Raw genomic sequence first — 46,917 nt, 5'->3', positions numbered from 1 at the left:
CATCGCTTCGGCGAATGTAACAGTTGCAACATTGTTCCTTGAAAACTAGATAACGAAAACGAAACGTAAAGCGTGAAACTTAGAAATCCTTTTCGTTGACTGTGTCATAGCAGTTAATGAAAGTTATTTTTAGCTGGTTAAGCTAGAAAGAGCACACGGAGGATGCCTAGGCGCTAGGAGCCGAAGAAGGACGTGGCGAACGACGAAATGCCTCGGGGAGCCGTAAGCAGGCTTTGATCCGGGGATGTCCGAATGGGGGAACCCAGCTGTGGTAATGCGCAGTTACTATGCAGTGAATACATAGCTGCATGAGAGGCATACCCAGGGAACTGAAACATCTAAGTACCTGGAGGAAAAGAAAACAAAATGTGATTCCGTCAGTAGCGGCGAGCGAACGCGGATTAGCCCAAACCAGGGGGCTTGCCCCTGGGGTTGTAGGACCTCGATGTGGCAAAAGTTTGTTAGGCGAAGTGATCTGGAAAGGTTCGGCAAAGAGGGTAAAAGCCCCGTAGCCAAAAACAAACGTATGCCTAGAGGGATCCTGAGTACGGCGGGACACGTGAAACCCCGTCGGAATCCGGCAGGACCATCTGCCAAGGCTAAATACTACCTAGCGACCGATAGTGAAGCAGTACCGTGAGGGAAAGGTGAAAAGCACCGCGGAAGCGGAGTGAAAAAGAACCTGAAACCGTGTGCTTACAAGAAGTCAGAGCCCTCTTTATGGGTGATGGCGTGCCTTTTGTAGAATGAACCGGCGAGTTACGTTCCCGTGCGAGGTTAAGTCGAAGAGACGGAGCCGCAGCGAAAGCGAGTCTGAATAGGGCGCTTTAGTACGTGGACGTAGACCCGAAACCGTGTGATCTACCCCTGTCCAGGGTGAAGGTGAGGTAACACTCACTGGAGGCCCGAACCCACGAATGTTGAAAAATTCGGGGATGAGGTGGGGGTAGCGGAGAAATTCCAATCGAACTCGGAGATAGCTGGTTCTCCCCGAAATAGCTTTAGGGCTAGCCTCGGAATCAAGAGTTGTGGAGGTAAAGCACTGATTGGGTGCGGGGCCCGCCAAGGGTTACCAAGTCCAGTCAAACTCTGAATGCCACAAACTCATATCCGGGAGTCAGACAGTGAGTGCTAAGATCCATTGTCAAAAGGGAAACAGCCCAGACCATCAGCTAAGGTCCCCAAGTGTGTGTTAAGTGGGAAAGGATGTGGAGTTGCACAGACAACCAGGATGTTGGCTTAGAAGCAGCCACCATTGAAAGAGTGCGTAATAGCTCACTGGTCGAGTGACTCTGCGCCGAAAATGTAACGGGGCTAAACACGCCACCGAAGCTATGGCTTGCAGTAATGCATGGGTAGGGGAGCGTTGAATGCGGGTAGAAGTCAGACCGGAAGGACTGGTGGACTGCATTCAAGTGAGAATGCCGGTATAAGTAACGAAAAGATCAGTGAGAATCTGATCCGCCGAAAGCCTAAGGGTTCCTGAGGAAGGTTCGTCCGCTCAGGGTCAGTCGGGACCTAAGGCGAGGCCGAAAGGCGTAGTCGATGGACAACAGGTTGATATTCCTGTACCACCGTAGCCGTTATGAGTGATGGAGTGACGCAGAAGGATAGTGACGCGAGCTGATGGATGCTCGTCCAAGCAGTGAGGCTGGTGTGTAGGCAAATCCGCACACCATAAGGCTGGGCTGTGATGGGGAGGGAAACTTATAGTACCGAAGGTCATGATTTCACACTGCCGAGAAAAGCTTCTAGCCAGGCGAAGGTGCCCGTACCGCAAACCGACACAGGTGGGCGAGAAGAGAATTCTAAGGCGCGCGGAAGAACTCTCGTTAAGGAACTCGGCAAAATGACCCCGTAACTTCGGGAGAAGGGGTGCCTCGGTAGGGTGAATAGCCCGAGGGGGCCGCAGTGAAAAGGCCCAAGCGACTGTTTAGCAAAAACACAGGTCTGTGCGAAGCCGCAAGGCGAAGTATACGGGCTGACGCCTGCCCGGTGCTGGAAGGTTAAGGGAGCGGTTAGGGTGCAAACCCGAAGCTGTGAACCGAAGCCCCAGTAAACGGCGGCCGTAACTATAACGGTCCTAAGGTAGCGAAATTCCTTGTCAGGTAAATTCTGACCCGCACGAATGGCGTAACGACTTGGGCGCTGTCTCAACGAGAGATCCGGTGAAATTTTAATACCTGTGAAGATGCAGGTTACCCGCGACAAGACGGAAAGACCCCATGGAGCTTTACTGCAGCTTGATATTGGACTTTGGTACGATCTGTACAGGATAGGTGGGAGCCGTAGAAACCTGAGCGCCAGCTTGGGTGGAGGCGCCGTTGGGATACCACCCTGATCGTATCGGAGTTCTAACCTGGTACCGTGAACCGGTATGGGGACAGTGTCAGGTGGGCAGTTTGACTGGGGCGGTCGCCTCCTAAAAAGTAACGGAGGCGTCTAAAGGTTCCCTCAGAATGGTTGGAAATCATTCGAAGAGTGCAAAGGCATAAGGGAGCTTGACTGCGAGACAAACAGGTCGAGCAGGGACGAAAGTCGGGCTTAGTGATCCGGTGGTACCGAATGGAAGGGCCATCGCTCAACGGATAAAAGCTACCCTGGGGATAACAGGCTTATCTCCCCCAAGAGTCCACATCGACGGGGAGGTTTGGCACCTCGATGTCGGCTCATCGCATCCTGGGGCTGAAGTAGGTCCCAAGGGTTGGGCTGTTCGCCCATTAAAGCGGTACGCGAGCTGGGTTCAGAACGTCGTGAGACAGTTCGGTCCCTATCTGTCGCGGGCGTAGGAAATTTGAGAGGAGCTGTCCTTAGTACGAGAGGACCGGGATGGACGTACCGCTGGTGTACCAGTTGTCTCGCCAGAGGCATAGCTGGGTAGCTATGTACGGAAGGGATAAGCGCTGAAAGCATCTAAGCGTGAAGCCCACCTCAAGATGAGATTTCCCAATTCAGTAAGACCCCTTGTAGACGACGAGGTTGATAGGTTCGAGGTGGAAGTGCAGCAATGTATGGAGCTGACGAATACTAATCGGTCGAGGGCTTAACCTAAGAGCTTTCCGGAGGAAAGCTAGCTTCGGAAGCAAAACTAAATACCCAAGAAAGTGAAGAAGAGCTTCGAAGCTGATTCCGAATACTTTCTCGGGGCCCGGAACAAAACCGGTACACAAATACTCACACTTTACGTAAGTTTCGTATCTAGTTTTCAGGGATCAATTCTTATTGATATGGCGGTCGTGGCGAAGGGGTTAACGCACTGGTCTGTGGCTCCAGCATTCGTGGGTTCAAGTCCCATCGATCGCCCTTTTCCCTAACCTCATTGGGGATTAGCCAAGCGGTAAGGCAACGGACTTTGACTCCGTCATGCCTAGGTTCGAATCCTAGATCCCCAGTATACTATCATACGCGGTCGTGGTGGAACGGCAGACACACCATCTTGAGGGGGTGGCGCTCACAAGGCGTGAGGGTTCAAATCCCTCCGACCGCATCCAACAGAAACCTTGAAGACGATTCAAGGTTTTTTGTATTTTTCTAGGCCTAGATTTTTGAGTAATTAAAATAGCTTATCGCTTGACCCAGGCTGAGTCTGGAGTTTGTATCAGAATTTTGAGTGCCGGATCATGTTCAAGAAATGCTCATAGGTTCGTTTCATATTTGACATCGTTCATCGCTCCAAATGGCTGCATGATGCGTTATGCTAAAAGGGTGTGAATGAACCAAGAATAGTGAAGTGCGAGGATGAGGCTAATGAATGATACAATCATTAGGAAAATAAGGAAACCGGGTTACCTCTTAGTCGGTTCGGGATTATTAGTAGCATTAGCCATATGTGCGATTGTATTTTTTCAAACCAACGACAGTTCCGCTGAGGTGGATCCGCTATTAGCAGAGGCAGCTGCCGGCTATCAGGTGGCAACGGTCCAGGTAACGGATGATGGTTTCGTACCAGACCATATTGAACTAAAGGCAGGGAAGCCTGCTAAGATCAATTTTAAGAAATCAACGGGATTGACTTGTATCAAAAGCTTGGGTTCAAGCGATTTCGATGTTGACGTTCCCTTGAATAAGGGGGATAATATCGTAACTTTGTCAGGACTGAATTCAGGTACCTATGAATATCATTGCGGCATGTATATGTACTATGGAACGCTTACCGTTAATTAGATGATTAGAATCGCTTCATATATGAAAGATCGGCACCCACTTAGCTTTCATCGCTTGGTGGTTGGCGGTCTTTTTGTTTGGACATCGTATCAATTCGTGATTATTGCAAAGTTCCCAGCGCGTGGTGTGGCATCGAATGCCGGTCATCAGCGACATTTGGCTTTCATATTGAACTAGCCATTTGGCTTTCATGCGAGTGAGTGATTTAGTGTTGATGTGAAATAGTCCGAAAATAACATTAAATCCTTCTACTTTTCTTAGATTATGAGAATTATCAAAACGCTTTCAGTGCTTTAAGATAAAGATGTAAGCAAGAGGAAAACACAAAACGGAGGTCTTATACAATGAAGAAAGCGTTAACATCAGTTCTAATGTCATCAGTATTACTAGCTTCGGCTGTAGGCTGTTCTTCCACAAGCAGTGAACAGCAGAGCGCTGCTGGAACTGCAGCACCTGCGGCTTCAAGTAAAAGTGAGGCTACTCCCGCAGCGTCCAAAGAGAAGAAGCAGTTAAAGTTGTGGTTTTATTTTGAAGGTAAAGAACGCTTCGACAAGATTGCTAGTTTAACTCAAGGATACTCCAAGGTTGATAGCAGCGTGGAAGTGGTTCCGGAGTTTATTCCATTCGCGGAATTCAAAAAGCGTCTATCTGTAGGACTTGCAGCGCAGGATCTACCGGACATTGTCGTCATTGATAATCCGGATCACGCGGCTTATGCAGCAATGGGACTCTTCGCAGACATTACAGACAAGATCAAAGACTGGCCGGACAAAGATCAGTTCTACGAAGGCCCGTGGAAATCCGCAACGCTGAACGGGAAGGTGTATGGGATTCCATTAGGCAGTAACAATCTGGCTTTGTTTTATAACAAAGCGATGCTCGACAGCGCAGGCGTTAAGCCGCCACAGACGTGGGACGAATTGCGCGACGCTGCCAAAAAATTATCAAAAGGCGATATCAAAGGCTTAGGCTTCAGCGGACTCGGCAACGAGGAGGGTACGTTTCAATTCCTTCCGTGGCTGCTAGGAGCCGGCGCTACGTTTGATAAAGTAGACAGCCCTCAAGGTGTGAAAGCGTACAGTTATCTTGCGGATTTAATTAAAGATCAATCTGTGAGCAAAGAAGTGCTGAACTGGACGCAAGCCGATGTGATGAAACAGTTCGCAGCGGGTAAAATTGCTATGATGGTTAATGGTCCTTGGCAAATTCCTGAACTGAAAACGAATGCGCCGGATCTGCAATATGGCGTAGCGCTTCTTCCGAAAGGCGAGAAATATGCTTCTGTCCTTGGCGGGGAAAATCTCGGTGTTGTGAACGGTAAAAATGTGGATGATGCAGTGAAGTTCATTAAGTATGTGGCAAGTCCGGATGTCATTAAACCGTTCGCCCAAAGCTTCGGCTATTTCCCTTCACGTAAAGATGTAGCGACCGATAAATACTGGACGGAAGATCCTGTTCTGAAAGTGTTCAATGAAGAAATGCAGTATGCACAGCCTCGCGGACCTCACCCTAAATGGCCTGAAATTTCGAATGCGTTATCTTCTGCCTTGCAGCAAACTTTGACACTCAGCAAGACGCCTGAAGAAGCTGCCAAAGAAGCGCAGACGAAAATCAACGAGGTATTGAAATAGTAGGAATCTTTGGTTGGAGTACAAGACGCCTGAGGAAGCTGCCAAAGAAGCGCAGACGAAGATCAACGAGGTTTTGAAGTAGCTTGAATCTATTGTTGGAGTACAAAATTTTTGTACTCCAACAAGCTTTAAGAAAGGCGGTATAGCGAATATGCGCTTATCGGAACGATTTTACAGCAATGTGTTTATTCTTCCCGCGCTCATTTATTTATTGATCATGGTCGGCTATCCGATGTTCGAGAATCTCAGATTGAGCCTTTACAATGTCGATGTGATGAACATCGCAGGCACGCCTTCTTTTATCGGACTGAGCAATTATCGGGCGTTGCTTCATGATGATATTTTTTGGAAGTCTACCTACAATACACTCATTTATACGGTCTTATGCATTGTGTTACAATTCATAATCGGCTTTGTATTAGCTCTATTATTTAGTCAGAAGTTTTCTTTAGCAGAACGGCTGCGCGGTCTTGTGATGATCAGCTGGCTCATGCCGATTACGGTAACCGGCTTGATGTTTAAATTCATGTTTTCCTTAAACGGCGGAATACTCAATGAGATTCTAATGAGCCTGCATCTAGTCCATCAACCTGTAGAGTGGCTGGTGAATCCGTCCAACTCTATGTGGGCAGTGATTATCGCGAATACATGGATCGGCGTCCCTTTTAACATGATATTGATTACTACGGGCTTAACCACGATTCCAAAGGATGTATACGAAAGCGCTTCTATTGATGGGGCCAATGCTATGGATAAGTTTTTTAGAATTACGCTGCCGCTGCTGAAGCCGGCTATTACATCATTGCTCGTTTTAGGCTTTATCTACACGTTTAAAGTATTCGATCTGATTGTCATCATGACCAATGGAGGCCCTGTTAACGCGACGGAAATGATGTCGACCTTCTCCTATAAGCTATCGTTTGTGGAATACAAGTTCAGCGAAGGCGCAACGGTAGCCAATGTATTGTTTATCATTTTGTTTCTGGTAAGTCTGGGGTATTTGAAGCTGGTTAGTAAAGAAGAGGTGATGTAGCGTGCAATTTCATACAAAAACCGAGCGAAGACATAACCGGGTATTGAATACGGTGGCACTGCTCATTACTTGCGCCTTTTTGTTTCCACTCTATTGGATGGTGGTGACCTCTTTAAAACCAGAAGCAGATATTTTTCTAGCGCATCCTTCTTATTTCCCGGAGCATATTCAATGGGCATCCTATACGAGCCAGCTTATTGGGGCGAACAATAACATTCTCCATTCTTTTGTGAATAGTGCGATCATTTCCGTATCCACGATGGTGATTGCAACCGTATTAGCGATTCCCGCTGCTTACGGGTTGGCCCGATTTCAAACGCCTTGGAAGAAGTTGTTCATTCTGTTGTTCCTAGTTACACAGATGCTGCCCTCTTCTTTAATTCTGACTCCATTGTTTATTGAGTTTAAAAATTTGCACATACTCAACACGTTCTGGGCTCCTATATTTGCGGATGCCACCATAGGAATCCCGTTTTCCGTTATGATTTTGCGAACCTATTTTATCTCATTGCCCAAGGAGCTCGAAGATTCGGCCAAGATTGATGGGTGCAACACGTTTACAACTTTTCTGCGCATCATGCTCCCGATTGCCATACCGGGCGTAGTGGTCGCCGCTGTGTTTTCGTTCTTATATGCTTGGGGTGATTTGATCTATGCGCTCACGTTTATCAGCAAGCCTGAAATGAGGCCGGTTACGGCAGGAATTTATAATTTCCTAGGCTATCAAGGAATTTCGTGGAACAATATCATGGCCTTCGGAGTCGTTTCGGTATTGCCGGTCATTCTAATCTTTATTTTCATTCAAAAATATATCGTCAGCGGATTAACCAATGGGGCTGTAAAAGGATAGGACCCCCTTAGATAAAGGAGTAGAGAAAACAATGCCGACACAACAGCTGAAAGCTGCTAATACACTTCCTATAAAAGATATCCATATTCAAGATTCGTTCTGGAGTCCCTATATCGATTTGGTGCGTCAGGTCGTAATTCCTTATCAATGGGATGCTCTAAATGACCGTATACCGGAAGCTGAGCCGAGCCATGCTATCCGTAATTTGAAAATTGCCGCTGGAGATGAAGAGGGAGAATTCTACGGCATGGTCTTCCAGGATAGCGATGTTGCGAAGTGGCTGGAGGCCGTAGGTTATTTGCTGGAAACAGATTCCGATCCCGAGCTGGAGCAATTGGCCGATGAGGTCATCGATTTAATTGGAAGGGCTCAACGTGCAGATGGGTATTTGAACACATATTACACGCTCAAAGAGCCTGGTAAAGAGTGGACGAACCTATGCGAATGTCACGAATTGTATACGGCTGGACATTTCATAGAGGCCGCGGTTGCGTATTATAAATCCACAGGAAAACGGAAAATTCTCGACATTGTATGTCGATTTGCAGACTATATAGATACCGTATTCGGACCTGAACCGGGGAAAATCCAAGGTTACGACGGCCATCAAGAGATTGAATTGGCATTGGTAAAATTGTACCGAGTTACAGGGAATGAAGCTTATTTAAGGCTGAGTCAATTTTTCTTAGAGCAGCGCGGTCATGGGGATTTTTACTTAGAGGAGTATGAAAAGCGCGGGAAGACAAGGCATTGGTACAATGCCGATATGATCAACGACAAGAAGTACAGCCAAACTCATTTGCCGATTAGACAGCAAGATGCAGCGGAAGGTCATGCCGTGCGAGCTGTGTACATGGCGACAGGCATCGCCGATGTAGCCATGGAGACGGGCGATTCAAGTATGTTGGATGCATGCAGGAAGCTGTGGCATAATATCGTGTCCAAGCGGATGTATATCACAGGCGGGATCGGCTCTATGGCGTTCGGTGAGGCATTCTCGCTGGACTATGACTTGCCTAACGATACCGTATACGCGGAAACCTGCGCTTCGATCGGGCTGATCTTTTTCGCTCGGCGTATGCTGCAAATCGAACCGAAGAGCGAATATGCCGATGTGATGGAACGCGCTTTGTACAACACGGTTGTGGCAGGGATGGCAAAGGACGGCAAGCATTTCTTCTACGTGAACCCGCTGGAGGTATGGCCGGATGCCTGCGGAGTCAATCACATCTACGATCATGTGAAGCCGGTTCGGCAAGGATGGTTCGGATGCGCTTGCTGTCCGCCGAATATTGCGCGTTTGCTGTCTTCGTTAGGTGAATATGTATACACGGTCCAGGATGATACGATTTATACGCATCTATATATGGGCGGAAAAGCCAAAGTTGAAGTCGCTGGACAAACGATCGTTTTGGAACAACGATCCGAGTTTCCATGGAATGGACATGTCGGTTTTACGGTACAATCGAAGTCTGATCTGGAGTTCACATTAGCTCTGCGTGTACCGAATTGGACCTCAGGTTGTGAGTTATTCGTGAATGGAGAAGCCGTAGAGTGGGAGCATACCGTAACCCACGGATATGCAATGATTAAGCGGGTATGGGCACCTGGCGATCAAGTCATTTGGAGTATGACGATGCCGATCCTGCGCATGAAGGGTCATCCGCTGCTTCGGGAAACTATCGGAAAAGCTGCGCTCCAGCGCGGACCGCTCGTGTACTGCTTGGAAGAAGCGGATAACGGCAAGCATCTCCATCAAATTCGTCTCCTAGCAGGAGAAGAGGGAAAAGTGGTCAGCAAGCCGGCCTTACTTGGAGGCATGAATGTGCTGCAGATGCCTGCTTACAGGGATTCCGACGAGCAGTGGGGCAGCGAACTGTACAGGGCAGACCGTGCAGTTAAGCAAGAGCTCATCGAGGCAGAATATATACCGTATTATGCGTGGGCGAACCGCGGACCAGGTGAAATGATGGTCTGGGTTCGGGAATAAATCATATCAGGACGGTGAAGGGTTGCCTTCTTACTGTCCTTTCCTATTTTCCTCTAGCCATAGATTCCGATAGCTCCTATGATAGAAGAAAACGCTTTTATGAAAAGGTGATCCAGTGAGCTTACTGAATTTTTTTAAATCCGAGATTAGCTTCAAGAATAAATTGATCATCACTTTCGTATTGGTGACTTTTCTTCCGGCTATTATCATGCAGTATATTACATACTGGAATTCAACCCAGGTGATGACGGCTAAAATCAATGATATGGTCCATAACAATTTAATTCAAACAAATAAAAATTTGGATACGTCGCTATCTGCGTATTCGGATATTTTATATCAAGTGTTCTCGGACGATGCGGTCATTGATTCCATCCATCACATGCTGCACGGCAGCGACCCGGAAAGCCTACTTTATGCGAGCAGACTCCGAAGCTTGTTGGCTAGCTATACGTATTCGAAAGAAGGAATCCGCAGTCTCTCCTTTTTTAATATGGATGGATCCTATATTGCTTTTGACCGTGTGACCGGATCATCGATTGATACATTATGGAATAACATGAAGCCAGATTCTCAGCAAAATCTGCTGCAAGCACTTAAAGGAAATCAGCAGGGCTCCGTAATTACAGCAACCGAGCAAGTGATGGACGGATCAAACGACGGACAATATGTCTTTCATATTGCCAGGAAGATGACGGGGCTGTCCGATGGGAACTTAGAGGACTTGGGATATATCGTGATAACAATTGACGAAGCTGTATTGTCTCAAGCCGTTAACTTCTCTGCTCCTGAAAGAGGTTCGAAACAGCTCAGCAGCACCAATTTTCTCATGGACGCGCAGCATACGATTCTTTCTTTTCACGATAAGCAGAATATCGGCAAGAGCTTGTCCGATCTGATGGATCGTCAAGCGGCTGATCTGCCGGAAATGCTGCCCCTGCAGGCAGTTGTCCTTAAGCAGCCCTCTATCATCAACTATTATCAAAATGAAAAGACCGGCTGGACCATTGTGAATGTGACGAATGAATCCGACTTGTTTTCTGAAATGTATACGATGCAGAAAATCAATGTGATTACCGGCGCTGTGATGGTTATCGTGACAACGGTGCTCATTATTTATTTCTCTGGCTTGCTAACCAAATCCATCCGTAAAATTGTGAATGCCATGAAGCTCGCGCAGCGTGGGCATCTGAACGCTCAAATAAAGAATGATTCCAGAGACGAATTCTCCATCATCATATCCAGCTATAACAAAATGATGGTTACAATCAATGAATTGCTGGAGGAGACGCGAGTCGCCGTTCAAAAGCAAAAGGAATCAGAAATTCGCTCGTTGGAGGCACAGATTAACCCGCATTTCCTATACAACACGCTGGACTCCATCAATTGGATGGCGATTGAAAAGGATGAACATGAGATCAGCCGAATGCTCAAAGGTCTGGCTCATATTCTTCGCTACAGCATCAGTCAAAGCAATAAGCTGGTTCTGCTGACCGAGGAAATCGAGTGGCTCGAGCAGTATTTATTTTTGCAGCATAATCGCTTTAACGGAGCTTTCGAGTACGTCATCGAGATGGAGGAGGGCATGAGCCGGGTCAAGCTCCACAAGCTGCTGCTTCAGCCTTTTATCGAAAACGCCATCCTGCATGCATTCTTAGGAAAAAAAAGCGGAGGGCTACTCAAGATTCGTTTCTTCTTTCAGGATTCATCAAACATCTGTATTCATATTGAAGATAATGGATGGGGGATGGAGGAAGAGGTTGTAAAGGACCTACTGGAAGGTAAGAATCGCAGTATGAAGAGCTCAGGCATCGGAGTCAAGAATGTGATCGACAGGCTGAACCTGTATTACGGAAATAAGGCTAAGCTATCCTTTCATAGTCAAGTAGGCGTCGGTACGGTGGTTAGCTTGCTGCTGCCAAACGAATAACAGAGATCTGCATCAAGAGGCAAGGGGGATACTTCATGAAAATCATTGTAGTCGAAGACGAGGAAAGAACGAGGAAGGGGATCATCAAGCTCATACAAAAATGCGGCGAGGCCTACCAGGTCATGGGCGAAAGTGATAATGGCGTGGAAGGTGCTGCTCTGATCGAGGACCTGAAGCCGGACCTTGTCATTACCGATATACGAATGCCCGGCATGGATGGGATAGCGATGCTAGAGCTGCTGAAACAAAGAGGGCTGAGGTTCAAATCGATTATTCTAAGCGGATATTCGGAGTTCGATTTTGCCAGGAGGGCCCTACAAACGGGCGTGGTTAGTGAATATCTGTTAAAGCCAATTACGGCAGACGATTTGATTCGCGTGCTCAAGAGTGTGGAGAATGAACTGCTTATCGATCTCATGAACGGTAAAGAGGCACATATGCCAGCTATGGGACCGGAGGAGCTGCTACGGCGTTATTTGGAGAACGGCGATGTAAATAAAGAACTGTTTGATCTGCACATTCATGAATTTCTGAGCTTTCATCCTGATCAAGATATTCAGGTATCCAATTTGTATCTTGGTGAGATGTACCAAGAGGTGATAGGGAAGGTCAAAGAAGAAATTCGGTACTTTTTGAAAAATGATGCTCACGTTGAACAGTCTTACCTGGTTGAGCTTCCCGACTCTCAGGAGCTTGTCGTTCTCATGCAATCCGAAGCGATTGAGAAAACAAGCGGCACGTTGGCTGATCTATGGAATCGCCTCAATAAGAAATTCTTGATCCCTATTGTGATTTCCTGGACTTCATTACCAACACTCCGACATGTAAAGCAAGAGACGGATCAGCTGCGTGAGCTGCACAAGTGGTCGATACTGCATGTTGAACGGCCTATACTGTTTGCTGAGGATTTACAGAAACAATCTCCTCCTCGTCACATTCAGTATCCCGCAGACATTGAACTTAAGATGAAAGAGGCGTTATCCAGCCGTGACAAAGAGAAGGTATATGCTTGTGGGGAAGCTATGATTGCTGCATGTACCAAGCAGGCAAGCCATCCTGAGGAGGTCATTGAAGCATGTCTTCGTTTCGCATCCGGCATGCTGCACTTGGGCGAAGCCATCAATGGCGATGCGATGATGACCAGCCAAAGGAATGAAATCTTTCATCGCATTACGTCGGCTAAAACTCGATTGGAGCTGGGTCAAGCTTTGCTCATGTCGGCTGATTATGTTTGTCAATATAAGGGCAAAGAGGCGAAAGTATACAGTTTGGTCATCTCCAAAGCGATAAAAATAATCCAGGAGCGTTATCACACCGGACTTTCCTTGGAGGAGATCGCAAATGGCTGCCATGTGACACCGGAATATCTGAGCTCCTTGTTTCAGAAAGAGCTAGGTGTGTCATTTACCGCTTATATTCGAGATGTCCGAATCACGAAGGCGAAGGAGCTGTTATTGAATAGCTCGTTAAAATCCTTTGAAATCGGGGAGCGGGTAGGCTATCCTGACGCCAAATATTTTTCGAAGGTATTTAAGGAAATGACGGGGTAACCCTAAGGAATTTCAAAATTTACACAAGTAAGGACGACTCGACCTGCGCAATCACGCAGGTTTTATTTTTTATATTAACATATTACTACTTTCTTAGAATATTAGAATTATCAAAGCGCTTACAATCCTTTACGATAGAATTAATCGGTTGAACGCTGCTCTTGAAGTCTTGAACAGTGAGCAAACGCAAATTCATTCTGTACGAAGGCGCAGATGTAAGGCCGATTTTATTTGAAACCGTTTACTGTAAAAGGAGGTTTGAAAACTGTAATTTGATTAATGTGTTAGATTGAAATTGTTTGGCTCAATAAGATGATACGGGAGGTAATGTTGTGAAAAAAATGATGCTCGCAAGCTCAATTTTGCTAATATCCAGTGTTTCTTCGGTAGTACCGGCATATGCCGCAAGTAATTTGACGGTAGATTTATCAAGTGTCATTGGACCTGTCACGCATGGTGCGGCAGGCTCCTTATACGGGGTCATTGAAAATCAGCCGGATAACAATCTCATCATTCCCTTGCATGCCAAGGCATATAACAATCCTGCGGTAAGCGGTTATCAGCAGCCATGGGGTGCAGCCGTACCGGTCGCCCAAAAGTTGGTGTCTACGGGGAGTCAAGTATCCATTCGTCTTGCCGACTGGTATCCAGGCTGGTATGACTACTCGAATTTGACGGACTGGTTTAATAAAATGACAACGACTGTGAATGCAGTAAAAGCGGCCGGTTTAACGAATATCTACGGGTATGAACTCTGGAATGAGCCTGACGGAACTTGGAAAGGGAAATATGTGGGAGGCATCAACGATAGTAACAGCTATGTGGAGTTTACAGTAAATGTGCCTGCTGCCCAAAACTACACCCTACATATTCACTACGCCAATGGTACAGGAGCCTCTTCTACCCATAACCTGAGTGTGAACGGTGGAAGTACTGGGGTAATCACATACCCGAACACGGGAGGTTGGTTTGCTGCGGGAAGCGCTGGTTCATTAAACACAACCGTATCCTTACATGCAGGCACTAATACGATCCGGTTTACGAAAGGCTCAGCAGGATATGCCGAAATCGATTACATCGATGTAATCGGCGGTAGTCAGGTGCGCTATGAAGCGGAGAATGCCACGTTAAACAATAGCATCAAGTACAGCAGCGGAAACACTTCTTCAGATGTAAGCGGTAACCTGACATTCAGCGAGTTTTTTAGTCAATCTTATAAAAAATTAAAACAGCTGGACCCTTCGGCTAAAGCAATAGGCCCATCCTATGCGGCATATCGGCACAACACCATGCAGGAGTTTATATCTTATCAAAAGTCCCAAAACACCGTACCTGACATTACGTCCTGGCACCAACTCAATAACGAGAATTTTACCAATGACTTCAATGATTACAGAGCGATCGAAAGCTCTCTTGGAATTACAGCAAAACCTATTTCCATTAATGAATACAGCGCAAGCGGCTGGCAGACGGATGAAGGTAAGCCCGGTGCTGTGGCTCCGCTGATTGCTAAATTCGAGAGACTGAAGGTTGACACTGCTATGCAAAGCTATTGGGACGTTCCAAATCCGGGGAGATTGGGAAGCTTGCTTTCAAGCTCGACGCAGAGAAACGGCGGTTGGTGGTTCTACAAATGGTATGGCGACATGACAGGCAATATGGTGAACACGACCCCGCCGAATGTGAACGACACGCGGGCATTGGACGGTTTTGCGAATGTAGATGCAACTAGAAAGTATGCAAGCGTGCTGTTTGGCGGAAACACGGATGGCTCGGTAAATGCCACGATTAAAAATTTCCCTTCATTCTTCGGTGGCAATGGAAGCAAAGTCCACGTGCGGGTAGACTGGACACCATTCGTAAATAAGAGCACAGCTGTGAATACAACGAATACCTTGCTCGAAGGGGACTATACGATTTCGAACGGACAAATTACAGTTCCCATGACAGGTTTGTACAATAATGATGGCTACAGAATTTATATGACTCCATATGGCCAGGCAACCAACGTATATGAAGCGGAGGATGCTGCGGTCAGCCATGCAAACATTGCATCCGGTTCCCAAGCTTCAGGCGGCAAGTATGTAGCGCAAATTGATTACAATGACAGCTATGTTGATTTCTATGTGAAAGTACCGACAACAAAGACTTACTCCATGACCATCCGCTATGCGAACGGTACAGGCGCTAGCTCCACACAAAATTTAGCGTATAACGGCGGGCCTTTCTCTACGGTTACTTACCACGCTACATCAGGCTGGGGGCAATTCGGTACGGTCAATGTGAACGTGAATTTAACTGCCGGGGATAATATCATCAGGCTGATGAAAGGCAGTACGGGCTATGCTGAGATTGACAATATTACATTGAACTGACGGATAATTCTTATATCATTATACTCCGAAACAAAAAGCACCCTCTGCTTCATTGGTCAAGACCCCATTTAGTAGACATTGAAAAAAGCCCTAGGCAACAAGCTGGCGCCGGTACTCAACCGGAGTCAGCTTGTTTAGTTTTTTCTGTGCTCTTTCCTCGTTATAAAATCGAATAAATTCCTCAATTCGCCTTTGTACTTCCTCGATACTTCGGATATCATAGGGATAGAGAGCTTCCACTTTCAAATGAGAGAAGAAACTTTCCATAGAGGCATTATCATAACAATTGCCTCGGCGGGACATGCTGATTCGGGCGCCAACCTTTGGCAGCATGTCGTGGTAAGCATGAGACGTGTACTGGCTTCCTTGATCGCTGTGAACGATCAATCCAGACACGTCTTTATGCGCTTTAAATGCTTTTCTAAACGTATCTAATACAAGCGGATTGTCGTTACGGTTACTGATGTGATAAGCCACAATTTCGCCGTTCCAGAGATCCTTTATGGCCGATAAGTAGACCCGATCATCGAACACACGATATTGCGTAACATCTGTAACCCACTTTTGATTTGGACCGTCGGCATGGAAGTTCCGCTTTAGCAAGTTCTCGGCCACTCTCCCGTCGGATATAGCTGCTTCATGACTCGTTTGATACTTATATTTGCGGCGGATAATTGACTTGATGCCAAGTTCTTGCATAAGGCGCAAAACCTTCTTATGATTGACGATAAGGTTATGCTGACGATACAACTCATCTTGAATACGGCGGTACCCTAGAATCTTCTTACGCTGCTCGTAGATCGCCAAGATTTTGAGCTTTAGTTCTCCATCAGGATCTGTTGTCCTACGCTTTACATAGGCGTAGTAACCACTTCTGCTTACTCCCAAATAAGAACATAACTCTTTCACGCTTTGCTGCTCCTTCAACTCATCTATGACGTAGTATTTATCTTGTGCACCTCCCGACTCAAGAATTGTAACCACTTTTTTAGCACATCTACCTCTAATTGCAACTGTCGAATTAGTCGCTCTTGCTCTGTCTCTGCTCGAAAGGGGCCTCCACGCTTGTCCTTAAAACTTTCTTCGCCGCACTCACGGTATTTACTCATCCACTTCTTGACCCGTCCCTTATCATATATCCCCAAATGTTCTGTGATTTCTCGGTAGCTCCAACCCTCCACCTCATGTAAACGAATAGCCTCTGTCTTGATGGATTCTGGATAATGTCTAAACGTTTGTCCTTTGATCGCCATAGAAATGCCCCCCTAATAATTCATCGGTTTACCCAGGGGGTTTTTCCAATGTCTATTATAAGGGGGGCACTCCACATCTAGCAGAAGGTGCTTTTTGAATTTATGAACGGATCATTACTTGGCCGCAACCGTTTCTATATCTTTCACGCTTTGATAAATCAGGCCGAAGAGCTCATCAATTTGCGATTCATCAATACACGAGAAGGCAACACGAAGATCGGTTTCGCCCAAGGCGATCGTACCGACGCCATATTTGTCGAGAAGGTGTACACGCAGCGACTCGGCGTCAACGGTTTTCAGCTTCAGGCACATGAAGTAGCCGGAGTTGAACGGGTAGTAATCCCAGGCGTCGTTGAATTTGCCGCTGTCGAGCAGCGCCTTGGTGCGGTTGGCGCGGCCTTTCATAATATCGAACTTCTCCTGCTTTTGCTGCTTGAACTCCGGTGAGTTCAAAGCGTGCAAGACGAAGGTTTGCGACGGGTGCGGGCCGCTGGAGATGGTGGCGCGGATAATGCCCATCGTTTTTTGCTCCAAAGCACTCAGCATTGCCTCGCTGTTACCCGCATAAGTAATGAAACCTACCCGGAAGCCCCACACGTACTCTTCCTTGGTGGCTCCGTCAATTTTGACCGCGAGCACACGAGGGTGCAGCTCGGCAAGCTGTCCGAACAGAGATTCATGAAGGGAGTCCTCGAAGAAAAGACCGAAATAAGCATCGTCCGTCAAAGCTACCACGTTGATGCCGGCTTCCGCTGCATCTTTAATGGCCGCGGCGATTTCTCTGCCTTCCTGGGCATCAGGCGTATAGCCGGTCGGATTGTTAGGGAAGTTCAGAACGACAATCGCTTTGCCTTTTGACTTTTGCGCAAGGAGTGCCTCGCGAAGACCTGCGGCATTAAAGCGGTTCTGCTCGTTATAGAGCGGATAGTTGACGATTCGCGCACCGCGGCGAATTTCAAATGTCAGCTCGTAATTTTCCCAGTTTTTATCAGGAATAATGACGGCATCGTCTTGATCAGCGAACAAATCGGCAGCGATGCTGAGACCGTGCGTCAATGCGTTGGTGACAATCGGATTACCGATCAGTTTGCCTTGGATATCAGGGTTTTCTTCCAGCATTTTCTTGCGCCATGCAGCGCGAAGTTCCGGCTTGCCCGCAGGAGGCGCATATTCGTACAGATCTTTTGGCGCGTAAGTGGAGAGAGTGTCTTGGATGACTTTCAGATGCATCGGCTGTCCATTCTCGATAGCGATACCGATCGTGGCGTTGTATGTCTTGGCTTTTGCTTTTGCTTCAGCAGATTGACTGAGAATGCCTTCCTTAGGGAAATAAATCGATTTGCCCAATGCGGAAAGCATGGCGTGCACGTGAGAATTTTCACGTTCCAAGGTCTCGTTTAACTGTCGTGCCAGAGGATTCATAGGTTTCGGTCATTCCTTCCAATGAACTTTTCATTTTTAGGAGTTATTATATCATTTCCGCGTCAGTCCGTCACTTCGCTAAATCAAAATTTTTGTTCAAAAATCCCTCCAACCGGTTCCTCACTGAATGCCATTCCGAATCCAGAATGCTAAACATGACTGTATCCCGAATATAGCCGTCATGAAGGATCCGATGTTGGCGGAGAATGCCCTCCCGCTGAGCGCCGAGACGGGCGATGGCCTCTTGGGAGCGGACGTTGCGGAGGTCCGTTTTAATTTGAACACGGATCAGGTCCAGCGTCTCGAAGCAGTGGCGAAGCAGCAAATATTTGCACTCCGTATTGACCCGCGTCCGCCAAACGCTTGGATGATACCACGTATGCCCGATTTCCAAATGGCGGTTGGAAGCGGAATAATCATGAAGCCTCGTACTGCCGATCCATTGTTCTGTTTGTTTATCGTAAACACTGAAGGGCAGCGACAACCCTGCTTGCTGCTCCTCTAACGCTAGGCGGACAAAAGCTTCGACTTCCGCGCGATTTAGCAGCGGTTTCATATACCCCCAGATAGCCGGATCATGGGCGGCTTCAGCCAGTCCATCGATATGGGAAGCGTTCATTGGGATTAAGGCAACACGCTCGCCCTGCAAGGTAGTAGGTTTCAATTCCATGTTCAAGTTCATAGACATACACTCCTCGGATTCTTTCACAAATTAGAGATTGGCGATAAAACGGAAGGATGAGCTGGACAGCGATCAGGGGGAAGCAGCCGGAGCTCTTCATGAGACTGATGTATCGACAAAATTGTAAGATGACTCTATTCAGCTCATCATATCGAACTAAGCGGTTTGAAAAAAGATCCATTTTTCTTCAATTTTTATGTACCACTTTGCAGTGGTTACAAGTCTATGAAACTTCTGTTTATGGGGCGGATTCACCTATATAATAGCCGTTCCGATGCTGCCGAAACGTACATATCTTACAAGAAATGGCGCTTCCATGAAGTTGATTCGCTTTGCGGTCAGCCATAGAGAGGACGTGTTATTTCTTGGGAAATAAGAGAGAAAAATTAAAGATTGTGCAGATTTCAAAAAACAGCCTTCCTGTGCCTCCCGTCGATTATGGGGGAACGGAGCGAGATATTTATTACTTGACCGAGGAGCTCATAAGACGCGGCCATGAAGTCATTTTATTTGCGAAAAAAGGCTCGAAATCAAGTGCGAAAACGTTCGAATTCCCAAGCGACGATAAGCAGGAGCAGCTGGATTTTATTATCCGCCATATGCCGCCCGGTGTAGATATTATTCATGATCATAATGGAGTAGCATCTGAAGCTAATCCTCCCATTCCTACGATTCGAAACTCGCATTGGAAAAAAACGCCGAAGGGGAAAATCGCAGTCTATGTAAGTAAGACTATTTTGAATTCGGTAGGGAAAGGGAAAGGATTCTACGTTCATAACGGCATTCGCGTTAAAGACTACAGCTATTCGGAGAAAAAGGACGATTATCTGCTGTTTATCGGAAGAATGTCACCAGATAAAGGTGTGCATCATGCGATTGAGGTAGCGAAGAAGACCGGAAGAAGGCTGCTTATAGCCGGACCGTACCGGAATAAGGAGGAAACCCGATATTTTCAAAAAGAGATAAAACCGCTGCTCAGCGACCGGATTGTTTATGTGGGCAGTGTAGGGGGGCAGGTTAAACAGGATTTACTCTCCAAGGCTTATTGCGTGCTGTTTCCATCCGTGTGGAATGAGCCTTTCGGACTTGTGCAAATCGAAGCTCTGGCCTGCGGGACTCCGGTGCTCACTTTCACGTATGGTTCCGCTCCCGAGGTCATGAAGGGATTCCCTCAATTGATGTGCTCCAGCACCAAAGAGATGATCGATAAAGTGAAGTCAGGGGCTGATTTTCCGCCACCAAAGGTTTGCAGGGATTATGTGAAAAAGCACTTTACCGATAAAACGATGACCGATGGCTTTTTGAAATTATACAGGAAAATTCTGAGCGACAAGCTCTATCAAGTTGAAACGGATTCCGAGTGGATGAAGCGTAAAAGAAAGCTGGGTATATAATCAGGCTGCGGGAGGAGATATAAGGAATGGTTACGATTATTGCATGTACGATGAGGCCGGCCTTCATGGAGAATCTATTTCGGAATTATGCCCGTCAAAAGCATGTGAACAAAGAAATGATCGTGATTCTGAACCGTGATGACATGAATCTGGAGGTTTGGAGAAACAAAGCGAAGGAATACAGCAACGTACGGGTGTATAAAGTTCCGCAATCGTACAAGTTAGGGAAGTGCCTTAACTTTGCGATCAAGCGGGCCAAGTATGATGTCATTGCCAAGTTTGATGACGATGATTATTATGCTCCTCATTATTTGATCGAGTCGGTGGAAGCGATGAAAAGGACACATGCGGACATTGTAGGCAAGAGCGCCAGCTTCATTTATTTTGAAGAAAGCAAATCGCTTATGGTTCTCCGGCCTCGTGATGAAAATAGATTTACCAAGCATATGAAGGGCGGAACGCTGGTATTTAAGAAAAGGGTATGGGACCGCATTAAATTCTCTCAGAGCCGGGTCAGCGGCAGCGACGCTCAATTCCTGAGAATGAGTCGGAAGGCGGGATTCAAGCTGTACACCGTGTCGAGGTATAATTATGTATGTATTCGCAGAAGAGACATCTCCTCTCATACTCAAAAAACAAGCACGGCCAAATATATGAAAAAGTGTAAGTTCATTTGCCATACCGATCATTACATTCGCCGCATTCGCAAGAAGATGGTGTAAGAGGGAAAGCAAAGAGGAGAACGTTCCCGGAGCAGCTCGGGTGGACGTTCTCTTTTTTAAGTTGAAAAGGAGTAAGAGGCTAGGGCGCGAAATTAGTAGCAGAAAGAAAGGAGTCGTGCTCATGGATTTTCATCTTCCTCTTGCAACCTATCAAGCTAAGTATCCCGGCAAATATGCAGCCTTGTACCATGCGCTGCGGGATGAGATCGTCCGGGGGGTCTTGGAGAAAGACGTAAAGCTCCCATCAAGCAGAGAGTTGGCTGCGATGTACGGTATTTCTCGCGGTACGGTCAATCAGGTGTACGATATGCTATTGGCTGAAGGATATTTGCAAGCGCTTAGGGGAAAAGGGACGTATGTGGCTTACAGGGCGGACAAACGGGAATACAAGGAAGATGCAGGCGAACCGGTGGTTCTTTCAAATTGGGCAAATCGCTTACTAGCTAACTCTGATGATCGTGGAGCCGGTATTCGGAGATATCGGAAAGAGCAGGCAGAAGCTGCAGGGAAGCTGATCTCCTTTGAACTCGGTCAGCCGGATCATGAGCATTTTCCCAGCGAGCTGTGGAATCGCTGTCTGTATGAGCAGGTCAGGCGGATGGCCGTATTTCCGCTGGAGGATGAATTTGCGGCGGAGGGACATCCGGCGCTGCGGGAAGCGATTGCACAGCATCTGCGGCGCGTGCGTGGCATCGATGCGTCTGCCGAGCGCATCGTGATCGTGAACGGCTCCATGCAGGCCATTGCGCTGCTAGCGCAGCTGCTGGTGGAGCCGGGGGACCCGGTCATCGTGGAGCGACCGGGCTATCCGGGGATCGGCCGCGCCATTGAAGCGGCCGGCGGTGTGCCTGTGCCCGTCCAGGTGGACGGGCACGGGGTCGTGCCGCAGCCGTGGGACAGCCGGCTGCTGTTTGTGACGCCCAGCCGCCAGTTCCCTACGGGGGCGGTGCTGGACCTGGACCGCCGCCAGCAGCTGCTGCGCTGGGCGGCGGAGCGTGGAGCTGTCATCGTCGAAGACGACTATGACAGCGAGTTCAGGCACCGCGGGCGGCCGATGGAGCCGCTCCAGGTGCTGGATCGGGAGGGCCGAGTCGTCTACCTCGGCACCTTCTCCAAAACGATGCCGCAGCACCTGCGCATCGGTTATGCCGTGCTGCCGGACTCGCTGCACGGCGCTTTTGCAGCCGCGAAGCGGCTGTTCGAGCCGCACCCGTCGGGGCTGCTCGAGCAGCGGGCGCTCGCCGCCTTCATGGCGAGCGGCGGGTATGAGCGTCACCTGCGTCGCATGCGGCGGGTGTACGCGGGCAAGTTCCTGCAGCTGCAAACGCTGCTGCAGGAGCAGCTCTCCACCCTATTCGAGTGGGTGGAGAGCGATGCGGGGCTGCATCTGTTTGGCTGGTGGCGGGGCGATGCCCGCACCTATGCCGCCTATGCAGCCGCCTGCAGGGAGGCCGGCGTCACGTGGAGCGACGCCGACCGCTATGGCATGCCCCCAGGCCTGGCCGGGGCATGTCTGGGGTTTGCGCATCTCACCGAGGGAGAGATGCAGCTCGGGGTGTCGCGCATGAAGCAGGCAGGGGATCGGCTGCAAGCGGATTTTTCATGATGTTGTGTGATAGGAGACGGCTCCTTTACTGCAGGATTTGTCTGCCTTTGTCCAAGTGAGAAGCGAAATTTTTGTTCCAATGACAACTTATGCTATGCTTGATGAGACGGTGGTCAATTAAATTTTCCACGGGAGTGAGTGATCCGATTATGGCAGGCTTAAATGGTGGAGGAACAAGTATCATTGTACGTCTGGAGATTCAGAAGACGCTGATTACGTTCGGACAGATCGCGACTGCAATCGGGGATGCGGGAGGCGATATCATCGCCATTGACGTCACCCGCGCAAGCAAACTGACGACGACGCGCGACATTACCGTGAAGGTGAGCGATCCTCAGCAAACGGACTCGATTATGAAAGCTTTGGACAGCCTTCCGGGAGTCCGCGTCATCAATGTATCCGATCAGACGTTCCTGATGCATCTGGGCGGCAAGATTGAAATGAATCCCAAAATGCCGATCAAGAACCGGGATGATCTTTCCCGTGTATACACGCCGGGGGTTGCCCGCGTCTGTATGGCCATTCATGAAGATCCGGCAAAGGCATACTCTCTGACAATCAAACGCAATACGGTCGCTGTCGTGTCGGATGGAACGGCGGTTCTCGGACTGGGTAATATTGGACCTGAAGCAGCTATGCCGGTGATGGAGGGGAAAGCGATGCTTTTCAAGCAGATGGCCGGCGTCGATGCGTTTCCCATCTGTCTGGATACTCAGGATACCGAGGAAATCATTCGCACGGTCAAGGCGATTGCACCTGCCTTTGGAGGTATTAATCTGGAGGATATTGCGTCACCTAGATGCTTTGAAATTGAGGACAGGCTGATCGAGGAGCTGGATATTCCTGTCTTTCACGATGACCAGCATGGAACGGCTGTCGTACTCTTGGCAGGTCTGCTGAATGCCGTCAAGCTGATCGGCAAGCAGCTAGAGAATTGTAAGGTGGTTGTAACCGGTATTGGGGCCGCGGGCATTGCTTGCACCAAAATGCTTCTGGCTGCCGGAGTGACGAATGTAGTCGGCGTTGACCGGCAGGGAGCCATCGTCCAAGGTGAGAGCTACAGTAATCCCATGTGGGAATGGTACGCGGCGCATACGAACCCTAATCGGCAATCAGGCCGTTTAACCGATGTCATCGAAGGAGCGGACATTTTTATAGGTCTATCCGGCCCCGGCGTTTTGAAAGTGGAAGATGTGAAAAAGATGGCGGATCAGCCGATCGTGTTTGCGATGGCGAATCCGACACCGGAGATCACGCCTGAGGAAGCTGAGCCTTATGTGCGGGTTATGGCGACTGGAAGATCGGATTATCCGAATCAGATCAATAACGTGCTCTGCTTTCCGGGGATGTTTAGAGGGGTGCTCGATTGCCGCGCCTCCCGTATTACCCAGGATATGAAGTTGGCTGCAGCAAAAGCGATCGCCTCGGTTGTGAGTGACGATGAATTAAATGAATATTATATCATTCCAAGTGTGTTCAATCAGTCTGTCGTGGAAAAGGTTCGTGAAGCCGTGATGGAAGCGGCTTATGAGTCTGGTGTGGCCAGACGCAGAAGTGCGAGAGAACAGCAGGAAACGGGCCAGGAGTAAGTACTGGCAGCAGATACAAGCAGTTTGGCAAATGCTTTCTGAGATCATCGGAAGCATTTGGCCGGACTGCTTATTTTTTTGCCCAGACAAGCTATAATGGAAATACCTTTGGTGGGTAAACTTGGAAAATGGGGGAGTGCGAGATGAATGTAGAGGCTGTTTTCGGGACATTTCCGGTTCTGGAATCGGACCGGCTTATATTGAAAAAAGTAGAGGACCGGCACGCTGAGCAATTGCTTGGCATCTACAGTAACGATCATGTATTCGAGTACTGCGGAATCCTTCCGAAATACAAGCTGGACGTCATTCGTAAAATGATCGGGCATTTCGAACGGGATTATATGAAGCGCAGCAGAGTGAAGTGGGGGATCTTCGAGCAGGAGGAAGCCGAGCGGCTGGTCGGTATCACGGAAGTCATGGCTTTTAGCCAGACGGTGAGCATGGTGACAGCAGGCTATTTTTTGGCTGAGGAGAGCTGGAGAAAAGGAATCGCAACCGAGGCGCTCAGCATGATGGTGGACTATTTATTTGAAAAGGTTGGGGTCAACCGTATACAAGCGGAAGTGATGCCAGCCAATGAAAGCTCCAAGAGGGTGCTGCTGAAGAACGGGTTTACGCGGGAGGGCTTACTTAGGCAAGCCGCTTTGTGGTCAGGTAAAGGGATTGTGGATTTGGAAATCTACGGCTTGTTGAGGGCCGAGCACCGGGGTTCGTCCCCTTATGCAGACTGAAGCAGGGGATTACAGCTTAAAGTATAAAAACCGAGGTCATGACGACCTCGGTTCAGACTGCAGATAAAGCGGGAGTGAGTTGCCGAATTTAACAATGCATGCTGCCATTAACGATGTGGCAGCATGCATTGTTGTTAAACTAATGTTCTCCGTTTAGCGTAATGACCTCACCTTTCATTTATGGTACGGTTCACCGCGCTGTCTGTAACGGCAAGCATGTCTATAGAGATAAAGACTCTTTGAAGAAATCTCTTAGCGTCAACGCAGGTCGCCCAATCAGGTCAGCTAAAGCGTTACTAGTTTGCGTGAAGTCCCCGTTTCGGCTGGCACGAAATAAACCCAAAATGATTGCAATGCGTACTTCCGGAAAACCTTGTGCAGTCAGATACGCCCGATACGCTTCGTCCTTTACGACCTTTCGATAGATCGGCCGGCCAACGATATCCGATACCATCGCCGCAATCCCCTCCATGTCAAACGCTTCAGAGGCAGTTAGATTCGGAGATGGACCATCCCAGTTCTTCTCGGTTAAGATCACCGCGATAGCTTGGGCCAAATCCGAGTGCGTTGTCCAGGCAATCGGGCCGTCCTCGGGAACAATCAACTCGCCCGTTTTGACGGCATCACCTATTAATCCAACCAATGAGGAGGCGTAAAAACCGTTGCGAAGGGACGTGTGGCGTACACCCGATTTTTTAAGCAAATCTTCTGTCGCTGCATGGTGAACCATAGGCGGAAAATACGACATTATAGAAGAGCCCATATGACTTGTGTATAGTACCCGTCCGGCACCAGATTTCTTTGCTGTGTCAATCGCGGTTTGGTGCTGACGGATTCCCGCATCCCCCAAAGTACCGGTTGAAACAAGGAGAACCTGTGACGCCCCTTCAAAAGCATTCAGCAAGCTCTCCGCCTGGGCGAAATCGCCATGACGAACACGTACGCCGCGCTCCTTTAAATCCTGCGCCTGGCTCACATCCCGAACACTGATACCAATCTGCTCGGCCGGGATGAGCTTAAGCAGCTGCTCGACCACGCCCCTGCCTAACTTCCCATTCGCTCCAGTAACGATAATCATGCTACTCTCACCCTTTCTTTTTTTGTAAAAAGTTTGCTAACTATACGGATTTGTGTAACCATATAATCGCATAAGTAAAAGATAAGGGGTTGGAGCCCGGTCAACAATCAGCAAAAGGCTGGTTTCGTTGCGTTCCCGACACAATCGCCGTTTTGTTTGTTTTTGAAATCCGAAGAAAGCGTGGTGCAGCATGCCGGTAAATCCAAACGATCCCCGTGTAAAGAGAACCCGCCAGTTGTTTATTCAAGCGTTTAACGATCTGCTCGACGAAAAGAGAAACATCTATTCCATTTCTGTTCACGACATTGCAAATCGAGCGGCCGTCAACCGGGCAACCTTCTATGCCCATTTTGAAGACAAATTCGCTTTTCTCGCTTATTGGATGACGGAGAAGTTTCAACTCATTCTCAAAAAAAGACTGCCGGATGATGCTGCCTTCAGTCCGGACAATCTGTATGCCCTTGTTCAGACCGTCTTTCAATTTCTAGTACGATTTCGACAGTACCTCTCGCTGGGCGACAAGCAATTTGAGCCGATGTTGGAGAACGCCATGCAAAAGGAATTGTATCGTCTCCTGCTCCATTGGCTAAAATCGGGGTCGAAACAGAGCGACCCGCAAGAAAAGCTAGAAGCTACGGCTCTTGTGGTCAGTTGGGGTATATTCGGGTCGGCCATGCAGTGGAGCAGGGAGGTTCATTCCCGCACGCTGGAATCGATGGTGGAAGAGGTTATCGAGGTTGTAACGGTTAATTTAGGCGCTTTTTGGGAGCAAGCAACCGGATGAGCTTGAACGTGAATGGCCGCAATCTCCTGAGTACATCGAAATAAAAAAAAGCGATGGGTTTGTTCCATCGCCACTTTATCGTCTCTCGTTAGCGTAACGCAAACCGCCCCATTACCGCTTACATCAAAACATACATTTAAATCCTCAGCTTTTCCACCTTGCATCCCAAAGCCAGGAACAAGAAAAATTTCCTGCGTACCCGATCAAGAAGCGGTGTCTTCCGTCCATGACTTCAATTTCTTGTCCGAAGGGAGTAAGAAAGTCAGGATGCCGATCAGCGGCAGGAACGCACATATTTCCATCACTCGAGTGGTTCCCAGCGTATCGCACAGATTACCAAGCACAACGCTGCCGATTCCGCCTAACCCGAACGCCAGGCCGGTAATGAGACCGGATACGGTTCCCACTTTGCCAGGGAATAGCATTTGCGCATAAACGACGGTAACCGAGAAGCTGGATAACAGAATGAAACCGATAATGACCAGTAGAATATAAGCCCATGTGAAGCTGACATAAGGAAGAATAAGGGCAAAGGGCGCCGAACCCAGCATCGAAAAGAAGATCAAATTGCGTCGGCCGAAACGGTCGGCAAGCGGACCGCCGAAGAAGGTTCCGACAGCTCCTGCAGCCAGGAATAAAAAGATAAAGTCTTGAGCGCGGTCAATCGTCAGACCGTATTTGTCCTGAAGGAAGAAGGCGAAGTACCCGCCCATCGCGGCTCCGTACCAGGATCTTACGAACACAAGGAAGATTAGTACCCAAAGTGCAAATACGATCTGCTTCTTTCTCTCCGGGTTTACCCTGCGGGTCACGACTTGTTTGACCTTGGCAGGTGCTTCCTTTAGAACAGCTTTGTACCAGCCTGCGATATACAACTGCACGATGATGGCAACCGCCGCTACGCCTGTGAACCAGATGGAGCCGAATAGGCCAAGCGGAATGAAAATCCATTTGGTCATGATCGGTGCCAGCGATTGACCGGCGTTGCCGCCCACTTGGAAAATCGATTGGGCAAGACCTTTGCGGCCTCCCGCAGCCATATGCGCAACCCGAGAGCCTTCCGGGTGGAAAGCAGCGGAGCCTAGTCCTACCAGACATACAGATAGCAGCACGACCCAGTAGGAAGGTGCAAAGGCCAGCAGCAGCATGCCCATCAAGGTGGACGCCATCCCGATGGGCAGTATGTACGGAGAAGGCTTACGGTCCGTGTACAGTCCGACAACGGGCTGCATGATCGAGGCGGTAAAATTGATGGCAAATTGTACCCAGCCGATTTGGGTATACGTGATACCCATCTCGCTTTTTAAAATAGGAAAGATAGCAGGTATGACCGATTGAATCGAATCGTTCAACAGATGAACAATACTGATGGCAAAAAGAATTTTAAAAACGGTTTGTTTGGCGTCTCCTGCTCCCTGAAGTCCTTGCGAACCGGGCTTGGAAGCAGCTGTTGATGATGCAGCCATGGTGTCTCTACTCCTCTCGGGAGCCCGGTCGAATTATTTGTGTATGAAGAGGCCGAGCGATTCTCCCATTTTTACTTTGCTGTCCAGCTCGAGATCCGTGCGCGGCTTGAACATGCCTTCCTCCAATAACAGAACGACGGTTGAGCCGAATTCGAAATAAGCCAGCTCCTGGCCGCGTTCCAGATGCTTAGGAAGAGGATCTACATACTTAATGCTGCTTACGTTCAAGGCACCGACTTTAACCACCGCGACTTCGCCGGCTTCATGTCCGATGAAGGTAATCAGTCTTTCATTACGGCTGAGCACTCTGCGCATGTGGCGCAGGCCGAATTCATTCACCGGGTAGACTTTGCCGGGCACATGCTCTTTTTCAAGCACATCCCCCGATACAGGCGAGTGAATGCGATGATAATCCGTCGGGCTAAGGTAAAGCACGAAGTAAAAGCCATTCTTATAATTAACCGTCCTGGGAGAACGATTTAGCAGCTCGTCGATGGTATAGTCCTGACCTTTTACATTCAGGATCAATCCGTCCTTAATTTCCCCTATGCCCGTAATTTTGGCGTCGACGGGGCTTACGAGACGAGTCACGTCAGCATCGACCGGTCGCAGACCTGTTTTCAACCGTCGGGTAAAAAAGTCGTTCAAAGAGGCATAATCCTTGATATGCTTCTCGGCATCTTCAATGCGAATTCCATAGGTACGCGCGAAGTACGGGATGAAGAGACGGCTTGCCTTCGATTTAGCGAATGCGCCCGTCAGTTGTGAGATCCATTTGCGGGAAGAAAGCTCGGTTAGCAAACGGAAAAACGGTTTGGACATAGACAGATAGCTCCTGTTCTTTCAAGCATTGTTAGGTACTTCGATAATCTTGCCACAGAACGGCGGAAGAAGCAATTGCCTAATATGGCTCAGGGATGTGTAGGAAAAAAACAAAAAAGCCGCCGGGACTTGGCGGGTCGGCATTGGGTAGACCGGTGAATTCTCCCGCAGTCTTAGCGTCCGTGCGACTTGCTTATCGCTTCATCATATCATACGAATCGATCGGCTGTCATTACCGGTGGAAAGTATTACTAGAGGGCAAAGCGTCAATGCTAACAATGAGGTGAACAAGATGATTTTTCTTCTAATCATAGCCGTACTGATAGCTCCTCTATTCATGCTGATTACAAGCTGGATGATTGATTGGTGTGCCGTTTTCTACAATGTTATCGCCATATTGTGCGCGTACACAGTGGGTATCATCGTATCCTATTGGATTTATGTGATTCTGCGCGATAATCAAGTCTTTATGACGACGATCCACGGCATTTTTCAGAATCAAGCTTTTTTGGCGAGCGGAGCCTATTTGGGGGGATATGCCATCTATCTCTTGCTGCGGATGACATTCAAGCATATTCGTGCGGATTCTTAAAGCTAGCAAGCTGCAGCGCTGCCCGATATGAACCGATCGGAGCAAGATTGCGTCAGAGAGAATAGGGAATGATGGAATGATTGGAATCCACTCCATTCCGGAAAGCTGGTGATGCTTATGATGCGTCCTCTAGGTCTTATGTTGTATGCTGCGCTGGTTACGGCCGCATTAACCGGTTGTGTTCACCAATCAGGTGGCAGCGAGCCTGCGGCTTCTCCGCATACAGCTGCGCCAAGTCCGGCTGTTTCTTCTGCACCGGGTCCGACCGGCGCTGCTCCATCAGGGCCATCTGCATCTCCTGTGGATCCAATTGCAGATCAGGTAGAGGCCATGACGCTATCACAGAAGATTGGCCAGATGCTGATTGCTGGAATAGACGGCACCGAGGATAGTGAACAAACCCGCCGATTGATTCAATCCGATCGGATAGGGGGCATTATTTTTTATAAGAACAATATTCAAAATACTGTGCAGTTCGTTCAACTGGTAAATGCCTTGAAACGCGATAATGAGGGCAACCCTGTGCCGTTATGGCTGAGTGTGGACGAAGAGGGCGGAAGAGTAACCCGATTGCCGGACGAATTGCAGAAAACTCCGTCCAATCAAGTCATTGGTCAAATGAATCGACCGCAGCTTGCTTATGATATCGGCAGCTTGCTCGGCAAAGAGCTGAAAGCGTTTGGGCTCAATATGGATTTTGCACCTGTACTGGACATCAATAGCAATCCGAAAAATCCGGTTATCGGAGACCGTTCCTTCGGCAATAACGCTTCTATTGTGACCAAGCTGGGTATACAAGCGATGAAGGGGCTTCAGGCCGAACAGGTGATTCCGGTCGTCAAGCACTTCCCGGGGCACGGGGATACATCCGTAGATTCCCACGTGGGGCTGCCTGTTGTGCTGAACAGCCTAGATCGATTGCGTAAGCTTGAGTTTGTCCCCTTTGCAGAAGCAGTCAAGGAGAAGGCGGATGCTGTGATGGTGGCGCATATTCTGCTTCCCAAGGTGGATGCCGATTACCCGGCCTCCATGTCGGGCAAAATCATGACGGATTTGCTGCGGAAGGAGATGGGCTTTGAGGGGGTTATCATGACCGATGATATGACGATGGGAGCGATCGTGAAAAATTACACCATCGGAGAGGCAGCGGTGCAGGCTGTGTCAGCCGGGGCTAATGTCATTATGGTCGGTCATGAGTACTCGAACGTCGAGACCGTCGTTCAAGAGCTGACCCGCGCTGTCGAAGACAAGCGCATTTCTATGAATGCGATCGACGAGAGCGTGACCCGGATCATCCGGCTGAAAGACCGCTATCATCTCGAGGATCAGCAGATTGCTGTTCCTAAAGTGAGCGAGCTCAATGCGCAGGTGAAAGTCATTTTGAAGAAAAAATAAAACTGCGGCGCCAATCAAGGCGCCGCAGTGAGACTGTCGATAAATGGCAATGGATAGAAAGCTTTTATTTCGATCGAATAACAAAATGTCAACAGCACTCGGAGAAAAGCTACTGAAGCTCGTAATGGACACTGCTTTATCGACAAACTGACTGCGGCGCCTATCAGGCTCCGCAGTTTTTGCTATTTAATAGACTGGCGTGCCGCCATCTAGCAAATATTTGGCATAAGCGATCGGATTATAATAGGTAGCACGCCATTCCTCCATCATGCCGGCCTCACGGAAGCTGTAACGCTGGTCTTTGCCGTTGCATTCAATGAACAAGGGATAGCCGTCCTTCGTAATGCCAATGTCTAGGCCCATATCGGCCATATGCGGGAGCTCGCGGCTTAAGTGTCTTGCGACTCGGAGCGAGAAATCGGCGATTTGCTGGCAGACCTGCGCAGCGTCAAGATTCGGATATTCCTCCGCGAGAATCGCGGGCAGTGTCATGACGGCTCCGCCTTGAGCCACATTGGTCAGGAACAGCTTGCGTGAGGCAACCTTGGCGACAATGCCGGTGATTTGCCAATCTCCGCCGGCTCCGCGCTGCACGGAGATGCGGAGATCGAAGGGGCGTCCGTCGTAGGTGGCAAGCGGCAGACGCTGCTGGACGATATAGGCTCTTCTGCTGATTTTTGTTCGGAGCAGCGTTGGAACTGTTTTACGGAATCGCATCGTATTCCATGTTTTGTTCGTGAGCTTCATGCTTTTTGGATAGATGAGCTTCCAGCCGGTGCGGATCCGGTCGAGCTTCATGACGCCGCGGCCAATGCTGCTGTTCGTCGGCTTAATGATCAGAGAATCGTAGGCCTGCATCATCTGCTTGACGTTATGAAGGGTAGCCGGATACGTGCCTGGCAGATGAGGCCGTATGACCTCGTCTTTCATGAGGAGCTGGTGGATCAGCAGCTTGCTGTACCGGTTCCAGCGGTTAAAGATGAGGATGCCTCGTTTTATCCAACTCTCCATAATCTGATAACTCCGATGATCCAAATAAATGGCGCGGTTATGAATGACCTTGGGCAGATCGATCAGTTCTAAGGTACATATATGCCCGCGTTGAATGATGGCTGTAACCTTAAGGGTATCGGCGGAGATGACATCCTGGATTCGAAAATAGGCAGGAATGACGCCGTATTGCATCGCTGCATCCCGATAGTAAGAGATCGCTTCATTGTTCGTTTTTCCTTGGGGAATGCCTTCGTACAAAGTATCGTTGACGAGTATACCGACATAAGGTTCTCCCATTAGCTTCACTCCCTTAATGTACTAGGTTGGCCAAGGCGTTAATCCGGTTGACTCAGTATATGGAAAAGCTTGCCTGCTTGTTTGTACGAATGTCATCCCAGGGGGGCGGGCTATACCGACATTTGACGGAGAAAAAAGGGCATTCATCCAGTCTTTGTGACTAATTCCGCATATGTATAGAGAAATGGACCGCGATGAGTTCGAGAAGAATGAAAGGCGGGATGTTATGCCGAGTCCACCTAAAAGTGTAGCCATCGTTACTCCCGGTGTGTTTCCTGTGCCGTCAGGAACAAGCAGTTCTGTGGAGCAAGTCGTCTCTCACACGGCAAAGCCTCTGGCGAGGAAAATGAATGTATATGTGCTGGGATGTCTAGCAAAGTCTTTTCCGGCAAGTGAAGAAGTAGATGGTGTGAAGTATATAAGAGTTCGTTATGAAAAGCCGTATGCCTATCTGGAGCGGATCAGTAAGCGCATTGGACAGCTGCGTCCAAGTATCGTACAGGTTGAAAACAGGCCGAGGTATGTCAAATATTTACGCAGGAAGCATCCCCGACTGAAGATCAGTCTGGTGCTGCATTCGACTTCTTTTGTCTCTAAGCCTCATATCTCCAAACAAGAGCTTTCCGCGTGCTTGCGCGCGGCGAATGTGATTATCGTGAACAGCGATTTTCTTAAGCAGAATCTCCAGCGTGCGGTTCCGGGAGCTGCGCATAAAATTGTTACCCAGCATTTAGGGGTAGACCCGGGGCGGTTCCTATCGAAATGGTCGAGGGAAGGAGAGGAGAATCGGGCGCGGCTGCTTCGGGAGCTGGGGTATGAGAATCCCAAGATTATTTTGTTTGTAGGAAGGCTGATACCGAAAAAAGGCGTTCACCATCTCTTGGAAGCCATGATGCAGATTGTCCAGGCGGAGCCTAACAGCATCCTGTTGATCGTAGGCAGTGCCTACTACGGCACTGACCGTCTTACGGCTTATGTCCGCAAGCTTCATGAAATGGGAAGCACCATGCCGCAGTATGTCCGGTTCATTCCTTATGTAGCACATGAAGATATTCCTGACTATTACCAAATGGCTGATGTCGTTGTGGTTCCGTCCGCTCCGAATGAAGCGTTTGGACTGGTTAATGTTGAGGCCATGGCCTCGGGGGTGCCGGTTGTGGCAACCCGTTCGGGCGGTATTCAAGAGGTTGTCGCTCATGGCACAACAGGCTATTTAGTTGATCTTCCCCGCATTGCGGAGGAGCTTCCGAGCTATTTGTTAAGAATTCTGGGTGATCGGGAACTGCAGAGGGCGATGGGAGAACAGGGGATTCAAAGAGTTCGCCAATTGTTCACGTGGGAACGATGTGCGGAGAACCGGCTGGAACTGTACCGGAGCCTGGATCGTCGTAAAGGAAATAGGTAGATGCGTATTTTTACGGGCTGGCGTACCTCTTTACACCAATTTGAATATGTTACAAGTGTCTAGATTGTGTGGAATGGAGAGGAGTCTATGAGTAAACGTAAAGGCGACCGGAGTTCGCTTCGAAAGCCGACAGTACTGCGTGTAAACGCAAGAACGAACGAATTGAAATGGTTGGATGAGCCCGACCTGCTGGCTGCGAATCAACCCCTGGATCTTCCTACTTTTGAAGAAGAGAAGCCGCCCGCACCCGCAAATACACCTAAGAATGCAAGCAAAGCTAAGAAAACGGAATCTGCCTCCTCCGCAGAAGATAAAAAAAACAATAGCGGTCCTGCGCACGCCCAGCGTCCAGCGAACCCGGCTCCACCGCTAATCATGCTTTCCGAAAGGAGAGGAAGCGGAGATTCCCAACATCCGGTTGTATACACCGATGACATTGGTGAAGAAGCCATAACGGCAGAGAAAATAGCGAATCGAGCTATCGATGAAACCAAGCTAAAGCCGCAGAGTATCGGTTCAAAAGCAATCAAAGATCTTGCTGTGGATCGCTCGAAGCTTGCTCCTGCAAGCGTGACGCGGGATAAAATCGCAAACGGAGCCGTTCACGATGAGCACATAGCACCGCTATCTATTGCCGGTAATAAGATTCAGGATCAATCTATAGACGGCATTAAGCTGATTGACGGCAGCATCACCGTAGATAAGCTGGCGGATCAGGCGATCGATGCATCCAAAATAGCCAAAGCCTCCATCCTGCCGCATCATCTTTCCGAGATGGTGGTGACAGAGGAGCTAATCGATGATCAAGCCGTAACCTCAGATAAAATCCACAGCGGAGCCATTCAAAGCAAGCATCTCTCTAACGGAATCATCGACACGGCCAAAATCAATGACTCTTCCATCACCACTGATAAGTTGAGGGATGGGGCCGTGACCGGTTCTAAAATCGCCGAAGGCAGCATCGAATCGGCGCATGTGCAGCTTGGCAGCATTACCGAGGAGCATCTGGCACCGGGAAGTGTAACGAGTCATACGATAGCTGCGGGACAGATCCAGGGAGATCATATTGCGGAGTCATCGATTCAATCTCTTCATCTGAAGGAAGAATCCATAACGACATCAAAGATTGCAAAGAAATCGCTGACGGAAGAGAAATACGCAGACCGATCGGTTTCGAGTGACAAGATCGCTTTGGAAGCTGTAGAGTCCGAACATATTGCAGAAGAATCCATTCAATCCCAGCACATCTCCTCCGGCGCTGTTACCGGAGATCATATCGGTTCAGGAGAAATTAGCGCCGACCATATTCAAATGAAGGCGATTCATACGGATCTGCTGGAAGATGAATCCGTGACTTCAGAGAAGCTTGGTCTGTCCGCGGTTCAAGCTCAGCATATGGAACCGCATTCGATCCACACGGACCATCTGTCCGACGCTTCGGTTACTACCGGCAAGATTGCTGCAGAAAGTGTAACAACGGATCAGTTAGCGGATGGCAGTGTCAGCACCGGCAAGCTTGCGGATGAAAGCGTGACATCGGAGAAATTGGCGCCTCGTTCGGTAAGCAGCGGGCATGTGCAGCAGGGGGCCATATTTTCTGAACATCTAGCAGACCGGAGTGTCGGAACGGATCAAATCGGTTTATTTGTCGTCCATCGCGAGCATATAGCCGATGAAGAATTAATTACCCGCCACTTGCAAGACGAAGTCATCACAACGAGCAAAATTGCGGAAGAAGCTGTCACCAGTAATAAGATCGCGCCTCTCACGATTGAGACCCGCCATCTTCAAGAGGGTATCATCGATGGATTTCACATCAAGCATGGTTCCATTACCTCTGATCATCTTACTCAAAACTCGATCAGCCTGGAAGTATTTGCGGATAACAGTCTGGAAGGCAGTAAGCTGGTTCAACAATCGATTACAGAGGAAAAGCTTGCCGATGGCGCAGTGTCGGAGGCTAAATTAGCATTTTCATCGGTAACGGAGGCCCATCTGCAGGATGGAGCGGTAACATCAGAGATACTGAGCGATCAAGCTGTTCTCACGGAAAAGCTGGCTGATGAGTCCGTAACGGAGGCTAAACTTGCCGATGCAAGTGTGACATCTGCCAAAATAGCGTTTAAGGCGGTTGCAAGCGAGCATATTGCTGACGGAAGCATTGCGGCAGCCAAGCTGGCTAACGAGAGCATCCATGGCAGCAAGATCGTGGCTGGAGCGATCCATGCCAGGCATTTAGCTGATGAATCGGTGAACGGCTCAAAGCTGGCAGCCGGCAGCGTGGATGCCCTTAAATTATCCAAGGGAGCGGTAGGAAGCGAACAGTTGGCGGACGGCGCGGTGCAGTCATCAAAGCTTGCGGCTGGAAGTGTGGATGCCAGTAAGATCGCCGAAGGCTCGGTCTTAACGGGCCATATCGCAATCGGTTCGATTACGGAAGACCATATTGACGTAGGAGCTGTTAAAGCCGAGCATATTGCATCAGGTCAAATTCAATCCGACCACATCGCCTTGGATGCCATCGGAGCAGAGTGGATCCAGAATGGAGCCATTACATCAGATAAGCTGGCAACCGGCAGCGTACTTGCCGATAAAATCGGTGAAGGAGCTGTGAGGGCTCAGCATCTGGCGGACGGGGAAGTCATCGGGAGCAAGCTCGCGCCAGACAGTGTGGATGCCAGTAAATTGGTTAACGGGGCGGTAGGAAGCGAGCAGTTGGCAAACAGTTCTGTGCAGTCATCGAAGCTGGCGGCAGGCAGTGTGGATGCGAGCAAAATCGCAGAAGGTGCGATCTTAACAGGACACATCGCAGCAGCCTCCGTTACGGAAGGCCATATTGCTGAAGATGCTGTGAAAGCCCGGCATATTGCACCAGGACAGATTCAATCCGACCATATCGTATTAAGCTCTATAGGAACAGAATGGATTCAGGACGGAGCCATCACAGCAGATAAACTGGCGGTCGGCAGCGTACTTGCCGATAAGATCGGCGAAGGCGCGGTAAGAGGGCAGCATCTTGCGGATGGCGAAGTAAACGGAAGCAAGCTTGCGCCGGATAGTATAGATGCCAGCAAATTAGTTAGCGGATCGGTAGGAAGCGAGCAATTGGCGGAGGGCGCGGTGCAGTCGTCGAAGTTGGCGGATGGCAGCGTGGATGCGAGCAAAATCGCAGAAGGTTCGATCTTGTCAGGCCATATCGCAGAAAGCTCCATTACAGAAGGCCATATTGCCGAAGGAGCTGTGAAAGCCGGGCATATCGCACCTGAACAAATTCACTCCGAGCATCTTGCATGGAACACTGTCGGTACGGAATGGATCCAGGACGGAGCAGTGACAGCAGATAAGCTGGGAGCTGGCAGCGTGCTTGCCGATCAGATCGGCGAAGGCGCGGTAAGAGCGCAGCATCTAGCGGACGGTGAAGTCATCGGGAGCAAGCTTGCGCCGGATAGTGTAGATGCCAGCAAACTGGTTCATGGAGCGGTAGGAAGCGAGCAGATCGCTGACGGTTCCATCGTTGCGTCCAAACTTGCTGCTGGCAGCGTGAATGGGGATACAGTCGCCGATGGAATCATTACCTCCAGACATCTTGCAGGAAGCTCAGTGGGTAAAGAACAGATTGCTTTGACTTCGATACAACGCCAGCATATTGCTGACGGGGAGATTATTTCCAGCAAGCTTCATGATCAATCCGTAACAACGAGTAAAATCGCCCAGGAAGCAGTGGTCGGGGCCAAAATTGCCCCTGCTTCGATCCAAGCTCGGCACTTGCAGGAACACATTATTGATGGTATTCATATTAAACCGGGCTCCGTGACAGCCGATCATTTAGTTCCTAATTCCATTACGATTGACGTCTTGGCCGACCACAGCATTAATGGGCAAAAGTTGGCGGAGGAGTCGATCCAATCCGAGAATCTTGCTGATGGCGCTGTAACTGAAAAGAAATTAGCGGACTATAGCGTTACAGAAAGTAAGCTGGCTCCTAATGCCGTTCAAAATGAGCACATCGTGGACGGTGTAATCACATCAGCTAAACTTGCAAGCGAGAGCGTAAATGGCAGCAAGCTTGTTGTGGGGGCTATCCACGATCATCATATTAACAACGGCGTTATTACTGGGGCTAAACTGGCAGCTGGAAGTATAGATGGCAGCAAGCTATTGAAGTCTGCCGTTCGTGGCGAGCACCTAGCTGATGATTCAATAAGCGGAGTAAAATTACTGGCTGGCAGTGTGGATGCAAGCAAGCTGGCGAGCAGCTCGGTTTACAGCGTACACCTTGCACCTGAATCGGTGAATGCCTCTAAATTGGCGGCAGGAAGTGTTGACGGCAGTAAGCTGACAGCAGGGGCTATAAGCAGTGAACACATCGGTGCAGCAGCGGTAGGCAGCTTCCAACTCGCCGACGGCAGTGTAGACCGCATTAAACTGGCAGCCGGCGCGGTGAGCAGCGAACAATTGGCTGAAGGATCTGTTCTAGGGTCTAAGCTTGCCGCTGGCAGCGTTGACGCCAGCAACATCGTTTCTTCGGCAATCACGCGCGAACACTTGGCGGACGGGGCTGTGGACAGCACCAAATTAGCCGCGGAATCGGTGACAGCTGGGCACTTGGCAGACGGCTCGGTGACGGCGGCCAAATTAGCCGAGCGAAGTGTCGACGGCGATAAGCTGGCACTGGACTCCGTAACCGGCGAGCACCTAGCTGATAATTCAATAAGCGGCGCAAAATTACTGGCTGGCAGTGTGGATGCAAGCAAGCTGGCGAGCAGCTCGGTTTACAGCGTACACCTTGCGCCTGAATCGGTGAATGCCTCTAAATTGGCGGCAGGAAGTGTCGACGGCAGTAAGCTGACAGCAGGAGCTATAAGCAGTGAACACATCGGCGCAGCAGCGGTAGGCGGCTTCCAACTCGCCGACGGCAGTGTAGACCGTAATAAGCTGGCAGCCGGAGCGGTGAACAGCGAACAATTGGCTGAAGGATCCGTTCTAGGGTCAAAGCTTGCCGCTGGCAGCGTTGACGCCAGCAACATCGTTTCTTCGGCGATTACGCGCGAGCACTTAGCGGACGGGGCTGTGGACAGCACCAAATTAGCGGCGGAATCGGTGACAGCTGGGCACTTGGCAGACGGCTCGGTGACGGCAGCCAAATTAGCCGAGCGAAGTGTCGACGGCGATAAGCTGGCACTGGACTCCGTAACCGGCGAACACCTGGCTGATAATTCGATAAGCGGGACGAAGCTGCTGGCAGGCAGTGTGGATGCCGGCAAACTGGCCATCCATTCGGTGTACGGATTGCACCTTGCGCCTGAATCGGTGAATGCCTCTAAATTGGCGGCAGGAAGTGTCGACGGCAGTAAACTGACAGCAGGAGCCGTAAGCAGTGAACACATCGGCGCCGGCGCGGTAGGGAGCTTCCAACTCGCCGATAGCAGCGTAGAACGCAGTAAGCTAGCAGCCGGAGCAGTAGGCAGCGAGCACTTGGTTGACGGATCTGTTTTAGGTTCAAAGCTTGCCGCAGGCAGCGTTGACGCCAGCAACATCGTTTCTTCGGCGATCATGCGCGAACACTTAGCGGACGGAGCCGTGGACGGCACCAAGTTAGCCACAGGCGCTGTGAAGGGCGAACATCTGGCTGATGGTACGGTAACAGCAGATAAATTAGCTGAGCAAAGCGTGGATAGCGGGAAGTTGGTTTCAGGCTCGGTAACAGGGGATCACCTCGCCCCCGGCAGCGTGGACGGCAGCAAATTGACCGCAGGCTCCGTGAGCAGCGGGCATTTGTCAGATGGAGTAATCAGCGGTTCGAAGCTGGCTGCAGGCAGTATTGAGGCAGGTCATATTGCAGCATCGGCAGTTACGCGCGAACATCTTGCCGACGGGGCTGTAGATGGTGCCAAATTAGCAGAAGGCTCGGTAAACGGGGAGCATCTGGCTGATAGGTCGGTAACGGCAGCAAAGCTAGCCGATCAAAGTATCGATGGCGGCAAGCTGGTGCCCGGCACGATAACCGGCGAGCATCTGGCCTCAGGCAGTGTCGATGCCACCAAGCTTTCCGTTCCCGTCATGCAGCTTCCGGCAGCAAAGGCAAAGTCCATTCAGCAATTCGGCCTGGTTCCTTTTGAAATCAAGATTCAGGATGAAATCGCGGAAGTGCAGATTCATTTTGATGAAGCTTTCCAGGATATCAATTATGCGCTCATCGCGATGACGAATCATGCGGCATGCTACGCGGTCGTCAAGCAGAAGTTTACGAATTATGCCATCCTTACCATTGTGAGGACTCGCTTCTCTACAGATATTTACGGCATTATTAATTGGATCGCCATTGGACCCAAGGCATAACGGGGTGATAAGGACCGTGTCTCCGGACATGGTCCTTTGTTTGTCTATAAAGTAGGGTCCATTCCGTGCTTCCGCAGCTTTACTCCAATCGCTGTCGACATTTTGTTATGGAATCGAAAAAGTAAGGAGACCTCCAGTTCCCCTTTATCAGCTTCCGTAGCTCTATTCCAATCGCTTATCTCCAACCCTGCCCTGCAAACAGTGGACGAGTAACCATTTTTCCGCCACTGGAGCTATTCGTCCACTTTCCCGCCAGTATGGGGGAATACAATGGAACAGAAATCCTTGAAATTAAAAAGGAGATGAGCCTGATGAAAGTGGTGATAATGGCCGGAGGGAAGGGCCTGCGATTTTGGCCCAGAAGCGTAGATTCCAAGCCCAAGCAGTTTCTCGCGCTAACCTCCCACGAGAGCATGCTCCAGCAGACATATCAGCGCTTCCTTAAATATGTGGATGCCCGTGACATATATGTCGTTGCCGGTTCCTCCTATCTGGAGCTCATCTACGAACAACTCCCCTGTCTGGAGAAGGACCATGTGATTGTCGAGCCCGATCAGAGGGATACAGGCCCCTGTATAGCGCTTACAGCGCGTTTTTTTCTAAAAGAAGGCTTGGATGAGGTACTGATTACTGCACCATCGGACCAATACATCCCCGAAGATGATGCCTTGTGGGAAGCTTTGCTGAAAGCGGAAAGGCTGGCCAGCGAGAATGAAACGATTGTGACTCTGGGGATCGTACCGACTCGTCCGGAAACCGGCTACGGCTATATCCGCACATTCCCCGGACAAACCGGCGGATATGCTTTTCGGGTGGACACCTTTATGGAAAAACCGAACGAACAAAAAGCGAAGGAGCTGTTTCAGCAATCCGATACGTATTGGAACAGCGGTATATGTATTTGGAAGCCTTCTACGATTGCACATTACCTGCGGCTCTATCAATCAGACTTGTGGGAGCAGCTGTATGGTGCCGAGGACAATCTGGAGGAAGTCTACGCTTCCATGCCTCGCATCTCGGTAGATTACGCCATCCTGGAGAAAGCACATACGATTTATACGATTCCGGTTGATTTTATATGGGATGATATCGGCTCGTGGACGTCGCTGGAGCGGGTGTTTTCAACGGATGACAACGGCAATCTACTATTTGGCGATGTATACGGGCAGAACGTGAACGATTCTATCATTTATACCGATCATCAAACCGTCATTGCGATTGGAATTGAGGATCTGATCGTCGTCTCTACCAAGGACGGATTGCTGGTATGCCGCAAATCAGAGGAACAGAAGATTAAGAATGTGATTAAATCTATGGAACCTACTCTTGTAAAAGAGAAGGATCAGTAGCTATATTGCAAGAGGACAAACGCCAAATTTTTGCCATCTGGTTCATGGTCTAGCTAGGTTTTCATAGGTATGCATACGATATGAAACAAGAAAGATCAAGTCCAACAGGTGGTGACACAATGAATATCGCTTTTGATATGTCTCTAATGCTTGGAAGCTCGACCGACCCCAGGCTGCTCGAAGGAGTAGAGAAATTCATCCATCATGTAAAACGAAGCAACCCTGATGATGTATATCACTTTTTTTATGAGAAAACCGATTCCCGGCATGTATCCTTGCCGGATCAAATCCGGCAATTCATTGAAGAACATCATATCCACTGCTTCCACGTATTTGATTTGCCTGGCTCGGATCAAGCTCTCTGGCGGAAAGAATGGTTCGGTAAAAGCAAGGTCGTCTTGTATGTGCAGCATATGCTGTCAGAGAGATTTGTAAGCACGTCCCATGTAAGGAACGACTCCGCAACGGAAAGCTCGGCTGCTTACTTGAATTTCCTTCAATCTTGTGATCTTATCTTAGCTGCTTCTTCCTCCGTTCGAGAGGATGCGATTCAATATGCCGGGGCTCCGGCCGAAAAAGTCAAGCTTGCAACCGAGGTGAACTATCAACAGGACCTGCGCAAAAGATTGGCTGTCTTCACCCCGATGACAGCATCGGACTCTGATTTGAATCACTATATTCAACTTGTTCTGCCTGCACTGCAAGAGAGGTACGAATGCGATGTTTTTATCGGGGACGGGTATGAACCCCACTCCAGCTTGAATTCGGAAGAACCTGCGTACCGGATTTTCCGTCATGCCGAATTTGTAAATCGGGCGCAGCTGTACGACGATGTCATGTTTCAACTCGGCGACAGTACGGAGCATAAGTACATGGTTCCCTATGTGCTTCGCTATCCCGGTATCGTTGTGCTTCATGATCTTGAGCTGCGCAAGCTCGGCTTATATGAAGTGGACTATTATCTGGAAAAGGCCCGAGCCATCATCGTACACAGCCGTAGAGCTAAGAAAATCCTGCATGATAAAGGATTTCACAATGTGGGCTACATTCGATTGCCGCAAAAGCTGCCGGTCATGATCTCGCTAGTGACGGCCAGAAATTTCGTGTTTTCCAGCTTCATCCAGTCAGAAGAGCATGCCTGGGTCGTCTCGGCAATCCGCATGGTCAAACGGTTGGTCGACGAAGGGAATACGGATATCAGGTACGTTGTGTACGGCCCCTATGCAGCGCAAGCCGGTGAAAGTCTGCGAGAGTTGGTGAAGGAACTCGGCTTGGACAATATCATTGAATTCAAGGCCTGCACGGATCGCAAAGGCTACCAGACCGCTTTAAGCCTCTCTGATGCCTGCATACACATGTTTGATGATCACGACGCAGCTTCTCCTGCAGCAGTGCTTGATATCTTGGCCTATGGCAAAGCAGCCATTGTAAGAGACTCCGATATGATAGAGGAGCTGCCGGACGAAGTCGTCTGCAAAATCGGATCAGACGGTCAATGGGAAGAGCAATTGTATGTTTCGATGCAGAAGCTCTATCGGGATAAAGGACTACGGCAGCAAATGCGTCAGAAGACCAGAAAGTACATTTCCGAAAAACACACGCTTCCTAACTATATAGACAAATTCCAGGGTATTGTGGAAGACGGCTTATTTAACGAGCTGGATGAGGTTTTTGATGAGAATGGCTCTCAGGCTCAGCCTGAGCATTCGAATGAAGAATCCTCACATGAAGCGGAGCGGGATTCGGAGACGGCAACGGAAGCCTCATCGCATGACAATCACTCCGATCAAGAATCGGATAGCGCTAAAGCCTCTGAAACCATAGCAAGGGTCACGACCCGCAGCGTCTATTTAACACCTAACAGGTACAGAAGACTGCTGCTGAAGACAGGTCCCGTCTCTTATTTCTCCTTTAATTTAGGAGAGCTGCCCCCAGATTGTACCATTGAACGAGCGGTGATGCAGATTCAAGCCGTTACGAAGGTGCTTCGTATTCACAGAATCAAGTCCCCTTGGTCCAGCCGAAGCGCGGTCAGGCGCAGACCCTCTATACGGGCGTTACCTATTTACAAGACGGCAGCTAAGCCGAAGAGCAAGAGAGTAACCAGAAAGCTGTTCACCTGGGAATGCACGAGCTTGGCTCAAAGCTGGATGCAGGATCAACTCAGCAATCATGGGGTTTATGTACCAAGGGTGTCTGCTTTGAAAAAACCGCGTCTGCATGTTGTGATAAGTGGTAAATTTGACAGTTGACCTTACATCCGGAGAAAGAAGGGAAGGCGATGAAAACGATCAAAAAGGCCATCATTCCTGCGGCAGGGCTAGGAACCCGATTTCTTCCGGCTACCAAGGCGATGCCTAAAGAGATGCTGCCCATCGTCGACAAGCCGACGATTCAATATATTGTGGAAGAAGCGGTTCAATCGGGCATTGAAGATATTATGATCGTAACCGGCCGCAGCAAGCGATCGATTGAAGATCATTTTGATGTGAACTACGAATTAGAGACAAATTTGCGGGAGAAGAACAAACAAAGCTTGCTTCAGTTAGTCGATGAGATTACCAATCTTGTCGACATTCACTATGTTCGGCAGAAGCAAGCGCTTGGACTGGGACACGCAATTTGGTGCGCGCGCAAATTTATCGGCAACGAGCCGTTTGCTGTTCTGCTTGGCGATATGATTATCGACAGCCCGGTTCCTTGCCTGAAGCAGCTCATTGACATCTATGAGCACAAGCAGAACTCAGTTCTAGCTGTGGAAAAAGTGGATTGGTCCGACGTAAGCAAGTACGGAGTCGTTGATGGAACGTTAATTGCAGATGGTCTTTATCGGGTCAACAACCTCGTAGAAAAACCCAAAAGCAATCCGCCATCCAATGCAGCTATTGTGGGCAGATACATTCTGGATCCGGATATCTTCGGCATTCTGGAACATCAGTCCGTAGGCGTAGGCGGGGAGATCCAGCTTACTGACGCTTTGCAGGAGCTGGCTCATGCTAAACCCCTGTATGCTTATGAATTCCAAGGCCGTCTCTATGATGTCGGCGATAAACTTGGCTTCTTAAAAGCTACCGTTGAGTTGGCTTGTAAAAACGAAGCGCTGCAAGACGAATTTTGGTCCTACCTGCGCCAATTCTCTTCGAACGGAGGAGACATGACATGAAGAAAATCGTCATTACCGGCGCTGCGGGTTTTTTGGGATCTCACTTGGCTAAACGGCTAATCGCGCAAGGGAACCAAGTGGTTGGACTGGATAATTTCTCTACAGGCAGGATGGAGAACATAGCGGAGCTCACGGAATCTCCGCTGTTCACCTGCATCACCTGCGATGTCTCGCAGGAGACGACGCTGCTGCATTCTGAGCTGAATGAGGCTGAAGAAATTTATCATTTAGCTTCTCCCGCTTCCCCTAAGTATTACCAGGCTAATCCATTCTCGACGATTCTAGTCAATACGGCGGGGACAAAGCATATGCTCGAGCTTGCTAAGCGCAACCAGGCTAAGCTGCTCTTTTCGAGCACTAGTGAGGTGTATGGCGACCCCGAGGTTCATCCTCAGCCGGAGACCTACAGAGGCCATGTTAACACATGGGGCCCGAGAGCCTGCTACGACGAAGCCAAGAGATTAGGAGAAGTGCTGTGTTATGAATACTGGCACAGGTATGGCGTAGAAGTGAAGATTGCCCGCATTTTTAATACGTATTCGGCCGGTTTACGCAATGATGATGGCAGAGTCATCTCCAACTTTGTCACTCAGGCACTCGCCTGCCGGGACATGACGGTATACGGTGATGGATCGCAAACCCGTTCCTTCTGCTATGTTGACGATACAGTGCGCGCACTCGAACTGATGATGGAGAGTGACCGGGCAACAGGCGAGACCATCAACATCGGCAGCCCTGTAGAGACGACGATTATACAGGTTGCCCAGTGGATCAAAGAGCTGTCCCATTCGGACAGCAGGATTACGTTTAGCCCGCTCCCTGCCGATGACCCTCGATTACGGCGGCCGGTCATTGATAAAGCAAGAAAGCTGCTTGGATGGGAACCACGTGTGGGGCTTTCGGAAGGACTGTGCTTAACGATTCATGCCTATAGAAAGCAGATGGCATTGAATGGAGGGGACTGACATGGAGGTAGTATGTATTGGCTCGGGGTATGTAGGCAGCGTGACAGGTACCGCATTCGCAGCGTTAGGCTATCCTACCGTCATTGTTGATACGGACAGCAAAAAAGTAGATGAAATGAATCGGGGAGTAAGTCCGATTTTCGAGCCGCATCTCTCTGAGCTGATCTCACAGATGGTTCATTCGGCCATGCTTTCTGCGACACAAAGCTATGAGTGTGTCTACCGTGCGGATGTGATTTTTATAGCAGTAGGGACACCTTCCCGATCAGATGGAACCGCTGATTTAAAGTATGTGGAATCGGCGGCGCGCAGCCTGGGTAAGCATCTGAATCCGGGCAAATTCACGGTTATTGTGAACAAATCCACAGTACCCGCCGGGACCGCCCAATGGGTGGCTTCACTCATCGAGGAAGCGTCGGGCCTGCTTCATAATCAGCATTTTGCCGTGGTAAGCAATCCTGAATTTTTACGGGAAGGCTATGCGCTGGAGGACGTATTCTTTCCCGATCGGATTGTAGTAGGAGCCGGATACGAACAGGCGGCAGATACGATGAGAGCCCTATACCAACCGCTTATGGAAAGAAACTTCCTTGATCATTCATTCATCCGGGGGATGTTCGCACATCGACTGAGCTCGCCTGCTCCGGTGTATGTGCAAACCGATGCTACATCGGCTGAGCTGATCAAATACGTATCCAATGCATTCCTGGCGGTGAAAATCAGCTACATGAACGAGGTAGCCAGGTTGTGCGAAGCGCTGGGAGCCAATGTGCTCGATGTAGCCTATGGCATGGGACTGGACTCCCGGATTGGAGCCAAATTCCTGCAAGTATCGAGCGGTTGGAGCGGCAGCTGCTTTCCGAAGGATACCGCGGAAATTCTGCAGGCCAGTCAGCGGAGCGGGAGTGAGCTGACGATCGTCAAGGCGGCCGTCCAGGCGAACCAAGGGATGCATGACTATTGCATCCACAAGGTGGAGCGCGCCCTTACATCACTCCAGGGCAAGCATATCGGTATTCTGGGGCTTACCTTTAAGCCGAATACGGACGACGCACGCAGTACGCAAGCCTCTTATATCATTGAGAAGCTTCTCAAGCTGGGGGCTACTGTCGCGGTTCACGATCCCCAAGGCATGGAGATGTTTCGCAAGGTGAATCCGCATCTGACTGTACACTACTGTGAGCGTCCCGAAGATACGGCGCATACCGCAGACGGGATCATCCTTCTAACTCACTGGGAGGAATACCAGTTTCTGCATTGGGATGAGATGAGATCCGCTATGAACTACGACGGCTACATCCTGGACACACGTAACTTCTTAGATCCGCAGCAATTAGATGAGGCTGG

At 49.3% G+C, this 46,917-nt stretch carries 31 protein-coding genes, 3 tRNA genes and 1 rRNA gene (1 of these 35 running past the window's edge); 27 read left to right on the top strand and 8 right to left on the bottom strand.

What is annotated here, in order from left to right; genetic code table 11:
* Positions 1-135: 135 nt before the first annotated feature.
* The 12 genes from L0M14_RS20735 to L0M14_RS20680 all read left to right on the top strand — a co-directional run bounded on the left by L0M14_RS20735 (position 136) and on the right by L0M14_RS20680 (position 15,523).
* Positions 136-3,051, top strand: a 23S ribosomal RNA gene (locus tag L0M14_RS20735).
* Positions 3,052-3,230: 179 nt separating this feature from the next.
* Positions 3,231-3,303: transfer RNA gene (locus L0M14_RS20730), tRNA-His, on the top strand.
* A 17-nt stretch (positions 3,304-3,320) separates the two neighbouring features.
* Positions 3,321-3,392, top strand: a tRNA-Gln gene (locus tag L0M14_RS20725).
* A gap of 13 nt (positions 3,393-3,405) precedes the next feature.
* Positions 3,406-3,487, top strand: a tRNA-Leu gene (locus L0M14_RS20720).
* Positions 3,488-3,747: 260 nt separating this feature from the next.
* Positions 3,748-4,164 (top strand): cupredoxin domain-containing protein, encoded by a 417-nt coding sequence (locus L0M14_RS20715; protein WP_235118481.1) that lies wholly within the window; start codon positions 3,748-3,750, stop codon positions 4,162-4,164.
* Positions 4,165-4,508: 344 nt separating this feature from the next.
* Complete coding sequence (locus L0M14_RS20710; RefSeq protein WP_235118480.1) at positions 4,509-5,795, top strand: ABC transporter substrate-binding protein; 1,287 nt, start codon at positions 4,509-4,511, stop codon at positions 5,793-5,795.
* Between the two features lie 151 nt (positions 5,796-5,946).
* Positions 5,947-6,828, top strand: a complete 882-nt coding sequence (locus tag L0M14_RS20705) for a carbohydrate ABC transporter permease (RefSeq protein WP_235118479.1) — start codon at positions 5,947-5,949, stop codon at positions 6,826-6,828.
* A gap of 1 nt (position 6,829) precedes the next feature.
* Positions 6,830-7,678 (top strand): carbohydrate ABC transporter permease, encoded by an 849-nt coding sequence (locus tag L0M14_RS20700; RefSeq protein ID WP_235118478.1) that lies wholly within the window; start codon positions 6,830-6,832, stop codon positions 7,676-7,678.
* Between the two features lie 31 nt (positions 7,679-7,709).
* Positions 7,710-9,668: a glycoside hydrolase family 127 protein gene (locus tag L0M14_RS20695; RefSeq protein ID WP_235118477.1), complete on the top strand. Its 1,959-nt coding sequence runs from the start codon at positions 7,710-7,712 to the stop codon at positions 9,666-9,668.
* Between the two features lie 115 nt (positions 9,669-9,783).
* Positions 9,784-11,598 carry a cache domain-containing sensor histidine kinase gene (locus tag L0M14_RS20690; RefSeq protein ID WP_235118476.1) on the top strand — a complete coding sequence of 605 codons (1,815 nt, stop codon included), beginning with the start codon at positions 9,784-9,786 and terminating at the stop codon, positions 11,596-11,598.
* A gap of 35 nt (positions 11,599-11,633) precedes the next feature.
* Positions 11,634-13,148 carry a response regulator transcription factor gene (locus L0M14_RS20685; protein ID WP_235118475.1) on the top strand — a complete coding sequence of 505 codons (1,515 nt, stop codon included), beginning with the start codon at positions 11,634-11,636 and terminating at the stop codon, positions 13,146-13,148.
* Positions 13,149-13,489: 341 nt separating this feature from the next.
* On the top strand, positions 13,490-15,523 hold the full coding sequence (locus L0M14_RS20680; RefSeq protein WP_235122984.1) for a CBM35 domain-containing protein: 2,034 nt from the start codon (positions 13,490-13,492) through the stop codon (positions 15,521-15,523).
* Between the two features lie 90 nt (positions 15,524-15,613).
* Here the strand turns inward: L0M14_RS20680 and L0M14_RS20675 are convergent, their stop codons facing one another.
* The 4 genes from L0M14_RS20675 to L0M14_RS20660 all read right to left on the bottom strand — a co-directional run bounded on the left by L0M14_RS20675 (position 15,614) and on the right by L0M14_RS20660 (position 18,880).
* Positions 15,614-16,507: an IS3 family transposase gene (locus tag L0M14_RS20675; protein WP_235118474.1), complete on the bottom strand. Its 894-nt coding sequence runs from the start codon at positions 16,505-16,507 to the stop codon at positions 15,614-15,616.
* Positions 16,456-16,776, bottom strand: coding sequence for a helix-turn-helix domain-containing protein (locus L0M14_RS20670; protein ID WP_235118473.1), 321 nt, complete (start codon positions 16,774-16,776; stop codon positions 16,456-16,458). The genes L0M14_RS20675 and L0M14_RS20670 overlap by 52 nt, the downstream gene beginning before the upstream one ends.
* Before the next feature lie 114 nt (positions 16,777-16,890).
* Positions 16,891-18,198: an aminotransferase class I/II-fold pyridoxal phosphate-dependent enzyme gene (locus L0M14_RS20665; protein WP_235118472.1), complete on the bottom strand. Its 1,308-nt coding sequence runs from the start codon at positions 18,196-18,198 to the stop codon at positions 16,891-16,893.
* A 70-nt stretch (positions 18,199-18,268) separates the two neighbouring features.
* A complete protein-coding gene (locus L0M14_RS20660; RefSeq protein ID WP_235118471.1) occupies positions 18,269-18,880 on the bottom strand; it encodes a GNAT family N-acetyltransferase in 612 nt (203 codons plus the stop codon).
* Between the two features lie 365 nt (positions 18,881-19,245).
* Between L0M14_RS20660 and L0M14_RS20655 the strand changes: the two genes are divergently transcribed.
* The 5 genes from L0M14_RS20655 to L0M14_RS20635 all read left to right on the top strand — a co-directional run bounded on the left by L0M14_RS20655 (position 19,246) and on the right by L0M14_RS20635 (position 24,922).
* Entirely contained in the window at positions 19,246-20,274 is a 1,029-nt protein-coding gene (locus L0M14_RS20655) for a glycosyltransferase family 4 protein (RefSeq protein ID WP_235118470.1), read from the top strand.
* 26 nt (positions 20,275-20,300) lie between these two features.
* Positions 20,301-20,996 (top strand): glycosyltransferase family 2 protein, encoded by a 696-nt coding sequence (locus L0M14_RS20650; protein WP_235118469.1) that lies wholly within the window; start codon positions 20,301-20,303, stop codon positions 20,994-20,996.
* A gap of 121 nt (positions 20,997-21,117) precedes the next feature.
* Positions 21,118-22,602 (top strand): MocR-like pyridoxine biosynthesis transcription factor PdxR, encoded by a 1,485-nt coding sequence (gene pdxR / locus L0M14_RS20645; RefSeq protein ID WP_235118468.1) that lies wholly within the window; start codon positions 21,118-21,120, stop codon positions 22,600-22,602.
* A gap of 149 nt (positions 22,603-22,751) precedes the next feature.
* Positions 22,752-24,191: an NAD-dependent malic enzyme gene (locus L0M14_RS20640; RefSeq protein ID WP_235118467.1), complete on the top strand. Its 1,440-nt coding sequence runs from the start codon at positions 22,752-22,754 to the stop codon at positions 24,189-24,191.
* A gap of 143 nt (positions 24,192-24,334) precedes the next feature.
* Complete coding sequence (locus L0M14_RS20635) at positions 24,335-24,922, top strand: GNAT family N-acetyltransferase (RefSeq protein ID WP_235118466.1); 588 nt, start codon at positions 24,335-24,337, stop codon at positions 24,920-24,922.
* A gap of 220 nt (positions 24,923-25,142) precedes the next feature.
* Here the strand turns inward: L0M14_RS20635 and L0M14_RS20630 are convergent, their stop codons facing one another.
* Positions 25,143-26,000, bottom strand: a complete 858-nt coding sequence (locus tag L0M14_RS20630) for an SDR family oxidoreductase (protein ID WP_235118465.1) — start codon at positions 25,998-26,000, stop codon at positions 25,143-25,145.
* A gap of 235 nt (positions 26,001-26,235) precedes the next feature.
* Here L0M14_RS20630 and L0M14_RS20625 point away from each other — a divergent pair, with 235 nt between their 5' ends.
* Positions 26,236-26,784, top strand: a complete 549-nt coding sequence (locus L0M14_RS20625) for a TetR/AcrR family transcriptional regulator (protein ID WP_235118464.1) — start codon at positions 26,236-26,238, stop codon at positions 26,782-26,784.
* 203 nt (positions 26,785-26,987) lie between these two features.
* Here the strand turns inward: L0M14_RS20625 and L0M14_RS20620 are convergent, their stop codons facing one another.
* Both L0M14_RS20620 and asd read right to left on the bottom strand, forming a co-directional pair.
* A complete protein-coding gene (locus L0M14_RS20620; RefSeq protein ID WP_235118463.1) occupies positions 26,988-28,250 on the bottom strand; it encodes an MFS transporter in 1,263 nt (420 codons plus the stop codon).
* A 33-nt stretch (positions 28,251-28,283) separates the two neighbouring features.
* Positions 28,284-29,072 (bottom strand): archaetidylserine decarboxylase, encoded by a 789-nt coding sequence (gene asd / locus L0M14_RS20615; protein ID WP_235118462.1) that lies wholly within the window; start codon positions 29,070-29,072, stop codon positions 28,284-28,286.
* A 292-nt stretch (positions 29,073-29,364) separates the two neighbouring features.
* Between asd and L0M14_RS20610 the strand changes: the two genes are divergently transcribed.
* Complete coding sequence (locus tag L0M14_RS20610) at positions 29,365-29,664, top strand: transposase (RefSeq protein ID WP_235118461.1); 300 nt, start codon at positions 29,365-29,367, stop codon at positions 29,662-29,664.
* Between the two features lie 117 nt (positions 29,665-29,781).
* Positions 29,782-31,059 carry a beta-N-acetylhexosaminidase gene (nagZ, locus tag L0M14_RS20605; protein ID WP_235118460.1) on the top strand — a complete coding sequence of 426 codons (1,278 nt, stop codon included), beginning with the start codon at positions 29,782-29,784 and terminating at the stop codon, positions 31,057-31,059.
* A gap of 186 nt (positions 31,060-31,245) precedes the next feature.
* Here the strand turns inward: nagZ and L0M14_RS20600 are convergent, their stop codons facing one another.
* Complete coding sequence (locus tag L0M14_RS20600) at positions 31,246-32,349, bottom strand: YheC/YheD family endospore coat-associated protein (RefSeq protein WP_235118459.1); 1,104 nt, start codon at positions 32,347-32,349, stop codon at positions 31,246-31,248.
* A gap of 226 nt (positions 32,350-32,575) precedes the next feature.
* On the opposite strand from L0M14_RS20600, the gene L0M14_RS20595 reads away from it, so the two are divergent.
* The 7 genes from L0M14_RS20595 to L0M14_RS20565 all read left to right on the top strand — a co-directional run.
* Positions 32,576-33,754: a glycosyltransferase family 4 protein gene (locus L0M14_RS20595; RefSeq protein WP_235118458.1), complete on the top strand. Its 1,179-nt coding sequence runs from the start codon at positions 32,576-32,578 to the stop codon at positions 33,752-33,754.
* 87 nt (positions 33,755-33,841) lie between these two features.
* The gene (locus L0M14_RS20590; protein WP_235118457.1) at positions 33,842-40,093 is read left to right on the top strand and encodes a WIAG-tail domain; all 6,252 of its coding nucleotides are present in this window, start codon (positions 33,842-33,844) and stop codon (positions 40,091-40,093) included.
* Positions 40,094-40,404: 311 nt separating this feature from the next.
* On the top strand, positions 40,405-41,442 hold the full coding sequence (locus L0M14_RS20585; protein WP_235118456.1) for a mannose-1-phosphate guanylyltransferase: 1,038 nt from the start codon (positions 40,405-40,407) through the stop codon (positions 41,440-41,442).
* Positions 41,443-41,561: 119 nt separating this feature from the next.
* Positions 41,562-43,694 carry a hypothetical protein gene (locus L0M14_RS20580; RefSeq protein ID WP_235118455.1) on the top strand — a complete coding sequence of 711 codons (2,133 nt, stop codon included), beginning with the start codon at positions 41,562-41,564 and terminating at the stop codon, positions 43,692-43,694.
* Between the two features lie 29 nt (positions 43,695-43,723).
* Complete coding sequence (gene galU, locus L0M14_RS20575) at positions 43,724-44,605, top strand: UTP--glucose-1-phosphate uridylyltransferase GalU (protein ID WP_235118454.1); 882 nt, start codon at positions 43,724-43,726, stop codon at positions 44,603-44,605.
* Positions 44,602-45,570: a UDP-glucuronic acid decarboxylase family protein gene (locus L0M14_RS20570; protein ID WP_235118453.1), complete on the top strand. Its 969-nt coding sequence runs from the start codon at positions 44,602-44,604 to the stop codon at positions 45,568-45,570. The genes galU and L0M14_RS20570 overlap by 4 nt, the downstream gene beginning before the upstream one ends.
* Position 45,571: 1 nt before the next feature.
* On the top strand, positions 45,572-46,917 hold the 5' portion of the coding sequence (locus tag L0M14_RS20565; RefSeq protein ID WP_235118452.1) for a UDP-glucose dehydrogenase family protein. Its footprint extends 28 nt past the window's final position; the window shows 1,346 of its 1,374 coding nt (coding positions 1-1,346); it begins with the start codon at positions 45,572-45,574; its stop codon lies beyond the right edge, outside the window.

Source organism: Paenibacillus hexagrammi, assembly GCF_021513275.1.
Classification (GTDB): domain Bacteria; phylum Bacillota; class Bacilli; order Paenibacillales; family NBRC-103111; genus Paenibacillus_E; species Paenibacillus_E hexagrammi.
The sequence above is the reverse complement of the archived record's forward strand: the minus strand, read 5'-3'. Positions and strand labels throughout refer to the sequence as shown.

Bases quoted from the DNA above. Each gene is read 5' to 3' on its own strand.
- L0M14_RS20715 (WP_235118481.1), top strand. From the start codon at position 3,748: ATGAATGATACAATCATTAGGAAAATAAGGAAACCGGGTTACCTCTTA.
- L0M14_RS20710 (WP_235118480.1), top strand. From the start codon at position 4,509: ATGAAGAAAGCGTTAACATCAGTTCTAATGTCATCAGTATTACTAGCT.
- L0M14_RS20705 (WP_235118479.1), top strand. From the start codon at position 5,947: ATGCGCTTATCGGAACGATTTTACAGCAATGTGTTTATTCTTCCCGCG.
- L0M14_RS20695 (WP_235118477.1), top strand. From the start codon at position 7,710: ATGCCGACACAACAGCTGAAAGCTGCTAATACACTTCCTATAAAAGAT.
- L0M14_RS20685 (WP_235118475.1), top strand. From the start codon at position 11,634: ATGAAAATCATTGTAGTCGAAGACGAGGAAAGAACGAGGAAGGGGATC.
- L0M14_RS20680 (WP_235122984.1), top strand. From the start codon at position 13,490: ATGATGCTCGCAAGCTCAATTTTGCTAATATCCAGTGTTTCTTCGGTA.
- L0M14_RS20670 (WP_235118473.1), bottom strand. From the start codon at position 16,776: ATGGCGATCAAAGGACAAACGTTTAGACATTATCCAGAATCCATCAAG.
- L0M14_RS20665 (WP_235118472.1), bottom strand. From the start codon at position 18,198: ATGAATCCTCTGGCACGACAGTTAAACGAGACCTTGGAACGTGAAAAT.
- L0M14_RS20660 (WP_235118471.1), bottom strand. From the start codon at position 18,880: ATGAACTTGAACATGGAATTGAAACCTACTACCTTGCAGGGCGAGCGT.
- L0M14_RS20650 (WP_235118469.1), top strand. From the start codon at position 20,301: ATGGTTACGATTATTGCATGTACGATGAGGCCGGCCTTCATGGAGAAT.
- pdxR (WP_235118468.1), top strand. From the start codon at position 21,118: ATGGATTTTCATCTTCCTCTTGCAACCTATCAAGCTAAGTATCCCGGC.
- L0M14_RS20640 (WP_235118467.1), top strand. From the start codon at position 22,752: ATGGCAGGCTTAAATGGTGGAGGAACAAGTATCATTGTACGTCTGGAG.
- L0M14_RS20635 (WP_235118466.1), top strand. From the start codon at position 24,335: ATGAATGTAGAGGCTGTTTTCGGGACATTTCCGGTTCTGGAATCGGAC.
- L0M14_RS20630 (WP_235118465.1), bottom strand. From the start codon at position 26,000: ATGATTATCGTTACTGGAGCGAATGGGAAGTTAGGCAGGGGCGTGGTC.
- L0M14_RS20620 (WP_235118463.1), bottom strand. From the start codon at position 28,250: ATGGCTGCATCATCAACAGCTGCTTCCAAGCCCGGTTCGCAAGGACTT.
- asd (WP_235118462.1), bottom strand. From the start codon at position 29,072: ATGTCCAAACCGTTTTTCCGTTTGCTAACCGAGCTTTCTTCCCGCAAA.
- L0M14_RS20610 (WP_235118461.1), top strand. From the start codon at position 29,365: ATGATTTTTCTTCTAATCATAGCCGTACTGATAGCTCCTCTATTCATG.
- nagZ (WP_235118460.1), top strand. From the start codon at position 29,782: ATGATGCGTCCTCTAGGTCTTATGTTGTATGCTGCGCTGGTTACGGCC.
- L0M14_RS20600 (WP_235118459.1), bottom strand. From the start codon at position 32,349: ATGGGAGAACCTTATGTCGGTATACTCGTCAACGATACTTTGTACGAA.
- L0M14_RS20595 (WP_235118458.1), top strand. From the start codon at position 32,576: ATGCCGAGTCCACCTAAAAGTGTAGCCATCGTTACTCCCGGTGTGTTT.
- L0M14_RS20590 (WP_235118457.1), top strand. From the start codon at position 33,842: ATGAGTAAACGTAAAGGCGACCGGAGTTCGCTTCGAAAGCCGACAGTA.
- L0M14_RS20585 (WP_235118456.1), top strand. From the start codon at position 40,405: ATGAAAGTGGTGATAATGGCCGGAGGGAAGGGCCTGCGATTTTGGCCC.
- L0M14_RS20580 (WP_235118455.1), top strand. From the start codon at position 41,562: ATGAATATCGCTTTTGATATGTCTCTAATGCTTGGAAGCTCGACCGAC.
- galU (WP_235118454.1), top strand. From the start codon at position 43,724: ATGAAAACGATCAAAAAGGCCATCATTCCTGCGGCAGGGCTAGGAACC.
- L0M14_RS20570 (WP_235118453.1), top strand. From the start codon at position 44,602: ATGAAGAAAATCGTCATTACCGGCGCTGCGGGTTTTTTGGGATCTCAC.